Origin of the sequence: Variovorax brevis, from assembly GCF_030317105.1 — a bacterium.
GTDB classification, from domain to species: domain Bacteria; phylum Pseudomonadota; class Gammaproteobacteria; order Burkholderiales; family Burkholderiaceae_C; genus Variovorax; species Variovorax brevis.
In genome coordinates, this window is sequence record NZ_JASZYG010000026.1 from 1 (window position 1) to 56,120 (window position 56,120).

Annotated in this window: 52 protein-coding genes and 3 pseudogenes (1 of these 55 running past the window's edge); 37 read left to right on the forward strand and 18 right to left on the reverse strand. The window is 66.2% G+C overall.

The genetic code is table 11. From position 1 onward, the window contains the following. Positions 1–567: 567 nt before the first annotated feature. From QTI66_RS35210 to QTI66_RS35280, 15 genes and pseudogenes are all read left to right on the forward strand, one after another. Complete coding sequence (locus QTI66_RS35210) at positions 568–1,341, forward strand: GntR family transcriptional regulator (protein WP_286565019.1); 774 nt, start codon at positions 568–570, stop codon at positions 1,339–1,341. A 3-nt stretch (positions 1,342–1,344) separates the two neighbouring features. After that, a complete protein-coding gene (locus tag QTI66_RS35215; RefSeq protein WP_286565020.1) occupies positions 1,345–2,658 on the forward strand; it encodes an aconitase X in 1,314 nt (437 codons plus the stop codon). Further along, positions 2,655–3,149 carry an aconitase X swivel domain-containing protein gene (locus tag QTI66_RS35220; protein WP_286565021.1) on the forward strand — a complete coding sequence of 165 codons (495 nt, stop codon included), beginning with the start codon at positions 2,655–2,657 and terminating at the stop codon, positions 3,147–3,149. Before QTI66_RS35215 ends, QTI66_RS35220 begins: the two co-directional genes overlap by 4 nt. A gap of 26 nt (positions 3,150–3,175) precedes the next feature. Then, positions 3,176–4,348 (forward strand): nitrilase-related carbon-nitrogen hydrolase, encoded by a 1,173-nt coding sequence (locus tag QTI66_RS35225; RefSeq protein WP_286565022.1) that lies wholly within the window; start codon positions 3,176–3,178, stop codon positions 4,346–4,348. 60 nt (positions 4,349–4,408) lie between these two features. Then, the gene (locus QTI66_RS35230) at positions 4,409–5,422 is read left to right on the forward strand and encodes an ABC transporter substrate-binding protein (protein ID WP_286565023.1); all 1,014 of its coding nucleotides are present in this window, start codon (positions 4,409–4,411) and stop codon (positions 5,420–5,422) included. A 26-nt stretch (positions 5,423–5,448) separates the two neighbouring features. Beyond that, positions 5,449–6,267 (forward strand): ABC transporter ATP-binding protein, encoded by an 819-nt coding sequence (locus QTI66_RS35235; protein ID WP_286565024.1) that lies wholly within the window; start codon positions 5,449–5,451, stop codon positions 6,265–6,267. 18 nt (positions 6,268–6,285) lie between these two features. Further along, positions 6,286–7,038 carry an ABC transporter permease gene (locus QTI66_RS35240; RefSeq protein WP_286565025.1) on the forward strand — a complete coding sequence of 251 codons (753 nt, stop codon included), beginning with the start codon at positions 6,286–6,288 and terminating at the stop codon, positions 7,036–7,038. 26 nt (positions 7,039–7,064) lie between these two features. After that, on the forward strand, positions 7,065–7,862 hold the full coding sequence (locus QTI66_RS35245) for an SDR family oxidoreductase (RefSeq protein WP_286565026.1): 798 nt from the start codon (positions 7,065–7,067) through the stop codon (positions 7,860–7,862). Further along, complete coding sequence (locus tag QTI66_RS35250) at positions 7,859–8,635, forward strand: SDR family NAD(P)-dependent oxidoreductase (RefSeq protein ID WP_286565027.1); 777 nt, start codon at positions 7,859–7,861, stop codon at positions 8,633–8,635. The genes QTI66_RS35245 and QTI66_RS35250 overlap by 4 nt, the downstream gene beginning before the upstream one ends. A gap of 53 nt (positions 8,636–8,688) precedes the next feature. Then, positions 8,689–9,483 carry an SDR family oxidoreductase gene (locus QTI66_RS35255; protein ID WP_286565028.1) on the forward strand — a complete coding sequence of 265 codons (795 nt, stop codon included), beginning with the start codon at positions 8,689–8,691 and terminating at the stop codon, positions 9,481–9,483. Between the two features lie 38 nt (positions 9,484–9,521). Beyond that, on the forward strand, positions 9,522–10,760 hold the full coding sequence (locus tag QTI66_RS35260; protein ID WP_286565029.1) for a styrene monooxygenase/indole monooxygenase family protein: 1,239 nt from the start codon (positions 9,522–9,524) through the stop codon (positions 10,758–10,760). A gap of 21 nt (positions 10,761–10,781) precedes the next feature. Next, a pseudogene (locus QTI66_RS39760) lies at positions 10,782–12,014 on the forward strand (styrene monooxygenase/indole monooxygenase family protein); the annotation flags it as partial. Next, positions 11,988–12,512: a flavin reductase family protein gene (locus tag QTI66_RS35270; protein ID WP_286565075.1), complete on the forward strand. Its 525-nt coding sequence runs from the start codon at positions 11,988–11,990 to the stop codon at positions 12,510–12,512. The pseudogene QTI66_RS39760 and the gene QTI66_RS35270, both read left to right, overlap by 27 nt. 35 nt (positions 12,513–12,547) lie before the next feature. Further along, positions 12,548–13,255, forward strand: a pseudogene (locus QTI66_RS35275) (dienelactone hydrolase family protein); the annotation flags it as partial. Between the two features lie 152 nt (positions 13,256–13,407). Beyond that, positions 13,408–16,392: an ATP-binding protein gene (locus QTI66_RS35280; protein ID WP_286565030.1), complete on the forward strand. Its 2,985-nt coding sequence runs from the start codon at positions 13,408–13,410 to the stop codon at positions 16,390–16,392. On the opposite strand, the gene QTI66_RS35285 is transcribed toward QTI66_RS35280, so the two are convergent. The 5 genes from QTI66_RS35285 to QTI66_RS35305 all read right to left on the reverse strand — a co-directional run bounded on the left by QTI66_RS35285 (position 16,373) and on the right by QTI66_RS35305 (position 22,661). Then, entirely contained in the window at positions 16,373–19,933 is a 3,561-nt protein-coding gene (locus QTI66_RS35285) for a Dyp-type peroxidase domain-containing protein (RefSeq protein ID WP_286565031.1), read from the reverse strand. The genes QTI66_RS35280 and QTI66_RS35285 overlap by 20 nt on opposite strands. A 150-nt stretch (positions 19,934–20,083) precedes the next feature. Further along, on the reverse strand, positions 20,084–20,998 hold the full coding sequence (locus QTI66_RS35290) for a LysR substrate-binding domain-containing protein (protein WP_286565032.1): 915 nt from the start codon (positions 20,996–20,998) through the stop codon (positions 20,084–20,086). Positions 20,999–21,008: 10 nt separating this feature from the next. Next, positions 21,009–21,272, reverse strand: coding sequence for a DUF2917 domain-containing protein (locus tag QTI66_RS35295; RefSeq protein ID WP_286565033.1), 264 nt, complete (start codon positions 21,270–21,272; stop codon positions 21,009–21,011). Between the two features lie 13 nt (positions 21,273–21,285). Next, entirely contained in the window at positions 21,286–21,432 is a 147-nt protein-coding gene (locus QTI66_RS35300; RefSeq protein WP_286565034.1) for a hypothetical protein, read from the reverse strand. Then, on the reverse strand, positions 21,429–22,661 hold the full coding sequence (locus QTI66_RS35305; protein WP_286565035.1) for an MFS transporter: 1,233 nt from the start codon (positions 22,659–22,661) through the stop codon (positions 21,429–21,431). The genes QTI66_RS35300 and QTI66_RS35305 overlap by 4 nt, the downstream gene beginning before the upstream one ends. A gap of 257 nt (positions 22,662–22,918) precedes the next feature. Between QTI66_RS35305 and QTI66_RS35310 the strand changes: the two genes are divergently transcribed. Continuing rightward, positions 22,919–23,839, forward strand: coding sequence for a cysteine hydrolase family protein (locus tag QTI66_RS35310; protein WP_286565036.1), 921 nt, complete (start codon positions 22,919–22,921; stop codon positions 23,837–23,839). 23 nt (positions 23,840–23,862) lie between these two features. Then, the gene (locus tag QTI66_RS35315) at positions 23,863–25,353 is read left to right on the forward strand and encodes an amidohydrolase family protein (RefSeq protein ID WP_286565037.1); all 1,491 of its coding nucleotides are present in this window, start codon (positions 23,863–23,865) and stop codon (positions 25,351–25,353) included. Here QTI66_RS35315 and QTI66_RS35320 read toward each other — a convergent pair. Further along, positions 25,350–26,546 (reverse strand): M20 aminoacylase family protein, encoded by a 1,197-nt coding sequence (locus QTI66_RS35320; protein WP_286565038.1) that lies wholly within the window; start codon positions 26,544–26,546, stop codon positions 25,350–25,352. The two genes, QTI66_RS35315 and QTI66_RS35320, sit on opposite strands and share 4 nt — an antisense overlap. Positions 26,547–26,675: 129 nt before the next feature. On the opposite strand from QTI66_RS35320, the gene QTI66_RS35325 reads away from it, so the two are divergent. Both QTI66_RS35325 and QTI66_RS35330 read left to right on the forward strand, forming a co-directional pair. Further along, the gene (locus QTI66_RS35325; protein WP_286565039.1) at positions 26,676–27,593 is read left to right on the forward strand and encodes a LysR family transcriptional regulator; all 918 of its coding nucleotides are present in this window, start codon (positions 26,676–26,678) and stop codon (positions 27,591–27,593) included. Positions 27,594–27,730: 137 nt separating this feature from the next. Next, positions 27,731–28,735 (forward strand): Bug family tripartite tricarboxylate transporter substrate binding protein, encoded by a 1,005-nt coding sequence (locus QTI66_RS35330; RefSeq protein WP_286565040.1) that lies wholly within the window; start codon positions 27,731–27,733, stop codon positions 28,733–28,735. Positions 28,736–28,821: 86 nt separating this feature from the next. Here the strand turns inward: QTI66_RS35330 and QTI66_RS35335 are convergent, their stop codons facing one another. From QTI66_RS35335 to QTI66_RS35345, 3 genes are all read right to left on the reverse strand, one after another. After that, positions 28,822–29,577 (reverse strand): SDR family oxidoreductase, encoded by a 756-nt coding sequence (locus QTI66_RS35335; protein ID WP_286565041.1) that lies wholly within the window; start codon positions 29,575–29,577, stop codon positions 28,822–28,824. 115 nt (positions 29,578–29,692) lie between these two features. Then, positions 29,693–30,589 carry an RNA polymerase sigma-70 factor gene (locus QTI66_RS35340; protein WP_286565042.1) on the reverse strand — a complete coding sequence of 299 codons (897 nt, stop codon included), beginning with the start codon at positions 30,587–30,589 and terminating at the stop codon, positions 29,693–29,695. A 25-nt stretch (positions 30,590–30,614) separates the two neighbouring features. Further along, complete coding sequence (locus tag QTI66_RS35345) at positions 30,615–31,418, reverse strand: exodeoxyribonuclease III (protein ID WP_286565043.1); 804 nt, start codon at positions 31,416–31,418, stop codon at positions 30,615–30,617. A 13-nt stretch (positions 31,419–31,431) separates the two neighbouring features. On the opposite strand from QTI66_RS35345, the gene pyrE reads away from it, so the two are divergent. Next, complete coding sequence (pyrE, locus tag QTI66_RS35350) at positions 31,432–32,130, forward strand: orotate phosphoribosyltransferase (RefSeq protein ID WP_286565044.1); 699 nt, start codon at positions 31,432–31,434, stop codon at positions 32,128–32,130. Between the two features lie 33 nt (positions 32,131–32,163). Beyond that, entirely contained in the window at positions 32,164–32,871 is a 708-nt protein-coding gene (locus QTI66_RS35355) for a DUF4124 domain-containing protein (RefSeq protein WP_444815087.1), read from the forward strand. A gap of 39 nt (positions 32,872–32,910) precedes the next feature. Here QTI66_RS35355 and gatB read toward each other — a convergent pair whose 3' ends face one another. From gatB to gatC, 3 genes are read right to left on the reverse strand one after another with little or no spacing between them, the layout of a single operon-like run. After that, positions 32,911–34,407: an Asp-tRNA(Asn)/Glu-tRNA(Gln) amidotransferase subunit GatB gene (gene gatB / locus QTI66_RS35360; RefSeq protein ID WP_286565045.1), complete on the reverse strand. Its 1,497-nt coding sequence runs from the start codon at positions 34,405–34,407 to the stop codon at positions 32,911–32,913. Between the two features lie 58 nt (positions 34,408–34,465). Next, positions 34,466–35,959, reverse strand: a complete 1,494-nt coding sequence (gene gatA / locus QTI66_RS35365; RefSeq protein ID WP_286565046.1) for an Asp-tRNA(Asn)/Glu-tRNA(Gln) amidotransferase subunit GatA — start codon at positions 35,957–35,959, stop codon at positions 34,466–34,468. Further along, positions 35,956–36,255 carry an Asp-tRNA(Asn)/Glu-tRNA(Gln) amidotransferase subunit GatC gene (gene gatC, locus QTI66_RS35370; RefSeq protein WP_286565077.1) on the reverse strand — a complete coding sequence of 100 codons (300 nt, stop codon included), beginning with the start codon at positions 36,253–36,255 and terminating at the stop codon, positions 35,956–35,958. Before gatC ends, gatA begins: the two co-directional genes overlap by 4 nt. Before the next feature lie 214 nt (positions 36,256–36,469). On the opposite strand from gatC, the gene QTI66_RS35375 reads away from it, so the two are divergent. The 4 genes and pseudogenes from QTI66_RS35375 (at position 36,470) to mrdA (ending at position 41,381) form a co-directional block, all read left to right on the forward strand. Continuing rightward, complete coding sequence (locus QTI66_RS35375) at positions 36,470–37,513, forward strand: rod shape-determining protein (RefSeq protein WP_286565047.1); 1,044 nt, start codon at positions 36,470–36,472, stop codon at positions 37,511–37,513. Positions 37,514–37,676: 163 nt separating this feature from the next. Next, positions 37,677–38,654, forward strand: a pseudogene (mreC, locus tag QTI66_RS35380) (rod shape-determining protein MreC); the annotation flags it as partial. A 203-nt stretch (positions 38,655–38,857) separates the two neighbouring features. Next, entirely contained in the window at positions 38,858–39,379 is a 522-nt protein-coding gene (gene mreD, locus QTI66_RS35385; RefSeq protein WP_286565048.1) for a rod shape-determining protein MreD, read from the forward strand. Between the two features lie 31 nt (positions 39,380–39,410). Beyond that, positions 39,411–41,381, forward strand: coding sequence for a penicillin-binding protein 2 (gene mrdA, locus QTI66_RS35390; RefSeq protein WP_286565049.1), 1,971 nt, complete (start codon positions 39,411–39,413; stop codon positions 41,379–41,381). Positions 41,382–41,397: 16 nt separating this feature from the next. On the opposite strand, the gene QTI66_RS35395 is transcribed toward mrdA, so the two are convergent. The 3 genes from QTI66_RS35395 to QTI66_RS35405 all read right to left on the reverse strand — a co-directional run bounded on the left by QTI66_RS35395 (position 41,398) and on the right by QTI66_RS35405 (position 45,726). After that, positions 41,398–42,156, reverse strand: coding sequence for a sulfite exporter TauE/SafE family protein (locus QTI66_RS35395; RefSeq protein WP_286565050.1), 759 nt, complete (start codon positions 42,154–42,156; stop codon positions 41,398–41,400). 252 nt (positions 42,157–42,408) lie between these two features. After that, positions 42,409–44,055, reverse strand: a complete 1,647-nt coding sequence (locus tag QTI66_RS35400) for a GMC family oxidoreductase (protein ID WP_286565051.1) — start codon at positions 44,053–44,055, stop codon at positions 42,409–42,411. Between the two features lie 159 nt (positions 44,056–44,214). Further along, positions 44,215–45,726, reverse strand: a complete 1,512-nt coding sequence (locus QTI66_RS35405; protein ID WP_286565052.1) for a CoA-acylating methylmalonate-semialdehyde dehydrogenase — start codon at positions 45,724–45,726, stop codon at positions 44,215–44,217. A 93-nt stretch (positions 45,727–45,819) separates the two neighbouring features. Between QTI66_RS35405 and QTI66_RS35410 the strand changes: the two genes are divergently transcribed. Genes QTI66_RS35410 through QTI66_RS35440 form a run of 7 tightly spaced genes read left to right on the forward strand, consistent with a single transcriptional unit; the run spans position 45,820 to position 51,693 of the window. Continuing rightward, the gene (locus tag QTI66_RS35410; RefSeq protein ID WP_286565053.1) at positions 45,820–46,737 is read left to right on the forward strand and encodes a LysR family transcriptional regulator; all 918 of its coding nucleotides are present in this window, start codon (positions 45,820–45,822) and stop codon (positions 46,735–46,737) included. Between the two features lie 59 nt (positions 46,738–46,796). Next, positions 46,797–47,999, forward strand: coding sequence for an MlaE family ABC transporter permease (locus tag QTI66_RS35415; RefSeq protein WP_444815088.1), 1,203 nt, complete (start codon positions 46,797–46,799; stop codon positions 47,997–47,999). Then, positions 47,996–48,880: an ABC transporter ATP-binding protein gene (locus tag QTI66_RS35420; protein ID WP_286565054.1), complete on the forward strand. Its 885-nt coding sequence runs from the start codon at positions 47,996–47,998 to the stop codon at positions 48,878–48,880. Before QTI66_RS35415 ends, QTI66_RS35420 begins: the two co-directional genes overlap by 4 nt. Positions 48,881–48,886: 6 nt before the next feature. Then, positions 48,887–49,873 carry an MlaD family protein gene (locus QTI66_RS35425; RefSeq protein ID WP_286565055.1) on the forward strand — a complete coding sequence of 329 codons (987 nt, stop codon included), beginning with the start codon at positions 48,887–48,889 and terminating at the stop codon, positions 49,871–49,873. Positions 49,874–49,884: 11 nt separating this feature from the next. Further along, a complete protein-coding gene (locus tag QTI66_RS35430) occupies positions 49,885–50,580 on the forward strand; it encodes an ABC-type transport auxiliary lipoprotein family protein (RefSeq protein WP_444815089.1) in 696 nt (231 codons plus the stop codon). Positions 50,581–50,593: 13 nt separating this feature from the next. Then, the gene (locus tag QTI66_RS35435) at positions 50,594–51,064 is read left to right on the forward strand and encodes a metallophosphoesterase family protein (protein ID WP_286565056.1); all 471 of its coding nucleotides are present in this window, start codon (positions 50,594–50,596) and stop codon (positions 51,062–51,064) included. Next, a complete protein-coding gene (locus QTI66_RS35440; RefSeq protein WP_286565057.1) occupies positions 51,061–51,693 on the forward strand; it encodes an HAD family hydrolase in 633 nt (210 codons plus the stop codon). Before QTI66_RS35435 ends, QTI66_RS35440 begins: the two co-directional genes overlap by 4 nt. 3 nt (positions 51,694–51,696) lie before the next feature. Here QTI66_RS35440 and QTI66_RS35445 read toward each other — a convergent pair whose 3' ends face one another. Further along, complete coding sequence (locus QTI66_RS35445; protein WP_286565058.1) at positions 51,697–52,443, reverse strand: SDR family oxidoreductase; 747 nt, start codon at positions 52,441–52,443, stop codon at positions 51,697–51,699. 83 nt (positions 52,444–52,526) lie between these two features. On the opposite strand from QTI66_RS35445, the gene QTI66_RS35450 reads away from it, so the two are divergent. Together QTI66_RS35450 and QTI66_RS35455 are read left to right on the forward strand one after the other, a co-directional pair. After that, positions 52,527–53,159: a 2-hydroxychromene-2-carboxylate isomerase gene (locus tag QTI66_RS35450; RefSeq protein WP_286565059.1), complete on the forward strand. Its 633-nt coding sequence runs from the start codon at positions 52,527–52,529 to the stop codon at positions 53,157–53,159. A 1-nt stretch (position 53,160) separates the two neighbouring features. Continuing rightward, complete coding sequence (locus QTI66_RS35455; RefSeq protein ID WP_286565060.1) at positions 53,161–53,844, forward strand: dienelactone hydrolase family protein; 684 nt, start codon at positions 53,161–53,163, stop codon at positions 53,842–53,844. A 24-nt stretch (positions 53,845–53,868) separates the two neighbouring features. Here the strand turns inward: QTI66_RS35455 and QTI66_RS35460 are convergent, their stop codons facing one another. Next, complete coding sequence (locus QTI66_RS35460) at positions 53,869–54,771, reverse strand: LysR family transcriptional regulator (RefSeq protein WP_286565061.1); 903 nt, start codon at positions 54,769–54,771, stop codon at positions 53,869–53,871. A 258-nt stretch (positions 54,772–55,029) separates the two neighbouring features. Here QTI66_RS35460 and QTI66_RS35465 point away from each other — a divergent pair, with 258 nt between their 5' ends. The 3 genes from QTI66_RS35465 to QTI66_RS35475 are packed head-to-tail and all read left to right on the forward strand — an operon-like array spanning position 55,030 to position 55,981. Beyond that, positions 55,030–55,173, forward strand: a complete 144-nt coding sequence (locus QTI66_RS35465) for a hypothetical protein (RefSeq protein WP_286565062.1) — start codon at positions 55,030–55,032, stop codon at positions 55,171–55,173. 39 nt (positions 55,174–55,212) lie between these two features. Beyond that, positions 55,213–55,575, forward strand: coding sequence for an alpha/beta hydrolase (locus tag QTI66_RS35470; protein WP_286565063.1), 363 nt, complete (start codon positions 55,213–55,215; stop codon positions 55,573–55,575). A 40-nt stretch (positions 55,576–55,615) separates the two neighbouring features. After that, positions 55,616–55,981 (forward strand): DUF4148 domain-containing protein, encoded by a 366-nt coding sequence (locus tag QTI66_RS35475; RefSeq protein ID WP_286565064.1) that lies wholly within the window; start codon positions 55,616–55,618, stop codon positions 55,979–55,981. Positions 55,982–56,071: 90 nt separating this feature from the next. Here the strand turns inward: QTI66_RS35475 and QTI66_RS35480 are convergent, their stop codons facing one another. Next, positions 56,072–56,120, reverse strand: partial view of a magnesium transporter CorA family protein gene (locus QTI66_RS35480; protein WP_286565065.1) — the final stretch only. The gene runs 1,076 nt beyond the window's last position; the window shows 49 of its 1,125 coding nt (coding positions 1,077–1,125); its start codon lies beyond the right edge, outside the window — the gene reads right to left on this strand; the stop codon is at positions 56,072–56,074.

The window sequence follows — 56,120 nt, forward strand, 5'->3', positions numbered from 1 at the left end:
GCCGACAGGCGGTCCACGTCGGCATAGCTCAGGCGCTGCCCGAATGAGCGGAAAGCCGTCTTGCCCGCGTACTGCTTCATCGCCTGCTCGAGCATGTCGACGATGGAGCTGAAGGCGTTGGGGTTGATGTCGTGCGGCACGCTGCCGTAGGAAGCGAGCCAGTGACGTTGCGTCATTCTTTTGTCTCCTCTGAACCAATGATTTAGTAGTTACCGGCAATTTGCCGGAAGCGCATTGTCGCTGCTCGCAAGCACGTTTCCGCGCGTCGGTTTGGCGAGGAAATGTGACTTCCTTCCTTTCGGGATCGTGCGCTTCGTCGAGGAAGAGGCCGCCGTTTTGCAGGCATCAGTGAGCAATAAATGTCATGCGCCGTGACATGAATTACCGCCTTGAACGCGGGTCGCGCGTCGCCCGTGGGATTGGGTAAAACCCCGATGCTCGTGTCCTGAATTGGTGCTTCAATGTATTAAGACGATTTAATACAACTTAGCCGTGCCACTCCACAACTCACACGCTCCAACGCCGGGCCCGAGGCCGCTCGAAGCGTCGAGCCACGAGCCGCTCTACGTGCAGCTCGCGAACCGGCTGGCCGACGAAATCTCCAGTGGCCGGCTGGCCCCCGGCCAGAAGGTGCCCACCGAGGCGGAGCTGATGGCGACCTTCGGCATCAGCCGCGTCACGGTTCGCCAGGCCATCCAGCTGTTGACGGGCAATGGCCAACTGGTGTCCCACCGCGGCAAGGGCACCTTCGTGACCCGCGCCACGCTGCACCAGGACCTGAGCACCTTGCAGGGTTTCCAGGATGCGCTGCGCAGCCAGGGCATCGAGCCGCAGACGGAGTTGCTGGAGTTCTCCGCCTCCAGTGGCCGCGTGGACCGCGACCTGCCGCAGGGCCTTGACTTGCCGGTGCGCCTGCGCCGCCGCTATTGCGTGGACGGCGAGCCCTTTGCCGTCGTCGAGGCCTACCTGCCCGCCGAAGCCGCGCAGCTGGGCGAGGCGAGGGCGCAGCAACTGGCCGTCTACGACATCCTCCAGCAGTTTTTGGGCATGCGCATCGGCGGCGCCGACGTGACGATCCAGTGCGCCCGCGCCAGCAACAAGGTGGCGGGCGAACTGGGGCTGGATGCCCGCAGCCATGTGCTGCTGATGCAGCGCACCTCGTACACGGTGGCCGGCAAGGCCTGCGAACACATGCGCATCCACATCGTGCCGGAGCGCTACACCTTCAAGCTGAGCGTGCCGGGCCCGATGGAGCTGGCCAGCGCACTGCAACCCACCGCACGGGGCGCGTCCATTGCCGCGTCGCACCCCACGCGTGAGCCACGAACCAACAGGAGATAGCCCGTGGAAGCCCAAGTCCTTCAACGCAGCGCCAACGCCTCCGCAGGCCGGGTGCGCCGCGCCTCGCCGCCCGCCGGGCTCAACACCATGGTCCTGAACGACGAGGAAAAGGCCATGCTCGCCGGAGAGCACGGCTTCGTGGCCAAAACGGCCCTCGAACACCAGATCAAGGTCGGCAACTTCTTCGGCGCACGCGACTTCGTCCCGGTGACGCAGGCGCACATCATGGCCGACACCGAAAGCCTGGGGCAGGCCGGCGTCGTCTGGCTCGAAAAGCTCGCCGACGCGCGTGCCGGGACGGTGCGCATCCCGACCATCACCGACCCGCGCGGCACCGACTTCTCCAAGGCCGGGATGCTGGGCCAGGCGGACTGGATGCTCGAGCTGGAACGCCGCGCCATCGAAGCCTTCAAGCGGCTCGGTGTCAGCATGACCGACACCTGCATCAACTACCAGACGGTGCTGGCCGCCACCCGTGGCGAGCATGTGGCCTTTGGCGACACCGGCGTCGTCATCTATTCCAACTCGGTGGGCGGGGCGCGCTCGAACTTCGAAGGCGGACCCTCCGCGCTGTCGGCCGGCCTGACGGGGCGCACACCGCGCTACGGCTATCACCTCGAGGCGCAGCGCCAAGCCAGCTTGCGCATCCAGCTCGACTGGACGCCACGCGAGCTGAACGACTGGGGCGCTTTGGGTGGCGTCATCGGCCGGCTGGCTGGCAACTATTGGGCCGTGCCCGTGATCGAGGGGCTGGACCGTGCGCCCACCTCGGACGAACTGAAGCACTTCGGCGCCGCCATGGCGAGCTTCGGCTCCACGGCGCTGTTTCATCTGGTGGGCATCACGCCGGAGGCGCAGCGCCTGTCCGACGTGGGTGGCGACAAGTTGCCGGTGGCACACCGCATCGGCGAGGCGGACATCGTCGCGCTGCGCCAGAGCTACGCCGTGGACGACGCCATCGACGTGGTCGTGTTCTCCGCCCCGCAGCTGAGCATCTACGAATTGCGCGAGCTGGCCGCGATGTGCGAGGGCCGCCAGTTCAAGCGCCCGCTGCTCGCCGTGACCAGCCCGCAGGTCAAGCCCGACTGCGACCGCTTCGGCTACACCGGGGCCATCGAGGCGGCTGGTGGCAGCGTACTGTCGGGCATGTGCTTCTACCAGTCCTATGCACGCGAAATGAGCGAAGCCAAGGGCTGGAAGCGGCTGGCCACCAACAGCGCGAAGCTGGTCAACATCCTCGGCGGCTATGGCTACGTGCCCATGCTCGCCTCCATGCGCAGCTGCGTCGACGCTGCAGAAACCGGGATCCTTCGATGAGCACAAGCACCACCACTTTCAGGGCGCGCCACGCGATGGGTCAGCGCGTCGTCGGGCAGGCCCTCGTTGCGCATGACGGCTTTTCGGCACGCTACGACCTCAATCGCCTGCAAGGCGTGTTCTCGCGCCCGGCGCACAAGCTGGTGGGGCAGTCGTACGTCGACCGCATCCTCGTGCTCGACACCGCAAAAGGCGGCGTCGCCACGGCATGGATGCTGCACGAAATGCGCTCGCGCAACATGGCGCCGGTCGCCATCGTCTTCAACACGGTCAACACCATCCTGGCGCAAGGCGCGGCCCTTGGCGACGTGACGATGCTGGCCGGCTTCGACACCGACATCACGGCCCAGATCGCGCACGGCGCCATGGTCGAGATCGACCCCGAGGCGATGACCATCCGCGTGCTCGATACGGACGAGGTCGTGCAGGGCGCCGAACTGGCGCAGGACCTGCGGCCCGTCCACGGCCCCGCGCGCGGCGCCGCACTCTGACTGAACATTTCGCGAGGACGCTCCCCATGATTCCCATCTACACCGCCATCGGGCTGCAGACCCGCACCTACGACTGCATGTACACGTTGAGCGACACGCCCAACTTCAAGCGCAACCTCGACCACATCTGCAACATGATCGACGTGGCGGTGCTCTCGTCCATCGAGAACCCCGTCAAGCTGCTGGCGCTGGCCGAAGGCGCGATCCAGGGCTTTCCGGACGAACTGCGCGACTGGGACACCGCCGCCTACGCGGCCCGCGGCGCCATCGACATCCCCGGCCCGGTCACGGACGTGCTGGCCGAGCGCGCGGTGAAGTGGGGCATCTACATCATTGCGCAGGCCAAGGCGCGCATGCCGGAGTTTCCGGACCGGTTCTTCAACACGATGTTCATCATTGACCCGGCCGGCAAGATCATCCACCAGCACCGCAAGAACATCATCTTCACCATCGAGCACAGCACCACGCCGCACGACGTGTACGACCAGTGGGTGGAGATGTTCGGCGAAGGGCTGGACGCCTTCTTCCCGGTGGCGCGCACGGCCATCGGGAACATCGGCGCCTGCATCTGCATGGAAGGCAACCTGCCCGAGACCGCGCGCGGCGTGGCCATGAATGGCGCGGAGATCATCTACCGCCCCAGCTCGATGGAGAACAAGACGACCCAAGGCGCATGGGAGATCCAGAACCGGTCGCGCGCCCTGGACAACGCCTGCTACGTGCTCGCGCCCAACACCGGCCGCCACTACATCGACGACAAGCAGAGCCAGGGCTTTTTCTGCGGCGGCAAGTCGATGATCGTCGACTACCGCGGCTCGCTGATGCACCTGAACGACTCGCATGACGACTGCTTCGTGTCGGCGCCGCTGAACATCGAGGCGCTGCGCTACCACCGCAGCAACGCCAAGAACTTCAACTGGATTCCGCACATCCGATCGGAGCTGTTCCGCCTGATCTACGAGAAGAGCGTGTGGCCGGCCAACCTCACCGCCAAGACTGCGCACATGCGCCGCGAGGCGGCCGAGGAGGTGATGACGCAGACCGTGCGCAAGCTGGAAGAGCGCGGCGTGTTCACCCGCTCGGCGCTGGAGCCGCAGCCGGTGCAAGCCAAGCCTGCCGCCAAGCCCGCCGCAACGACATCTTCCACCGCGAAGGGCAAGCCCCACGCCAAGCGCCCGACGCGCTCCAGCGCCACCTGATTTGAAGCCCCGGCCCGCCCGGCCGGGAGCGATGCACAAACACTGCACGAGGGAACTGTCATGAAGAAACTTACGCGTTCGATCCTGGCCGGACTTGGCCTCCTGGCCGCCGCATCCGCCTGCATGGCGCAAGCCAATCTGGGTGGTGGCGAAGCCGTGCGCATCAACGACTACCCCGGTGTCGGCAACCCGCTGGCACGCGTGGTGGTCGCCAAGCAGTTGTGCGAGAAGTACGGCCTGAAGTGCACGCTGCAAACCATTCCCGGTGCGCCGCTGGTGCTGCAGGCCCTCATCGGCGGCAGCATCGACGTCGGAGGCGCCGCGGCGGAAGTCGGCATGCAGGCAGCGGCCAAGGGCGCCGACCTGAAAGTGCTTGGCAACGCGCTGCGCGACACCAACTTCTTCCTCGTGGCGAGCAACAGCCTCAGCCTGCCCAACGCGGCCAAGGGCTACCCGGCCGTGATGGCCGACTTCAAGGGCAAGAAGATCGGCGTGACGGCGCGCGGCTCGGGTGCAGAGCTCCAGTTCGTCGAACTGCTGGTCGGCGCGGGAATGACGCCCAACGACGTGACTTTCGTCGCCGTGGGCGCGCCCGACACCGCCTACCCCGCGTTGACCAACAACCAGATCGACGCCGCACTGAGCTTCGAACCCCTGGCCGCCTTCTGCGAGGTGCTCCAGAGCTGCAAGATGGTCATCGACATGCGGCGCGGCGAGGGCAGCGCAGAGCTCAAAAAGCTCAACGGTGCCGCTGCGCCCCTGTGGATCCGCAGCCAGTACGCCAGGGAGAAGCCGCAAGTCATCGAAGCGCTGCGCAAGGCCTTCACCGACGCCGAGACCTTCTATCAAAACCCGGCCAACTTCGACGAGATCATCAAGATCCACCAGCAGTACTTCAAGCTGAACCACCCGCAGGGCGACAAGATCCTGGCTGCCGCCATCAAGGCCTCGATTCCGGCGGCGGTGTTCAAGCTGGACAGGGTCGCGCTGCAGGCCAACGCCGACCACCTGCTCAACAAGAAGCAGTTGCCCAAGCGCTTCGACACCACCACCTTGCTGCTCGATCCGCAATGAACTCGGCCGCCTTCAAAGTGATTCCCTTGGACGCTGCCGCCCACGCGCGCCCGGCCCGGGCCGCAGCCACAGGCGCGCCGGTGATCGAGGTCGATCACGTTTCACTCAATTTCGGCGGCGGCGTGCAAGCCCTGGCCGACACCTCGCTGAGCATCGCGCGGCAGGAGTTCGTGTCCGTCATCGGGCCGAGCGGCTGCGGCAAGACCACGCTGCTCAACCTGCTCGCCGGCCTGGTGGAGCAGCCCTACGAAGGCCGCATCAACCTGCTGGGACAAAAGCCCACGTTGGGCAATCCCTCCGTGTCGTACATGCTGGCGCGCGACTGCCTCCTGCCGTGGCGCACGGCGCTGGAGAACACCTGCTACGGCATGGAGGTGCGAGGCGTCAGCCGGCCCGAGGCCGAGCGCCGGGCGCGCGAACTGCTGGCGCAGGTGGGCCTCTCGCAATTTGAAAGCGCGTACCCCAAGGCCCTGTCGCACGGCATGCGCCAGCGCGTCGCGCTGGCCCGCACCTTCTGCCTGGACTCGCCGCTGCTGCTCATGGATGAGCCCTTCGGCGCGCTGGACGCGCAGACCAAGATCATGTTGCACGACACGCTCATGCGCCTTTACGAGAACGAAAAGCGCACAGTGGTGTTCATCACGCACGACCTGGCCGAGGCGATCACGCTGTCGGACCGCGTGATCGTCATGACGCCGCGGCCGGGCCGCATCGTTCGCGAAGTCGACATCGACCTGCCGCGCCCACGCTCCGTGCGCGAGCTCCAGGCCAATCCGCGCTTTCACGAGCTGTACGCCGAGCTGTGGAACACGCTCGACCAGGCCATGCACGGCGCCGGGCACTGAGTCAGGGAGGCACACAACATGAACCGATTTCGAATGATGGCCGCCCACGCGGTGTTTCTGGCGGTGTTTCTCGGTGCCTGGGAATACGCGTCGCGTGCCGGCTGGCTGGCACCCACGTCCTTTGGGCGGCCCAGCTCGATCCTGGAGTTCCTGTGGGACGGGCTGTTCGTTTCGCGCAGCCTGCTGGTCGACCTTGGGTGGACCCTGGGCGCCACCTTCCTGGCCTTCATCCTGGGCAGCGTGCTGGCCATCCTGGCCGGCTTGCTGTTCATCAACTTCCCCGCCTTCGAGAAGTTCTGCGAGCCTTACCTATCGGCCATCAACGCGATGCCGCGCATTGCGCTGGCGCCGTTGTTCATCCTGTGGTTCGGGCTGGGCATCGGCTCGAAGATCGCGGTGGGCGTGAGCCTGACCTTTTTCATTGTGCTGTCGAGCACCGTGGCGGGGATGCGTGCGGTCAGCGCCGACTGGCTCACGCTCTCGCGCACGCTGGGCGCCAGGCCCGGGCAGCTGTTCTTCAAGGTGACCTTGCCGAGCGCCACGCCGGTGATGTTCTCGGGCCTGCGACTGGGCCTGGTGTATTCGTTGCTGGGGGTGGTGGGCGCGGAAATCCTTGCGTCGGAGCATGGCCTGGGCCAGCAGGTGGCGTACCTCACGTCCACCTTCGACATGAGCGGGGTGATGGGCTTGCTCGTCCTGCTCGCCATCGTCGGATCGCTGGTGACGTGGGGCATGAATCGGCTCGAAGCCAAGCTGCTTTCGTGGCAATGACAGCGTCACCTCAAGGAGAGACTTTCATGAATCAAGCCACCCTGAATGGAAAAGTCGCGTGGGTTACCGGAGGCGCGACCGGCATCGGCTTTGCGACCGCGAGGGCGCTGGCCGATGCGGGCGCACGCGTCATCGTCAGCGGTCACCAGCGCGAGGCGCTCGATGCGGCGGCCAGGGAAATGTGCGAGGCCGGCGTGCACTGCGAATTCGAACTCGTCGATGTGGCCGACCCCGCCTCGGTGGCGCAGGCGGGCCAGGCGATCCTGGCGCAGCACGGCACGGTCGACATCCTGGTGAATTGCGCGGGCCTGAACGTGCCGCAGCGCTTCCTGCATGAACTCACCGTCGTGGACTGGCGCCGCATGCTCGACGTCAACCTCAGCGGCGCGCTGTACTGCGCGCAGGCCGTGTTGCCGGGCATGCGCGCCAAAGGCGAAGGCCTGATCGTGAACATCGCCTCCTGGGGCGGCAAGCACGTGGTGCGCGCGGCCGGTGCGGCCTACACCGCGGCCAAGCACGCGGTGGTGGCGCTCACCGAATCGATCAACATCGAGGAGTGCGTCAACGGCATCCGGGCCTGCACGATCTGCCCGGCCGAGGTGTCCACGCCCTTCCTGGACCAGCGGCCCGTGCCGCCGACCGAGGAAGAACGCGCGTCCTTCCTGCTGCCTGAAGACCTCGGGCGCGTGATCCGGATGGTGGCGGAGTTGCCGGCGCGTGCGTGCGTGAACGAGATCGTCATTTCGCCGACGCGCAATCCGCTGTACATGGCGCAGCATCCCCGGCGCGAAGCCCCGCCAACTACTGCTTCTGTGACGGCATGACGAACGCCACGAGAAGCGCACTCGTCACCGGCGGCGGCTCCGGCATCGGCGCCGCTGCGGCACGTCAACTGGCGGCGGCGGGCTACCGCGTGGCCATCAACTACATCGGCGACGAGGGTTGCGCGAAAGACGTCGCCGGGCAGATCCGCAGCGCGGGCGGCGAATGCCTGCTGCTGCCGGCCGACGTGTCCGATCCGGCGCAGGTCGCCAGCATGTTCGATGCGGCCGCCGCGCAGTTCGGACGGCTCGACGTGCTGGTTCACTCCGCGGGCGTGGACACGGCCTGGCCGGTCGGCATTGCGGAAATCGCGGATGCCGATGTCGAGCGCATCGTGCGCGTCAACGTGCTGGGCGCGATCTGGTGCTGCCGGGAAGCCGCGCGGCGCATGGGCACGCAGCAAGGGGGCGAGGGCGGCTGCATCGTGATCGTGTCGTCGATGGCGGCCACCATTGGCGGGCGCGTCGGCAAGACGGTGTACGGCGCCTCGAAGGCGGCAGTCGACGGCCTGACGCAAGGGCTTGCGCGCGAATTGGCGCCGCAAAAGATCCGCATCAACGCCGTGCGGCCGGGCGCCACGCAAACGCCGATGCTCGGCGCCTTTGCGCACGACGAAGCCTACGCCAGGCGCATCGCCGGCTCGATTCCGATGGGGCGCATCGCCCAGCCCGAAGAGGTGGCCGAGGCCATTTTCTGGCTCACGTCCGATGCCGCTTCCTTCGTGTCGGGCGCTCTGCTGGATGTGTCCGGCGGCGGGTTTTCCATCGCCAGCTAGTGGCTCCGCCAGGCGTACAAATCAACACCACATCAACCACCAAGGAGATTCACATGTTCAGCGGTTTGAAGGGCAAGAGTGTCATCGTGACGGGCGGCGCAACGCTGCTGGGCGCCGGCGTCGTGCGCGGCTTCCAGCAGGCCGGCGCCAGGGTCGTGGTGGCCGACATCGACGTCGAAGGCGGCAAGGCGCTGGCGGCAGGCTTTGCCGAGGGCGGCGTGGTGTTTCGCCAGACCGACATCACCGACGACGCGCAGGTGCAGGCCTGCGTGGATGAGGCCGCAAGGTTGCACGGCGGCGTCGATTGCCTGGTGAACCTGGCCTGCTCGTACGTGGACGACGGCATCAACGCCTCGCGCGCCGACTGGCAGACCTCCTTCAACGTGAACGTGGCCAGCGCCGTGATGATGCTCAAGGCGGTGCGGCCGCACATGAACAAGGCAGGCAAGGGCGCGGTGGTCAACTTCACGAGCATCTCGTCCAAGTGCGCGCAGACCGGGCGCTGGCTCTACCCGGTGAGCAAGGCGGCCATGGTGCAACTCACGCGCAACATGGCGCTGGACCTGGCGCCCGAGGGCATCCGCGTCAACAGCGTGTCGCCGGGGTGGACCTGGTCGGCCATCATGAATCAGCTCACCAACGGCGACCGCGCCAAGACGGACCGCGTGGCCGCGCCCTTCCACATGCTGCGCCGCGTGGGCAACCCGGAAGAGGTGGCCAACGTGGTGCTGTTCCTGTGCTCGGACCTCGCCAGCTTCGTCACCGGCGCCGACTACGCGGTCGATGGCGGCTACTCGGCGATGGGGCCCGAGTCTTATGAGCCTGCCATTCCCAAGCTGATGTCCTGAATCCCACGAACCCACTGCTCAATTCCTGGAGAAATCGCATGCGCAAGATCATGATCGTCGGTGCCGGCCAGTCCGGTCTTCAACTCGGCTTTGGCCTGCTGGCCGCGGGCTACGAGGTCTCGCTCGTCACCAACCGCACGGGCGAGGACATCCGCACCGGCAAGGTGATGTCCAGCCAGTGCATGTTCCACACCTCGCTGCAGATCGAGCGGGACATGGACCTGAACCAGTGGGAGCGCGATTGCCCCGCGATCGACGGCATCGGGCTGGCCGTGCCGAACCCGGAGCAGAAGGGCGCCAGGCTCATCGACTGGGGCGCACGCCTGCGCTCGCCCGCGCAGTCGGTGGACCAGCGCGTGAAGATCCCCGGCTGGATGGACGCCTTCAAGAAGGCCGGCGGCGAACTCATCCTCAAGGACGCGGGCGTCGATGATCTCGAGACCTATGCGAAGAGCCACGACCTCGTCATCGTCTCCAGCGGCAAGGGCGAGATCTCGAAACTGTTCGAGCGCGACGCCGCCAAGTCCACCTTCGACAAGCCGCAGCGCGCGCTGGCCCTTACCTATGTGAAGGGCATGCGTCCGCGCAATGAGTTCTCGGCCGTGTGCTTCAACCTGATTCCGACGGTGGGCGAGTACTTCGTGTTCCCCGCGCTGACCACCACCGGCCCGTGCGAGATCATGGTGTTCGAAGGCATCCCCGGCGGCCCGATGGATTGCTGGGCCGACGTGAAGACGCCCGAGGAGCACCTGGCCAAGAGCAAGTGGATCCTCGATACCTTCCTGCCGTGGGAAGCCGAGCGCTGCAAGGACATCCAGCTCACCGACGACAACGGCATCCTGGCCGGCCGCTTTGCGCCCACGGTGCGCAGGCCCGTGGCCACGCTGCCCTCGGGCCGCAAGATCCTGGGCATGGCCGACGTGGTGGTACTCAACGACCCGATCACCGGACAGGGCTCCAACAACGCCGCCAAGTGCGCCGACGTGTACCTGAAGAGCATCGTCGAACACGGCGACAAGCCGGCGGACCCCCACTGGATGCAGCACACCTTCGACCGCTACTGGTACGGCTATTCGCAATGGGTCACGCAGTGGACCAACATGCTGCTCATGCCGCCACCGCCGCACGTGCTCAACCTGCTGGGCGCCGCCGGTGCCATGCCGCCGCTGGCCACCGCCATCGTCAACGGCTTCGACGACCCGCGCACCTTCTTCCCGTGGTTCGCCGACCCGGCCGAGTCCGAGCGCTTCATCGGCCAGTGGGCGGCCGCTGCCTGAGAGCCGGCGGCAGCAGCGGACATGAAGCGCATCGCCATGGTCGGCGCCGGCCAGTCCGGCATGCAACTCGCCCTGGGCCTGCTGGGCGCGGGACATGAAGTCACGGTCGTCTCCAACCGCACGGCGCAGGAGATCCGCCAGGGACCGGTGATGTCGAGCCAGTGCATGTTCGAGACGGCACTGCAAGCCGAGCGCGAACTCGGCCTGCACTGGTGGGACGACGAATGCCCGCCGGTCGAAGGCATTGGCCTGGCCGTGCCGGGCGCGGGCAGCGGCAAGTCCATCGACTGGGCCGCGCGGCTCGACAGTCCGGCGCGCTCGGTGGACCAGCGCGTGAAGGTTCCGGCGTGGATGGCGGAGTTCGGGAAGCGTGGCGGCGAACTGGTCATCCGCGAAGCCGGTATCGACGACATCGAGGGCTATGGCCGCACGCATGATCTCGTCATCGTCGCCAGCGGCAAGGGCGAGATCAGCAGCCTCTTCGAGCGCGACGAAGCCCGCTCGCCTTTTGCCAGGCCACAGCGCTCGCTCGCGCTCACCTACGTCAAGGGCATGGTGCCGATGCAGCCGTTTTCGCGGGTGTGCTTCAACCTGATTCCGGGCGTGGGCGAGTACTTCGTCTTTCCGGCGCTGACCACCAGCGGGCCGTGCGAGATCATGGTGTTCGAGGGCATCCCCGGCGGACCGATGGATTGCTGGGACGACGTGAACACGCCGCAGGAACATCTGGCAAAGAGCCAGTGGATCCTGCAGACCTTCCTGCCGTGGGAAGCCGGGCGCTGCAAGAACATCGAGTTGACCGACGACAACGGCATCCTCGCCGGCCGCGTCACGCCGACGGTGCGCAACCCGGTCGCGCGGCTGCCCTCCGGGCGCTACGTGCTGGGCATGGCCGACACCGTGGTGCTGAACGATCCCATCACCGGCCAGGGTTCGAACAACGCCGCCAAGTGCGCGGACATCTATCTCAAGTGCATCCTGGAGCACGAGGGCGAATCCTTCAACGCGGAGTGGATGCGCCAGACCTTCGATCGCTACTGGAAAGGCTATGCCCAGTGGGCGACCAGCTGGACCAACAGCCTGCTGGCGCCGCCGCAACCGCACCAGCTCAAGCTGCTGCAAAGCGCCGCCAGCGCGCCGGCCGTGGCGAGCACCATCGCGAATGCCTTTGACGACCCGCGCGACTTTCATCCCTGGTGGTTCGACGCGCGAGAGGCTGACCGCTTCCTGGACGCCAAGGCCCGCGAAGCCGCGGTGGACCGCTTCGACCGGCGCGACTTCCGCAGGGCGCTGGGGCAGTTCGCGACTGGCGTGACGGTCATCACCAGCCGCGCGATCGACGGCCGGCGCGTGGGGATGACTGCGAACTCTTTTTCATCCGTGTCGATGGATCCGCCGCTGGTGCTGTGGAGCCTGGCCAAGGACGCGCCCAGCGTGGCCGACTTCACCGGTGGCAGCCACTTTGCGATCAATGTGCTGGCGGCGAACCAGCACCACCTGTCGCGCCAGTTCTCGACGCCGAAGATCGACAAGTTCGCCGGCGTGGACTGCTGCGAAGGCACGGGCGGCGTGCCGCTGATCAATGGCGTGATTGCCCGCTTTGTGTGCCGCAATGTGAAGCAGTACGAAGGCGGCGACCACTTGATCTTCATCGGTGAAGTCGAGAAGTACGAGCGTTTCGACGGCGAGCCGCTGGTCTTTCACTCGGGGTTCTACCGGGTTGCGACACGGCACCCTGAACTCCCACAGTGACACCCCTCATTCCTGCAATCAAGAAAGGCTCCCCCATGGCTGGACAATGGATCAACCTCGAAGCCGACGACGGCACCGGCAGCTTTCGCGCCTACCTCGCCGTGCCCGCGGGCGGCAAGGGGCCGGGCCTCGTGCTCGCGCAGGAAATCTTCGGCGTCAATTCGACGATGCAGGAGGCTGCGGACCACTACGCCGCGCAGGGCTACACGGTGCTGGTGCCCGACCTGTTCTGGCGCCAGGAGCCGGGGGTGGAGCTGGGCTACACCGAAGCCGACTGGCAACGCGCATTCGGCTACTACCAGGGCTTTGACGAAGCCAAGGGTGTGCTGGACATCCAGACGGCGCTGGATGCGTTGCGCAAGCGACCGGAGACGCAGCAGGGCAAGACGGCCGTGCTGGGTTACTGCCTGGGCGGGAAGCTGGCCTATCTGGCGGCGTGCCGCACCGACGTCGACCTGGCGGTGGGCTACTACGGTGTCGGAATCGAAAGCGCGCTGGAAGAGGCCGACAAGATCAGCGGCAAGCTGGTGCTGCACATCGCGGAGGAGGACAAGTTTTGCCCGCCCGAGGCGCGCGCCGCGATCGTGAAGGCGCTGTCAGGGCGCGAGCAGGTGGCGTTGTACGTGTACCCGGGCGTCGATCACGCATTTGCGCGGGTGGGTGGGGACCACTATGACGAAGCGGCGGCGTCGCTGGCGAATGAGCGCACGGCGGCGGCGCTGCGGAGCGAGATGGGGACGCACTAGCGGCCTGCGACGAGGCGCGAACAGCGCCCGGCGAGCACGCCGGACGACCGCCTGTTGACTTGCGGCGCGTTCCGGCAGACGCTTGCGCCCAACAACAATGCGCCGGTCGTCGATCCGATTCGACCGCCGCGCTGTGCCGAGGGGCTTTCATGAAGGACGAGTCGCGTGGTGAATCGGTTGGCATCCAACTGGGCAGGCGCTACCTGACCCTGCTCTTTGCCGACCTCTCCCAGTCGACCGAGCTCGCCGAAATCATGGAAACCGAGCATTACGCGGCCGTGCTCGGCGCACTGCGAAGCATCTACCGCGAAACCATCCCCCTGCACGGCGGGATGGTCGTGCGCGTGCAAGGCGACGGGATGCTCGCGATGTTCGGCTACCCGGTGACACGCGAAGACGATGGACGCGGAGCGGTCGCGGCAGCCCTGGACATGCACCAGCGCATCCGCGAGCTGAGGCCCGTGCTTCCGCCAGGGCGCACGCTTTGCCTGCACACGGGCATTCATTCAGGGTTGACGCTGCTCAGCACCGGCGACATGGAGCTCGGACGCTTCGAGCTGCTCGGGCCCGTCCCCAATATCGCGGCCTGGCTGTCGGACGCCGCGGGCCCGCACGAGATCCTGGTCAGCGAAGAGACGCTTGGTCCAGCCAGCCGTTTTTTCGTGACCGGTCCGCCGCAATTGCTGAAGGTCAAGGGCCGCGCCGCGCCCCTGCTGGTCTACCGCGTCGATGCGCGTGCCAGCGTGGCCGAGAGCTTTGCCGCCACGGCGCGCCATGGCGCCACCGCGTTCATCGGCCGCCGCGCCGAGATCGGCCTGCTGGAGCAGGCCATGGACGACGCCGTGGCCGGGCATATCCGCTCGGTGGCGGTCGCGGGCCCGCCAGGCATGGGCAAGACACGGCTGGTCGAGCACTTCCTGGGTCGTGCCATGCAGCGCGGCTGCACGGTGCTGCGCGGCTATTGCGAAAGCGAACTGGGCGCCGTGCCGCTGCAGCCTTTTCATCACATGCTGCAGTCCGTGGCGGACGAGGCTCAACACCACACGCCGGACAGTTTTGCCGCACTCTTCGTGCGGTTGGCGGAACAGCAGCCGCTGCTGCTCTTCGTCGACGACTGGCAATGGGCCGACGACGCATCGCACCAGGTGCTGGCGGCGCTGCGCAAGCGCACGGACTGCAGGCTGCTGATCGTGCTGTCCACGCGCGTCGTCGCCGTCAGCGATGCGCCGACTGCGGCGGACCAAACGCTGACGCTGATGCCGCTGAGCGATGCCGAGGCCTTGCAGCTCATCGCAGCCCGGCTGCCCCGGGCCGACCCTTTCGTTGCGGATGAGATCTGCCGCCATGCGAACGGCAATCCGCTGTTTCTCGAAGAGCTGTGCCACTCGGCCGCACGCGGGGACGATGGTCAGCGCCTGGGCCGGGTCCAGGGCGGCGCCGGTTGGCTGAACCGCTTGGTCGAATCGCGCGTTCAGCACCTGCCGCCGCCGCAAATCGAACTGGTGCGCGTGGCCGCGGTGATCGGCAACGTGATTCCGGCCTGGCTGCTCGAACGCATTTCGGGGCAGCGCGCGGACGGTCCGATGCAACTGGGCCTCGCGGAGCACGACTTCATCTTTCCGGGCGAGCGCGCCGGCACCTTGCGCTTCAAGCACGGCCTGACGCGCGCCATCGTCTATGAGTCGGTGGGACTTGCCGTGCGGCAGGATCTGCACCTGCGCATCGCCGAGGCGATCCAGCAACACAGCTCGGACGACGCCGAAGACGAGGCGATCGAGGCCTTGGCGTTGCACTTCGACGCCGGCGGCGATGCCGGGCAGGCGGCGCACTATGCGATGCTGGCCGGCGACAAGGCGCTGGCGGCCTCGGCACTGGACCGCGCCCGCTCCCTCTATCGCATTGCGCTCGCGGCGCTCGACCGGCTGCCGCAAAGCCCCTCGCTGGCCTTGCGCTGGGTGTCCATTGCGCAAAGCCTGGGTCGGGTGACGGTGTTCGATCCGGTGCGCAGCGAAGTGGCCTTGCACGAGCGTGCGGTCGAACTGGCCGAGCGCCACGGCGACACCGCCACGATCGCGCGCGCGCGCCATTGGCTCGCCTACAGCACCTACAGCCTCGGCGACGTGCGCACCTCCATCCGCCAGGGCGAGCGGGCGCTGGCTGAGGCGCGCGCGGCCGGGAACGAGAAGCTGGCCATCCAGGTCGTTGCGGCGCTCGGCGAAGCCCATTGCGCGGTTGCGCAGTACGGGCGCGCCGCGGAACTGCTCGACGAAGCGATCGCGGTCAAGGGGCGGTACCGCAGCGGCCAGCACATCAATGTCGGCCTGGCGTTCTCGCTGGTTTGTCGAGGCGCCATGTTGGGCGACCGTGGCTTGTTCACGCAGGCCGGGCAGAGCTTCGATGATGCGAAGTCGTGCATCGCCGGCACCACGCACGTGATCGGTGCGTCGGTGCATGGCTGGCTCAGCGCGGTACTGCTCTGGCAAGGTCGTTGGGAAGACGCCCGCGAGGCCTCCGATGAATCCGGCCGCATCGCCGAAGCCACGCGCAGTCTCACGCAATTGTCGGTGGCGCGCGCGATGAGCGCCTACGCCGATTGGATGCTCACGCGCCGGCCCGAGTTGCTGCAGATCATCGTCGATGTCACGGCCTGGCTGGAGCCGCGCGGCAGTGGCTTGTTCCGCTCCCTCAACCATGGGTGGCTGGCCAGCGGGATGATGCAACTGGGGCGCCGCGAGGAGGCGCGTCACCACGCGGCACGCGCACTGCGGCGTGGCCGGCTTGGAGACTTCCTCGGTGCGGCCATGAGCTATCGCGCACTGGCACTCGAAGCGGCCTCACGGCGGCCCGGGCGCGTGGCGCACTACCTGGAGAAAGCGATGAAGATCGCGCGGCTGCGCGACTCCGCGCACGAAATCGCGCTGACGCAGTTGTGCGAAGCCGAGATCGCCTGGCGGCACCGCGGCCAACGCCCCGACGCCTTGCTGGACGAGGCCATGACCGCGTTCGCCCGCATGGGCATGGCGTGGCATCTCGCGGAGGCGACGCGGCTCCAAAGCTCGATCGCGGCAGCCGGACGGGATGAGTCCGCGGCCATCGGGACGTCGTCGACCCGCGCTAGTTTGGCGTCAGGATGAGCAGCACTGGCGAGCCCGTCGGCCGCAGCGTGCCGGCGTTCAGCAGACCTGCGAACATTGCGAGCATCACGCCCATGGCCATCGGGTAGCCGGGGCAGCCATGGATGGTTGGCGTGGCGGCGTTGGGGGCGTCACGGCCGAACATCAACTCGTCGGGTGCCCCGTCGGCCAGCGCGGAGGCGATGCCCAGGACAACTCGTTTGCCTGGATTCGTGTTGACCACGCCGTTTTCGACCGGGCTGCGCCAAAGCATCTCCGGCACCGGGCGCTTGCGCATGGTGTCGAGCAATGTGCGTCGCAAGGCGGCGTTGGCTTGGGCGTACGTGGGCGTACCGCTGGGCGCGGCTTCGAACAGGGCCTCCTGGCATTGCCACAGCGTCTCTTCCTCGATCCATTTGTCCATGGTCTTGAGGAAGTTGCCCTGGACTGTGGGAGGAAATCCCAGCAGAACACCGGCGAGGTTGAGCGCAAAGATCGGGTCGGTCTCGTCGACTTTGAGGCCCGCCAGGATGTCCTTGGCCAGCGATCCCAGCCCGCTTTGACCGTTGTTCTCCAGCCAGTCCTGCACGGCGGCCAGCACGGCTTCGCCTTGCTTCTTGCCTTCAGCCTGCACCGTGTCGCGGGGATGCGGCGAGAAGATGTAGCGGGAGACCGTGGAAAAGTTGCCCGGACAACGCGGCTTGCCGGGGTTGGTTTCCAGCCGGCCTCCGGTCTGCATGAAGGGCTCACTTGAGGCCGGAGGAACGTCGGGCAGGCCGATCCACTTGGTGCACAACTTGGCCATCACCAGGTCGCTGAAGGTCATGAGGTCGATCGGGCGGCGCACCGGGTCGTTGGAAACCGGGGTCGGCAAGTCGGGGAAGTGGCCGAGCAGGCCGTTCACGACGGCGATGGTGATGTCGTAGGCGTCCTTCTCACTGATGCCGAGGACGGCCGTGTTGAGGGCCACTTGCGCCGTGTGGTCGGCGCCATCCAAGCCCAGGAGATTCAGGCCGATCGATGCCTTCATGCGGTCGCCGTAGCCCTGGACCGAGTAGCGGACGCCATTGTCTTTCATGACATCCAGCACGCCAGGCTTCTCCAAGGTGCCCGTGCAGCGTCCGATGAGGTGGCCATAGGGCGTGTCCTGCGGGGCGTTGGAGTCGCCGGTGCGCACCTCTTCCCACGCTTTCGGCGAGCGGTCCGGGTCCTCAAGCCGCTGGCGCACCTTGTCGCGCTCGGCCTCTTCGATTTCTGCCGGCGTGGGAGGGGGCGGGGGTGGGGAGGGCGAGTCGGTTGGCAGCTCGGCCAGGAAGTTGGCCAAATTCTTCAGCGCCGGCAGCGAGGGCACGAACACATACAGGCCCCATTCCAGGTGTGAGAGCGGCTTGTCGTTGAACGCGAAGCGGGTCACATTGCCGCTGGCGTCGAGATAGCGGAAGGTGTAGTTCTCTCCGACCTGCGGAACCCGCAGCAACGGGTCGGCCTGCGCCGAGCCCACGCCGCTGCTGTTGGCGCCGGCAATCCAGCGCTGGATGGTCTCGAACTGCTCGGAGAGGCTGGCGCAGTAGGCCATGAAGACGACGCCGCGTTCTGCCGCGGGCTGGTCTGGCAGCTTCGGCCCGTACGACATCCCGCGGCGAATGATTCGCGGCATGTATTCGCGCCGGTCGCGCGGGTTGGCGCGCCGGGCGTGCGAGTGATAGGGGCACTTGTCGCTCTGGGTGTCGTAGTTGAAGTTGTTGAGGTCGGCGCCCGCGGGCTGCGACACCAGGGGCCGGCCATCCCGCTCGCGGCCCATCATCCGGGTCTGCAGTTCGTCGCTCTGGGCCTGCGTGAGCCCCGACACCGCAGCGTTCAGGGTATCCATGTTCAGGCGTATCTTGCGAACCGCGAGGAAGCTGCCGTGCAGCTTCAGGGGGTCGAGCGCTGCGTTCGCTGCATCTTTCCGGTTGTTGGCGTGGCCCAGGAGCAGTTCGCCCGGCGCCACCAGATCGTCGAACAGCTTGGGCGGATTGGCGGGCGCCTGGCCGGTGTTGATCTGAGGCTGGCTGACGCCGTCGACGAAATCCAGATGACCCGCGGGTTTGTCGTTGGCATTGCGGTAGCTTCGGGTCGGCTGCACGGCCAGCACGCGCATGCCGTTGTCGGCCACATCCAATCCATCGACCTGGGTCTTCAGCGTCGGGTGCAGGTCGGGCGACGTGTTGGCCTTGTCGACCAGGCGTATCTGAATGAGTACATGCACGGCCTTGAGGTCGACGCGGCGCCCGTTCGCCATGCCCCAGCGCAGCGGTCGGCGCCAGCGGTCCGGATGGTTGGCGCGCACATCGCCGAGTACGGAACAGCGTGCCTCCATGCCTTCGACGAACTCCTGCGGAAAGCCGCTCAGGCGCGAGGCAGCGACTTCCAGCGCCGCCAGTCCCGCATGCGTCAAGCCGACAACGAAGGCAATGTCGTCCTGCGATTTCACCGATCCGCAGTGGGCGGCGAGCGCATTGAGCGCTTTGCGCGCCTCGACGGCGTCCGTGACGCGCAACAGCACCACGCATCCATGCGTGACGGGCTCGTTGGCGGCCAGGATGTGGCCCTGCAGCAGGGTAGGGTCATAGGGAACTGGCTGTGCGACACCCAGGGAGGGCGGTGTTCCCTTGATGAGCCAATCCAGTTGATCTTGATATGGCGCCAGTTTCTTTTTCGCATCGGCCCATTCTTCGTGCCCCGGCTGCCCCGCCGGAATGGCATCCAGCAGGTTCATCATCTTGATCGGGCCTTGCAGGATCGACTGCGTAAAGCGGCGCAGCGTCCCGTTGTCGCCGTCATTTTCGGGCGGGGTTTCGGACGGGAAGTAAGTCGACAGGCGATACAGGCCGGTGAGCGTGCGCAGTGGCAGCACCAGCGTGCCTTCGACATTGGCCAGCGCCTTCGCCATGGCCGATTGCTGTGCGGCCGCGGCCGAGGGGAGGGCCAGCCTTGCAATTTGCGCATCGACACCGGCCGTGTTGCCCTTTTCGCGCTGAACCTTCTCCACTTCCGCCAGGTAGTCTGTGTCGCCCAGCGGCATCACCGAGTCTGCGTAGAAGGTGCCGCCTGCAACCTCGTTGCTGCGCACCCAGTCGCAGTACTTCTCATAAGTGGCGGTCTTCGAGCCCGGGTAGCCGTCACAGTGACAGAACAGCAGGTCGAGCAGCGTGCCCAGGTCGCGGTAGATCACCCGCATGTAGGGTTCCCAGCCGCCGTCGAAGGTGACGTTGAGCGACAGGTGCCAGGTGCCATCTTCCGGTTGCTGGTCGTCCGGCAGTTCCGGCACGGGCGGCACGAGCGCATAGCGGAAGTGATCGATGATGCCGAACTGGCCCACCGAATCCGGGAACACCGGCTGCAGCAACTCCGACTCGCGCACGTTTTGTCGCGCCGAGAAGAGCGCGTCGAGCACCTTTCGCAATCGCTTGAGATAGCTGATGGGCTCGAAGCCGATCACCATGCCGTGTTTGACCGGGGCCAACACCGACAGGTTGGTGATGCCGCCCAGAACAGTGCTTCGCTTTTTCAGCTGTGCCATGTCACGCTCCTCTATGCGTTTCCTCGTTGCCGCCAGTTCCACGACGCTGCGTATTGAATACGCGGCGGAAGTGGAGGCGTGATGTTGAGCATGGCGCGCGCTGATTGCACCCCCAATGCGATGGATGCTGCAATGAGGGGCGCAACCCCGCTAGTAGCCCCGCACCGCCGCAGCCTCCGCCTCGATCCACGCCGCCACACGCCGCACTTGCTCCCGCGGCTGCGCCTCGGCGCGGATCAGCCAGTAGGCGATGGGGGTCTCCACCTTGTCGGGCGGCGCGGTGACCGCGATGAGTTGCCCGTTGTCGATCAGCGGCCGCACCAGTTCCAGCCTCGCCAGCGCGATCCCCTGACCCGCCAGCGCGGCGTGGATGACCTGGTCGTACTGGTTGAAGCGCACCACGCCGCGCGGCTTGGCCTGCTGCCATCCCCGCTCGCGCAGCCAGGGCCGCCATTGCAGCCACGGCCGCGAGTCGTCGAATTCGAGCAGATGCACCTTGCCCAGCGCTTCGGCGCTTTTCAACTCGCGGATGCCGAGCGTCGGATGCGCCACCGGCACCACGCGTTCGCCGAAGAGCCAGACCGCGCCGGCCGGCGCCACGCTGCGCGAGCAGTAGCGCAGCGCGAGGTCGACCTGTCCGTCGCTCATGTCGACCATCTCGTTGGTCGCGGACAGGCGCACCTCGATGTCGGGATGCGCCTGCTGCAGGCGGCCCAGCCTCGGCAGCAGCCAGAGGCCAGAGATGCCGATGCTGGCGGAGATGGTCACGGCCTGCTGCTGCGCGGAGTCGCGGCGGATCTCGCCGACCACGTCTTGCAACTGTTGCACCGCGCCGTCGGCGCTGCGAAACAGCCGCTCGCCCGCGGGCGTGAACTGAACGCCACGGCTCTTGCGCTCCAGCAGCGTGACGCCCAACTGCTCTTCAAGCGCGCGAATCTGGCGGCTCACCGCCGATTGCGTCAGGCACAGATCGTCGGCCGCCTGGGTGATGCTCATGCGCCGCCCGACGGCGACGAAGCCCCGGATGAGATCGAGCGAGGAAAGCCGGACGAGCGGAACGGACATGCGCGGCAGTTTAGCCACGCACTCCCGTTTCGGCGCTGCCGCCAGCATCGACCAAGACGCGGCACTGCGGCATGCCGGCCAGCAGCGCCTTCTGATTCGGTTGCACGCAGTGGAAGTCGCCTGCAACGAGGATGACGTCATCGAGCTGCCCCTCGATCGTGATCCACGCCGTGCCGTTCAGGCAGAACACGCAGACGGTCTCGCGGGTGGGTTCGATCCTGCGCGGCTGCCTCAAGACTGTGACAACGTCGTGCGGAAGGTCGTTCGGTTTCATGGTGCTTGCCTCCTCATCGGCAAAACGAAAACAGTTCCACAAGCGCGGCGGCGCTCGCTGGTTCGAGCCAACTGCGCAGCGCGACAGAGGCGATGGCTGCCGCAACCAGAACGGCGGTGCCGGCAAGGGCCAGCCCCCGCAGCGTTGTCGAGGCCTTCATGCCATCGCTCCTGCGGGAACGACGCCACGCTGCACCTGCCGATCGTTGATGGGCCAATGCAGGGCTGCCGCCATCAAGCCGAGCGCGATCGAGCCGATCCAGATCAGGTCATAGGATTTCGTTGCATCGAAGACATGCGCCGCCAGCCACACGCCCAGGAAGGAGCCGACCTGATGGCCGAAGAAGACGAAGCCGAACAACGTCGCGATGTACTGCACGCCGAAGACCTGCGCAATAAGCCCGCTCGTGAGCGGCACGGTGCCCAGCCAGAGCAGGCCCATCACCGCGCAAAAGACATGAAGGCTCGGCACGCTCAAGGGCAGCAGGAAGAACGCCGCCATTGCCACCGAGCGCGCCAGGTAGATGGCCGACAAGAGGTACTTGCGGCGGAAGAAGTCGCCGAGGTAGCCGCAGACGAAGGTGCCCACGGTGTTGGCGAGCGCGATGATCGCCAGCCCCGCCACGGCGTCGTTGGCGCTCAATCCCTTGCCCAGCAGGTAGGCCGGCAAGTGCGTGCCGATGAAGGCCAACTGGAATCCGCATGCGACGAAGCCCGCGTTCAGCAACCAGAAGCCGCGGTGCCTGAAGGCTTCTCGCACCGCTTGCCGGATCGACTGGGAGCGGGCTGTCGGCGCCGCCGTTGTTGAAGTCGAAGCCCTGTCGTTCAAGGTCAAGGCCAGCGGTCCGAGCACGCCGATCGTCATGCCCAGCACCACCAACGCAGCGGCCCACCCCAGCCAGTGCTGAAGCCCCTGCGTCACCGGCACCATGACGAACTGCCCCAGCCCACCGACCGCGCCGGTAATGCCCAGCGCCCAACTGCGACGTGACGGCTCGGCGATGCGGCTGATGGCGCCATACACCGTGCCAAAGGCCGTGCACGAGAGCGCAACGCCGATGAGCAAGCCCGCGCTGAGCGTCAGTTGCGTCGGCGTGACGGACAGCGACATCAGGACGAGGCCGACGAGATATAGCAGCGTTCCCAGGGCGATGACGCGCACCGAGCCGAAGCGGTCGGCGAGCATGCCGGTGAAAGGCTGCGCGAAGCCCCACACGAGGTTCTGCATGGCGATCGCGAGGCCGAATGCCTCGCGCGACCAGCCGCGATCGATGGTCATGGGGACGAGGAACAGGCCCTGCACGTGGCGGGCGCCGAGGGCGACGCCCATGATCAGGCCGCCGCAAATGACTGCCCGGAGGATGTTGCTGTCTTTGCTGGCGTTGGGCATTTGGAGTTCCTTTCAACAGGTCGGCGGGTGCGCGCGACCTGTCGACGATTGAACTCAATGCAGGAGTGGCGTGGGCCGAGTTCCATGCAGGGCAGACATGAGGTTTAGGAATGTCGGGACTCCCCGCGCACGTAGCGTTCGCGTACGTCGTTTATGCGCATGGCGCGTAGGGATTTGCCACGTTCGTTGCTGTAGAGGCAGCGGGCGAACGCAGTCGCCTGGATCACGCTGGCACGCCGGCTGCGATGAGTCGCAACATGACAAGAAAATCCGCCGCACTGCGCACCACATCGGACACCACGATAGGCACTGCCCCGATCGCCAAGGCCAGCACTCAAATCCGCACAAATACCCCTGCCAAACCGGCTGCTCCAGAGGCAAAAGCCCCGGCACGCTTCGGCCCCGCTGCGCACAACGCATGGAGCCTCGAAGGCGACACCGTCAGCCTCATGCGCACACCGAAGCGACCCAAACCGGTGCACATCCCCGCGCTCCCACAGTCCATCGAATTCGACCTCGCCCGAACGGCGCTCGTCGTCATCGACATGCAGAACGACTTCTGTCACCCCGAAGGCTGGTTCGCGCAGAAGGGTATCGACATCAAGCCCTGCCGCAAGCCCATCCCGACCATCGCGGGCTTGCTGCCGACGTGGCGAAAGGCGGGCGGCACGGTGGTGTGGTGCAACTGGGGCATCCGCGCGGACCGGCGCAACCTGAGCCCGACGGTGCAGTTCAAGGGCAAGCGCAGCGCCGATGGCGTGGGCTATGCCGAGCACTCGGCGATCGACCACGGCCCTTCGCTGGTTCAGGGTTCGTGGGGCGCGCAGGTGATCGACGAGTTGGCCGTCGCGCCCACCGACATCACGGTGCACAAGCACCGCCTGAGCGGCTTCTGGGACAACGAACTCGACACGCTGCTGCGACAGCAAGGCATCACCACGCTGCTGTTCGCGGGCATCAACACCGACCGCTGCGTGTTCTCGACGCTGCAGGACGCCAACTTTCTCGGCTACGACTGCGTGCTGCTCGAAGACGCCTGCAGCACGCCGTCGCCGGCCTTCGTCACCAAGGGCGTGCTCTTCATCGTGCAACAGTTGCACGGTTTCGTCGCCAAGGCGGCGGATGTGCGGTCGAGCCTTGCCAAACCGGTCCGCGCGAACACAATCGACGCACCCTGAACTCCACGCCACGGATAGCCTGAATGACTGCTTCGACCCTCGATTGCGCCTGGTTGCTGCCGGAGCCCGGTGCAAGTGCCGCGAAAGCCAACATGCGCGTGACGCACGTTGACGGGCGCATCGCATCGATCACGCCCATCGGTCGTGAAACGACGGGGCGGCGCCTGCTGGCGATGCCTGCGCTGTCTAATGCGCACGACCACGGCCGCACCTTCCGCAGTGCCACGCTCGGCGCGTTCGACAAGCCGCTCGAAAGCTGGATTCCCTTCCTCGGCGTGGTGCCGGGCCTGGACCCCTACACCTGCGCGGCCACGTCGTTCTCGCGCTCGGTCCGCCATGGTGTCGCGAACCTGATGGTCCACTACACGCGCGTGCAGGGCGGCATGTCCTATGTCGAGGAGGCGCAGCAGGTGGCCCGCGCCGCAAAGGACGTCGGCGTGCGCATCGGCTTTGCTGTCGCCATGCGGGACCGCAACGGCATCGCCTACGACGACGATGCGCCAGTGCTCAAGGCCCTGCGCCCGGGCATCCGCGATGCGGTCGCTGGCCGGTTGTCGGTGAAACCTGTCTCGCCGGCGCAGCAAATTGCCGTGGTCAATGATGTCGCGCAGATGCTGGAGGAGGGCGGCTTCACCGACCACGTCAACGTGCAATACGGCCCCGCGGCCGTGCAGTGGTGCAGCACACCGTTGCTTGAAGCCATTGCCCGCGCGTCCGCGGACACCGGTTGTCGCGTGCACATGCACTGCCTCGAAACACCTTATCAACGCGCGTGGGCCGACAGGAACCATCCGCAAGGCATGCTCAAGTTCCTCGACGCGATCGGCTTGCTCAGCCCGCGACTCACCTTGGCGCATTGCGCGTTGGCGCGTCCGGATGAGTTGGCGCTGCTCGCGGAACGCGGCGTGACGATCGCCGTCAACACCAGCTCCAACCTGTACTTGAAATCAGGCATCGCACCAGTGCCGGAGATGCTCAAGCAAGGCTGCCGCATCGCCATGGGCCTGGACAGCACGGGTTTCGACGAAGACGACGATGCGCTGCGCGAGATGCGCATCGCCTACCAGCTGCACCGCGGCTGGGGCTTCGACACGACGATGTCGCGCGAGCAACTGTGGACCTTCGCCGCCGGCAATGGCCCGCTGAGCGTGAACGGCGCCGGCAACATCGCCACGGGCAGGCTGACCGAAGGCGCGCCCGCCGACATCGTGGTGCTCGACTGGGACCAGCTGGACGACGACGAGCTCTTCCCCGAGATCGACCCGCTCGATCTGTTGCTGGCTCGCGCCAACGGCACGCACATCGCCAAGGTGATCGTTGGTGGCAAGACGGTCGTCGAAGGCGGTCGCGTGCTGGGCATCGACGAGCCCGCATTGCGTGCCGAACTCACCGCCAGGGCCCGCGCTGCACTCGCTGCCGACAGCAGCCACGGCGCATGGCTCAACACCTTGCGCGCATTGGCCGAAGACCTCGCGCCCTTCTACAAGGAAGGCCCGCTGGGCTGCTGCACCTAGCCCGCGAGTTCAGGCCCGCGCAGCGCCTCATGCGCGAGCGTGACCCAATACGCCGCACCCAGCGACAGGATGTCGTCATTGAAGTCATAAAGCGGGTTGTGCACAGGCGGATCGTTGCGCGTGCGCGCCGTCCCGATGATGGCGTACGCCCCCGGACAGGCCTGCAGCATGAACGCGAAATCTTCCGACCCCATGCGCAGCGCGCACTGCGCATCGACCTGCTCGGCGCCCACCAGTTTCGACGCCGCGCGCGCCACGACGTCCACGTGTTCCGGCGTATTCACCACGGCCGGGTAATGCCGCCGGTAGTTCAGGCAGATCCCGGTTTCGCTCGATTCCGCGACGCCCGCGCAAATCGCGCGGATTCGCGCCTCGGCGCGGTCCTGCACCGCCGGCAGGAAAGCCCGGCAGGTGCCACGCAGCGTGACGGATTCCGGAATCACGTTCCAGGTGTCGCCGCCCTGGATCTGCGTCACGCTCACGACCAGTGCGTCGGCGGCGCTGACGTTGCGGCTCACGATGCCCTGCAGCGCCGCGATCAACTGCGCGCTGGCCAGCACGGGGTCCACGCTGTCTTGCGGATGCGCCGCATGGGCGCCCTTGCCGGTGATCACGATTTCGAACAGGTCCGAGCACGCCAGCATCGGGCCCGGCCGCGTCGCGAAGTGGCCGAACGCGAGACCCGGCGCGTTGTGCAGGCCGTACACGGCGTCGCAGGGAAACAGCTTGAAGAGGCCCTGTTCGACCATCGCGCGGCCACCGCCTTCGTTCTCTTCGGCCGGCTGGAAGATGAAGTGCACGGTGCCTTCGAAGCTGCGGTGTTCACTCAGGTGCTGCGCCGCGCCCAGCAGCATGGCCATGTGCCCGTCGTGCCCGCAGCCGTGCATTTTCCCGGGAACGGTGGAGGCGTGCGGCGCCGTGCCTCGCTCGCAGATGTGCAGCGCGTCCATGTCCGCGCGCAGTCCAATCGTCGGGCCTTCGCCATTGCGCAAGGTGGCGACCACGCCGGTGCCGGCCAGTCCGCGGTGCACCTCCAGCCCCATCGTCTCCAGCGCGCGAACCAGCACCTGGGCGGTGCGATGCTCCTCGAAGGCGGTCTCCGGATGCGCATGGAAGTCACGGCGCCACGCGACCATCCTGTTGCAGGTTTGCGCGGAAATGGAGGCGGTCGGCGAAAGCGTCGTTGAAGTCATGGCCAACGATTCTGGAAGCGTCAATCGGTGCAAACAATGGCAAAAGGCAAGCCCGATCGTTGACGAAACGACAACAGTGCAACCTGATTCATACCCCCGGTGGGTCCGCCCGATGCGATGATTTCCGCCATGCAGGAACTGCTTGATTCACGCCGCGTGCACTACTTTCTCCAGGTGGTGGCGAGCGGCTCGGTGCGCGCCGCCGCGGAACAGTTGGGCGTCGAGGCCTCGGCGGTGAGCCGGGCCGTCTCGCTGCTCGAAAAGGAATGCGGCATGGCCTTGCTGGAACGCCGCGGCCGCGGGGTCGTGCCGACGGACGCCGGACGATTGCTGGCCACCTACGCACGACGCCAGCTCGACGTACAGGCCACTTTCTACGCCGAAGTCGAAAGCCTTCGAAGCGCCAGCCGCGGCCACATCGACCTGGTGCTCGGCGAGGGCATGCTCGACCTGTTCTTCCAGCCGCTCGTGTCCGACTTCATGCGCGCGCACGCGCACGTCACGGTGAACCTCAACGTGCAAAGCACCGCTGACAGCATCGACCTGATCCTGCAGGACAAAGCCCACGTCGGCGTCGTGTTCCAGCCGCCTTCGGACGTGCGCCTGCGCTCGCACCACGCCACGCCGTCGGCGCCGATCCAGGCCATCGTCCATCGCTCGCATCCGCTGACGCAGATCGGCCGGCCGCTGCAACTGAGCGACCTGCTGGGCTATCCCGGCGCCGCCATGCAGGATTCATTCGGCGTACGCCAGCACGTGAATGCGGCCGAGATCAGCGAGCAGTTGCAGTTGAACAATGTGCTCGTCACGTCCTCTTTCAAGGTGCTGTGGCACTTCGCCGATGCGGGCCTGGGCTACGCCCTGACCACCGCCAGCGCGGCCTTCGCGTCGCGCATCCAGATGCCGGACGTTGTGGCGCTTCCGATGGCCAATCCCATCCTCAACCGGGGTGCCATGCACGTGCTCACGCGCACGGGCCGGCACCTTCCTCCGGCAGTGCTGTCGTTGCTCGAGCACTTCATCAAGGGTATACCCGCGCAACGCTGAGTCCTTCAAGCTTGCCGTTGCCTTTGGCGCAACGATTCGTCGGCCTCTTCGTCATTGTTCGGCCTCTCGTCGCTCCCCAAAATCGACACGAGGGCGGCCCGTCGTGCTGCTCAAAAACGTGTGATGGAGGACAAGCGATGAGTGTGAACATTTCGATGCGATCGTTTCTACGGACTGCCGCATTCGGCATGCTGGCCTGCGTGGCGGGCGTCAGCGGTGCGCAGCAGGCCTTTCCAGCGGCCAAGCCGGTCAGCCTGATCGTCCCGTACCCCGCCGGTGGCCCCAGCGATGCGGGCGCGCGCGCATTCGCGACACCGTTCGGCGAAGCCATCGGGCAATCCACGATCGTCGAGAACCAGGGCGGCGCGACCGGAACCATCGCTGCCAACAAGACGCTGGCTGCAGCGGCCGACGGCTACAACGTCTTCTACGGTTCGCCCAACGAGGTGATCCTGGCGCCGATGGTCAACTCGGCCGTCAAGTTCAAGCCGGAAGATTTCACGCTGGTTCATCCGATTTCGACCCTTCCGCTCGTTCTGCTGACGCGCAACGACCTGAAGGTCAACAGCCTCGACGAATTCATCGACCTGTCGCGCAAGTCCACCAAGACGCCGCTGAGCTTCGGATCGGTGGGCATCGGTTCGCTCTACCACGTGGTCACCGAATACCTGGGCCGCAAGGTTGGCGCGCAGTACCACCACATTCCGTACAAGGGTTCGGCGCAGGTGTTGACCGACCTGGCCGGCGGCCAGATCGACTTTGCCATCCTGCCTTACCAGGCCTCGATCGACGGCATGGTCAAGGACAAGCGCATGCAGCTCATCTCCAGCTTCTCGCGCACCCTGCCGCCCGGCCTGAAGCACGTCAAGTCCGTGAGCGAGAGCAAGCTGCTGACGGACTTCGAGTTCACCGTGTGGGGCGGCATCTTCGTCAAGACGGGAACGCCGGATGCGATCCTCGCCACGCTGCGAAACGGCACGGTCAAGGCACTCGCCAATCCGGAGCTTCGCAAGCGCATGGAAGCCGAAGGCCGCGTGCCCTTCGACGCGAACAGCAAGGAGCAGGTCGCCGAGCTGCAGAAGGCCCAGATCGCCGCCTACCGGACGATGATCAAAACGGTCGACTTCAAGCTGAGCAACTGATATTTCCCGCGCGCCGCTGGCCGGCGCGACGGGCTGAAAGGCGCGGGCCTTGGAGAAGACGGCGACGCACCACGCGCAACGCTGCCTTACCGGGGCGCCGCGCTTTTTTCCAGCCAGCGGTCCAATGTCGTCGCGCCCAGATGGGCTCCGGCATCGGGCGTCAGGGATCTGTCATCGATGCGCGTGCCGAAGTAAAGCGCATCGTCGTCCCGGAGCACCTCGCGCGGGTCTTGCCTGGCCCGCAGTGCGCGACGCAGCAGAACATCCAGGCTGATGGCCTCCGGGCCCGCGATCTCGCACATCCCGTTCAGCGGCGATGCGACCGCGATTTTCGACAGCGCCAACGCTACGTCGTTCGCCGCGATCGGCTGCAAGCGTGCCGAGGAAGCGCGAACGGTCTGGCCCTCGGTGTTCGTATAGGCAATCGCGTCCAGGAACTCGAAGAACTGCGTCGCGCGCACGATCGTGTACGGCACGGCAGATTCCTTGATGAGCGCTTCCTGCGCCACCTTGGCGCGCAAGTAGCCGCTGTCGGGCGAGCGTTCCGACCCCACCACCGAGAGCGCCACGTGATGGCGCACGCCGGCGGCGGCTTCGGCGGCCAGCAGGTTGCGCGTCGAGGCCTGGAAGAAGCTCATCACCGCCTCGTCTTCAAAAGATGGCGAGTTGGTGACGTCCACCACCACGTCCGCGCCGGCCAGCGCAGTCGACAGGCCTTCACCCGTTACAGCGTTCACGCCCGAGGAGGGCGATGCCGACGACACGCTGTGGCCGGCCTCCTGCAGCAGCGCTGCGAGCTTCTTGCCGATGAGACCGCTGCCGCCAATGATCACGATGTTCATGCCAAATCCTTCAAGTGTTGGGAAACCCACGGACGGCGACACCGTGTTGCCATCCATGCACACAAGACGTTTGGCGTGATCGCGCTGTGACAGCGCGGCGAGATTTTTTTGAGTTTCAGTCCGAAGAAGGCGACACCCGCGCCACCGCCGCGGCGATGCGGGCGAGCTTGTCGGGATTGCGCTGCGCGTGGATCCGCACGATGCGCTCGCCGTCGGTTTCAACGGATTGCGCCGACTCCAGCACCCCGTCGATGAAGCGCAGCAAGCCCCACTGGCCGTTGAGCAGCACCACTTCGAAGCGCACATCGTCCGGATGGCGCAGGCCGGTGGCCAGGTACAGCTGCGCGATGCGTTGCCCGCCCACCAGCGGCACGCCGAAGCTCGGCACCTTGCCGCCGCCATCGCCGATGAGGTGGGCGTCGTCGGCGAGCATGGCTTTCAGGGCAGCAAATTCCCCGCGCACCGCCGCGTCCGCGAAGCCTTGCAGCAGGCGTTGCTGGGTTTCGTGGGCGACCGTGTAGCGCGGCTTGTCGTCTTGCAGTTGCGCCTTGGCGCGGTGCACGAGTTGCCGGCAAGCGGCCTCGCTCTTGCCCAGCACCTCGGCCAACTCGGCGTATTCCGCTTCGAAGACTTCGCGCAACAGGTAGGCCGCCCGCGCCTCGGGGGCCAAGCGCTCCAGCAGCGCCAGAAAAGCGACCGACACATCGCCGGCCCGCTCCAGTTCCTGTTCCGGCGAAAAGGGCGAATCCGACATCAGCGGCTCCGGCAGCCAGGTGCCGACGTAGTGCTCGCGCTGCACCTTGGCGGAGCGCAACCGGTCGATGGAGATCCGCGTGGTCACTGACACCAACCATGCCTCGCTGCTCTCCAGCTGCGTGGTGTCGGCTTCATGCCACCGCAACCACGCGTCCTGTACGACATCCTCGGCCTCCGCCGGCGAGCCGAGCATGCGATAGGCGATGCCCTGCAGGCGAGGGCGCAGGCGGTTGAAGGTCGCGGTCGCGGGGTCCATGGGATCGGCGGCTGGCCGGGCGGGGTCAGATCGTGAAGTCGTAGTCCACCGTGATCGGCGCATGGTCGCTGAACTTCACGGTCTTGTATATCTCTTCGCGCAGTGCCAGCCGGGCGATTTCTGGGGTGGCCAAGTGGTAGTCCAGCCGCCAGCCCACGTTCTTCGCGTAGGCCTGGCCGCGGTTGCTCCACCAAGTGTAGGCCTCGTCGGTTGTGTCCGGCTTGAGCATGCGGTACACGTCGACCAGCCCGGCGCCTTCAGCCCCGGCGTCCAGCAGCCGCGTCATCCAGGCGCGCTCCTCGGGCAGGAAGCCGCTGTTCTTCTGGTTGCTGCGCCAGTTCTTCAGGTCGATCTGCTGGTGGGCGATGTTGATGTCGCCGCACAGCACGAACTCTCGCTCGGACTTGCGGGCAAGCAGGTGCGGGAAAAAGCCCTTCAGGAAGCGGAACTTGGCGGCCTGGCGTTCTTCGCCGGATGAGCCGCTGGGGAAATAGCAGCTGATCACCGAGAACTTGCGTTTCGGCGTGTCGAAGCGCAGCTCGAGGTAGCGCCCTTCGGCGTCGAATTCCTTGTCGCCCCAGCCCACGACCACGTCGCTCGGCGCGTGCTTCGAGTACACGGCGGTGCCGGCGTAGCCCTTTTTTTCCGCAAAGTGGAAGTGGCCCTTGAGTCCGGCCATCTCCTCGAAGCGCCCCTCGATATCGCTGGCCTGGACGCGGATTTCCTGCATGCAAATACAATCCGGCGCCAGTTCCGCGACCCAGTCGGCCACGCCTTTGGTGGCTGCGGATCGCAAGCCGTTGAGGTTGAGGCTGGTCAGTTTGAACACGAGGAAAACTCCAATGGCAGTAGATACAGGGAAGAACGGCGCAGCCGAAGGCGGGCAAATTGCCCAGGATTTCGTGCAGTTCGCGCTGGATTCAGGGGTGCTTCGCTTTGGCCAGTTCAAGACCAAGGCCGGGCGCATGAGCCCGTATTTTTTCAACGCAGGCCTGTTCGACGATGGCGCCAAGCTTTTGCGGTTGGCGGAATTCTATGCAGACAGGCTGATCGACAGCGGGCTCGAGTTCGACATGATCTTCGGCCCCGCCTACAAGGGCATTCCGCTGGGCGCCACGGTCGCAGCGGAACTCGCGCGGCGCGGGCGCAACGTGCCCTTTGCCTACAACCGCAAGGAAGCCAAGGACCACGGCGAAGGCGGCACGCTGGTCGGCGCCAAGCTGGCCGGCCGGGTGCTCATCGTCGATGACGTCATGTCCGCGGGAACGGCCGTGCGCGAGTCCATCGCCATCATCCGCGCGGCCGGCGCCACGCCGCAGGCCGTGGCCATCGCCCTCGACCGTCAGGAAAAAGCCACGGAAAACGGTGTCGACGTAGACCACAGCGCTGTGCAATACGTGCGAAATCAGCTCGGGATGCAGGTAGTTGCGATTGCAACACTTGATGACTTGCTACAGTATCTGACCAGCCGGGCGGACGACGCCCTGCAGGAACACAAAGACGGGGTCTTGGCGTATCGGGCGCGCTATGGCGCGGCATGACGCCGATCGAACACTTGAGTAAGGTCGTTGCAGGTGCGCCACTTCGTTCTCCTTGCCAGCTTGCCGTTGTTGCTGAACTGCCTGTCGGGGCACGCTCAGCAGCCTGCCAACCCGCCCAGCGGCATTGGCATCTATAGCTGCGTGGATTCCAGGGGCCGCACCATCACGGCCGACCGGCCCATTGCCGACTGCGTGGACCGCGAGCAGCGCGAACTCAATCCCAGTGGCACCACCCGTCGCAAGGTCGATCCCACCTTGACGGCCCGCGAGCAGGCCGAGCGTGACGAGCGCGACCGACAGGCCGCCCAGGCCGCCCTGCGCGCACAGGAAGAGCGCCGCCGCGAACGCGCGCTGCTCATTCGCTACCCGACCCCGGCCGCGCACGACCGCGACCGCGCGGACGCGTTGACGCAGATCAACGTGGTGATCCAGGCCGCGAAAAAACGCCTGTCCGAACTCGCCGAAGACCGCAAGAAGCTCGACGAGGAGATGGAGTTTTATTCGAAGGACCTCTCCAAGGCGCCCGGATCGGTGCGCCGCCAGATGGACGACATTGCGCAGAGCGTGGCGGTGCAAAACCGCTTCATTGCCGATCAGGAAGACGAAAAGAAGCGGGTCAACGCGCGCTTTGACGAGGAGCGCGCGCGGCTGTCGAAGCTGTGGCCGACGCCGGTGTCGACGCCTGCGGCAAAGGCCCCTTCGACGCCCGCCGCTTCGACCGGCGCGACGGCGAACAAATAGGCCTCGGGGCCCCCGCGCGGGAGCCCTGTCAGCGGCGGCTCAGCCCAGGCGCGCCTTCAGCAAGGCGTTCACCTGCCCCGGGTTGGCCTTGCCGGCGCTGGCCTTCATCACCTGGCCGACCAGGGCGTTGAAGGCCTTGTCCTTGCCGGCGCGGTATTCGTCGATGTTCTTCTGGTTCTTGGCCAGCACCTCATCGACGATTTTTTCCAGCGCACCGCTGTCGCTCATCTGCTTGAGGCCCTTGGCCTCGATCACGGCGTCGACCTCGCTGCCGTCGCCGCTCCACAGGGCGTCGAACACCTGGCGGGCGGCGTTGTTCGAGACGGTGCCGTCGCTGATGCGCGCGATCAGCTTGCCCAGTTGCGCAGCCGTGACGGGCGCTGCGTCGATGGACAGGTCTTGCGCATTCAGCCGGCGCGCGATCTCGCCGGTGATCCAGTTGCTGGCCAGCTTGGGCTGCGCGCCCGCGGCGACCACGTTGTCGAAATACCTGGCCAGCGCGACGCTTTGCGTGAGCTGTGTTGCGTCGTAGGCCGACAGGCCGTGCTCGCGCCCATAGCGATCGGCCATGGCGCGCGGCAACTCGGGCATTTCGCTTTTCACGCGATCGATCCACTCCTGCGCAATGGCGAGCGGCGGCAGGTCCGGGTCGGGAAAGTAGCGATAGTCGGCCGCGTCTTCCTTGGTGCGCATGGCGCGCGTCTCGCCCGTGTCGGGGTCGAAAAGCACGGTGGCCTGCTGGATGGCGTGGCCGTCTTCCAGTTGCTCGATCTGCCAGCGGATTTCGTAGTCGATCGCCTGCTGCATGAATCGGAAGCTGTTGAGGTTCTTGATCTCGCGGCGCGTGCCCAGCGGCGCGCCGGGCTTGCGCACCGAGACGTTGGCGTCGCAGCGAAAGCTCCCTTCCTGCATGTTGCCGTCGCAGATGCCGATCCACGTCACGATCTTGTGCAGCTCCTTGGCGTAGGCCACGGCTTCGGCGGTCGAGCGCATGTCGGGCTCGGTCACGATTTCCAGCAGGGGCGTGCCGGCGCGGTTCAGGTCGATGCCCGACTGGCCGATGAAATTCTCGTGCAGCGACTTGCCGGCGTCTTCTTCGAGGTGGGCACGCACGAGGCGCACGCTTTTGAGCTCTTCGCCGAGGTAGAAGGACACCGTTCCGCCCTGCACGACGGGAATCTCGTACTGGCTGATCTGGTAGCCCTTGGGCAGGTCGGGGTAGAAGTAGTTCTTGCGCGCAAAAACGCTGCGCGGCGCGATGTGCGAGCCGAGCGCCAGGCCCAGCTTGATGGCGCGTTCGACAGCGCCCTTGTTCATCACCGGCAGCGTGCCGGGCAGCGCCAGGTCCACGGCGCTGGCCTGCGTGTTGGGCTCCGCGCCAAAGGCCGTCGAGGCGCGGCTGAAGATCTTGCTCGCGGTGGAAAGCTGGGCGTGCGTCTCGAAGCCGATGATGACTTCGTAGCCCTGCACCAGCGGACCCGTGGGGCGGCCGGCTTGCGCTTCGGCAAAGGGGTTTACGACAGCGGTTTCACTCATCTCTGTTGCTCCAACTCAATACTCTCTGCATGCGCTCTGCTGCGTAAGGGGTGTGTGCCTAGAACCCCACAGGGCTACGCGTATGCCAGTCCGTCGCCTGCTGGAAGCGATGCGCCGCGTTCAGCAACTTCGCTTCGCTGAAATAGTTGCCGATGAGCTGCAGGCCCACCGGCATGCTGTCTTCCCCAAATCCCACAGGCAAGCTCATGCCCGGCAGACCCGCCAGCGAGCCGGGCAGGGTGAAGATGTCGGCGAGGTAGTCGGCGACCGGGTCGTCGCTGTGCTCGCCGATCTTCCACGCCACGGTGGGCGCCGCGGGGCCGGCGATCACGTCGCAGTCCTTGAAGGCGTTCTGGAAGTCGTCCGCGATCATGCGGCGCACCTTTTGCGCCTGCAGGTAGTAGGCGTCGTAGTAGCCGTGCGAGAGCACGTAGGTGCCGATCATGATGCGGCGCTTGACCTCGTCGCCGAAGCCTTCTTCGCGCGTCCTGGCGTACATGTCGGCCAGATCGCGGTAGTTGCTGGCGCGATGACCGAACTTCACGCCGTCGAAGCGGCTCAGGTTGCTCGACGCCTCGGCCGCCGCGAGGATGTAGTAGACCGGGATCGACAGTTCGGTGCGCGGCAAGGTCACGGCCACGCGTCGGGCGCCCAGCTTCTCGTATTCGCCCAGCGCAGCGTCGATGGCGGCGCGAACGCCCGGCGCCACGCCGTCACCCAGGAACTCCTTGGGCACGCCGATGCGCAAGCCTTCGAGCGAGCCGTTGAGCGAACGCGAGAAATCCTCAGCCGGCTTGTCGAGCGAGGTCGAGTCGCGATCGAGGTCGGGGCCGCAGATGCTGGAAAGCAGCAAAGCGCAGTCTTCCGCCGAGCGCGCCATCGGGCCGGCCTGGTCCAGACTCGACGCAAAAGCCACCATGCCGTAGCGCGACGCGCGCCCGTAGGTCGGCTTGATGCCCGTGACACCGCAAAACGAAGCCGGCTGGCGAATCGATCCACCCGTGTCGGTGCCCGTGGCGGCAGGTGCCAGGCGCGCCGCGACCACGGCCGCGCTACCGCCCGAGGAGCCGCCGGGAATGCGCGTCGTGTCCCATGGATTGCGCACGGGAACCACCTTGTCGCTGCCCACTGCGGGCACGGCCACATTTTCGTTGGACGATCCCATCGCGAATTCGTCGCAGCTCAGCTTGCCGAGCGTGACGGCGCCGGCCTCGGCGAGCTTGCGCACGACGGTGGCGTCGAAAGGCGAGCGGTAGCCCGCCAGCATCTTCGAACCGGCGGTGGTCGGGAAGTCGGTCGTGACGAAGATGTCCTTGTGCGCGATGGGCACGCCCGCCAGGGCCGGCGCGTTGCCCGCGGCGATGAGGCCGTCCGCGGCGCGCGCCTGCGCGAGGGTGGCGTCTTCGTCGATGGCGACAAAGGCGCCCAGCGATTCGTGCGCCTTCGCGCGAGCCAGGAAGTGCTGCGCCGTTTCAGTCGCGGAAACCTCGCGCGCCGCCAAGGCGCGCGCCAGTTGCGCCACGCCCAGCTGATGGAGTTCGGTGCCGCTCATTCGATCACCTTCGGCACGAGGAACAGGCCGGCTTCGACAGCCGGGGCGCTCTTCTGATTGGCCTCGCGGTTGTTCGGCTCCGTCACCTGGTCATCGCGCAGGCGCAGCGTCACGTCCTCGATGGCCGCCACGGGATGGGCGAGCGGCTCGATGCCGCGCGTGTCGACAGCGCGCATGCGCTCGACCAGGTCAAAAAAGCCGTTGATTTGGGTGAGCATGCGCTCGCTTTCATCGGCGCCGAGATCGAGTCGGGCGAGCGATGCAATGCGGGCGATATCGGTGGAGGTCAGGGACATCGATGGAAACCCGTAAAACCGGGCGAATTCACGGCCCGCGCGGGGCCGCTGAAACAGGATCGAGAGGGGTATTCGGTTATTATCCCGCCTTTGCCGCATCCCCCGCGAACGCGCCGGCATTTGCCGCAAAAACGATCAATTCACCCCGTCTAGACGACCAAACACAAGTGGGCGACGACTGCCAAGCGCTTTCGTGCCCTAGAGGATCCTGCACATGTTCGGAGCTTTCCGTCGGTACTTTTCGACCGACCTTGCCATTGACCTTGGCACAGCCAACACCCTGATTTTTGCGCGCAATAAAGGCATTGTCCTGGATGAGCCTTCGGTGGTGGCGATCCGGCATGAAGGCGGCCCGCACGGCAAGAAGGTGATCCAGGCTGTTGGCCGCGAAGCCAAGGCCATGCTCGGCAAGGTGCCCGGCAACATCGAGGCCATCCGCCCGATGAAGGACGGCGTGATCGCCGACTTCGTCATCACCGAGCAGATGATCAAGCAGTTCATCAAGATGGTGCACCCGCGCACGTTGCTCACGCCGAGCCCGCGCATCATCATCTGCGTGCCCTGCGGCTCGACCCAGGTCGAACGCCGCGCCATCAAGGACGCGGCCGAAGCGGCGGGCGCCACGTCGGTCTACCTCATCGAAGAGCCGATGGCCGCAGCGCTCGGCGCCGGCCTGCCGGTGAGCGAAGCCAGCGGTTCGATGGTCGTGGACATCGGCGGCGGCACCACCGAAGTGGGCGTGATCTCGCTGGGCGGCATGGTCTACAAGGGCTCGGTGCGCGTCGGCGGCGACCGCTTCGACGAAGCCATCATCAACTACATCCGCCGCAACTACGGCATGCTGATCGGCGAGCCGACGGCCGAAGTCATCAAGAAGAACATCGGTTCCGCGTTCCCTGGTTCCGAAGTCAAGGAAATGGAAGTCAAGGGCCGCAACCTCTCCGAAGGCGTGCCGCGCAGCTTCACCATCAGCAGCAACGAAGTGCTGGAAGCGCTGACCGAGCCGCTGAACAACATCGTCTCGGCCGTGAAGAACGCGCTGGAGCAAACTCCACCCGAACTGGGCGCCGACATCGCCGAGCGCGGCATGATGCTCACCGGCGGCGGCGCGCTGCTGCGCGACCTCGATCGCCTGCTGGCCGAAGAGACGGGCCTGCCGGTGCTGGTCGCCGAAGACCCGCTGACCTGCGTGGTGCGCGGCTGCGGCATCGCCCTCGAGCGCATGGATCGTCTGGGAAGTATTTTCACGAGCGAGTAACTGTTGCTCGGCCCCAGGCTTGCCCGCGTCGGGAGGCCGCCAACCCCCTGCCGGGGGAACTCCAGCGGCCCGGCACAGCCAGTTGCGCGGTGTTTCTGAAATGGGGCTGCGGCTGCTTGGGAGCCTAGGACAATTCCCGGTGTTTCTGGCGTAAAACTCCACCATGCCGCTTGGCACTCTCGATCGAACCGCGCCGCCCCTCTTCAACCAGGGGCCCTCTGCGCTGAGCAAGCTGGTCTTCTTCAGCGCGCTTGCGCTTTTCCTGATGGTGGCGGACGCGCGCTTCCACATCGTCCAGCCGGTCCGCACTGTCGTCGGTGCCATTCTTTATCCAGCCCAGTGGCTCGCGCTCAAGCCGGTGCAAATGGCGCTGGGTGGCGGCCGCTATTTCGACGACCTGCAAACGGCGCAACGCAACGAGGCCGAGGCGCGCAAGGAACTCGCCCGCCAGTCCGAGCGCGCAAGCCAGTCCGACAGCCTGGCGCAGGACAACGCACGGCTGCGATCCCTGCTCGAACTTCGGCAAACGACGCCCACGCCGGGCCGCGCAGCCGAGGTGCTGTACGACGCGGCCGATCCGTACACGCGCAAGATCGTCATCGACCAGGGCATCACGCACGGCATCGCGGCCGGATCGCCTGTCATCGACGAGCGGGGTGTGCTGGGGCAGGTCACGCTGGTGCAGCCTTTCACCAGCGAGGTAACGCTGGTGATCGACCGCGACCTGGCCATTCCCGTGCAGAACACGCGTACCGGCGCGCGCAGCGTGGCCTTTGGTGACCCCAACGTGCACGGCGGCGGGCTCGAGTTGCGCTTCATGGCCGCCAATGCGGATCTGCGCGAGGGCGACTTGCTCGCCACCAGCGGGGTCGACGGCGTGTATCCAGCGGGTCTTCCCGTGGCACGGATCGACAACGTCGAGCGTCGCGCGGACTCGGCCTTTGCGCGCATCCATTGCCTGCCGCTCGCCGCGGTGACTGCCGCGCGTTACGTGCTCGTGCTGTCGCCGGTGGGTGGGGCCATCACGCGCCCCGCGCATGCGGCGGCGCCCGAGCCCGTGGCCGGCAAGAAGAAGGCGGGCGACAAGGACAAGACGGACAAGACCGCGGACAAGTCCCCCGGAAAAGCCGCGGACAAGGCAGCCGGCAAGGCAACAGACAAGCCAGGCGACAAGGCGGGCGACAAGGTGGCTGCTGACAAGGCGGCAAGCGACAAGACAGCAGCCGACAAAGCAACGGCCGACAAAGCAACGGCCGACAAAGCAACCGCCGCCAAGCCGCCCGCAAAGCCCGCCGCACATGCGCCGGCCAAGCCAGCCACCACCGAAAAGGAAAGGCAGGCCCCATGATCATGCGTCCAGGCCAGCAGCAATTGCTGCTCCCCGTCAATCCGATCTTCATGTGGGGCAGCCTGCTCGTGGCGATGCTGCTCAACATGCTGCCGCTTGGCCGCGTCGCGTGGACGCCTGACTTGCTGGCGCTCGCCATCGTGTTCTGGGGCGTGCACCAGCCGGCGCGCATCAGCATCGGCACCGCCTTCGTGTTCGGCCTGTGCATGGACGTGCAGCAGTCGGCGATGCTTGGCCAGCACGCGCTGTCGTACACGGCGCTGGGCTACTTTGCGATCACCATCCATCGCCGTCTCCTTTGGTATCCGGTGATTTCGCAAGCGTTGCAGGTGTTGCCGCTCTTTGCATTCCTGCACGTCGTCGAACTGGGCATTCGTCTCGTGGGCGGCGGCGTGTATCCGGGCTGGCAGATGTTCCTGTCGCCGCTGCTCGAGGCCGCGCTCTGGCCCGTGGCGACGGCGCTTCTGCTGGCGCCGCAACGCCGGGCCCCGGAGCCCGATGCCAACCGGCCCTTGTGAAACTCCGCAGGCGACCTAAGCTCCAAGCCCCATGACCGAAATCCGCAATGTCGCTGCCGACCTGGCGCGCTTTCGCCGGCGTGTGCTGGTCATTGCGCTCGTGGTGCTCGTGTGCTTCGGCTTGCTGGGTGCGCGGCTGTTCTTCCTGCAGGTGGTGCGCCATGAAGACCTCGCGGACCAGGCGGAGAACAACCGCACGGCCATCGTGCCGGTGGTGCCCAATCGCGGATTGATCCTCGACCGCAACGGCATCGTGCTGGCGTCCAACTATTCGGCGTTCACGCTGGAGATCACGCCATCGAAGGCGGGCAACCTTGAAACCACGATCGATCAGCTCGCCGAGGTGGTCGACATCACGCCGCGCGACCGCCGCCGCTTCAAGCGCTTGCGCGAGGATTCCCGCAGCTTTGATTCCGTACCCATCCGCACGCGGCTCACGGACGAAGAGGTGGCGCGCTTTGCCGCGCAGCGCTATCGCTTTCCGGGCGTCGAGATCAAGGCGCGCCTGTTCCGCAACTACCCCAACGGCGAAATCGCCAGCCACGTGCTGGGCTACATCGGCCGCATCAACCAGGCCGAAAAGGCGGCCATGGACGATTGGGAAGACGAGGACCTGGCCAACTACAAGGGCACCGAATACATCGGCAAGCTGGGCATCGAGCAAAGCTACGAGAAGCAGCTGCACGGCCTGACTGGCGTCGAGCAGATGGAAACTTCCGCCGGCGGCCGCGCCGTGCGCCGCCTTGCCAGCAAACCCGCCACGCCGGGCAACACGGTGATGCTGGCGCTCGACATCAAGCTGCAAAAGCTCATCGAGGACATGTATGGCGATCGCCGCGGCGCGCTGGTCGCCATCGACCCCAAGACCGGCGAGGTGCTGGCCTTCGTCAGCAAGCCGACTTTCGACCCCAACCTGTTCGTCGAAGGCATCGACACCGAAAGCTGGCAGGCGCTGAGCGAGTCGATCGACAAGCCGCTGCTCAATCGCGCACTGCGCGGCACCTATCCGCCGGGCTCGACCTACAAACCCTTCATGGCGCTGGCGGCGCTGCAGACCGGCAAGCGCGCGGCCAGCACCGTGGTCCTCGACCCGGGATACTTCAACTTTGGCGGCCATCGCTTCGGCAGTCCGGAAGGCTACATCGGCGGCGTCGACATGCGGCGCGCCATCCAGTTGTCGAGCAACATCTATTTCTATTCGCTGGCCAACGAGATGGGCGTGGACATGATTCACGACTTCATGAAGCCGCTGGGCTTCGGCCAGATCACCGGCATCGACATGGGCGGTGAAGTGCGCGGCGTGCTGCCCAGCACCGAGTGGAAGCGCAACGCCTACAAGCGGCCCGAGATGAAGAAGTGGTACGCCGGCGAGACCATTTCGCTGGGCATCGGGCAGGGATACAACGCCTTCACGATGCTGCAGTTGGCGCAGGCGACGGCCGTCGTGGCCGACGGCGGCATCAAGCACCGTCCGCACCTGGTGCTGGCGACCAAGGACACGGTCACGGGGCAGGTGACCCCGGTGCCGCAACCTCCGGTCGACAACCTGGGCTTCACGCCGCAAAACGTCTCGGTGATCCGCGACGGCCTGATGGCCGTGGTCAGCGGTGGCACGGCGCGCGCGGTCTTCGCCGGCGCAGGCTACGCGGCCGCCGGCAAGACCGGGACCGCGCAGGCCGTCGGCATGGCTGCCAACACCAAGTACAACGCCAAGGCGCTGGAAGAGCACCAGCGCGACCACGCGTTGTTCGTGGCGTTCGCGCCGGCCAACGATCCCAAGATCGCGGTGGCCGTCATCGTGGAAAACGCCGGCTGGGGTGCCGGAGCGGCAGCGCCCATCGCGCGCCGCGTCTTCGACTATTGGCTCTTGAACCAGTACCCGAACGAAGCGGACATGGCCGCCGTTCGCATCGGCAAGGCGGCGGCGCCGATGGGCAAGCCGCGCGTGGCCAGCGAAATCGCGTGGCCGACGCCCTCGAGCAATCCGGCGTCGGCGCCCTGATATTTGTTGCGCGCGATCAGCGCAAGAAGGCGTCGTACGCGGTCTTCATGATCAGCGCGCTCACGACCACGATGAACACCTTGCGCACGAAGCCGGCGCCGTGCTTGAGCGCCACGCGCGCGCCGATCAGGCTGCCCGCGACATTCGCCACCGCCATCACCAGTCCGAAGTGCCACCAGACGTGGCCCTTCAGGGCCAGCAGCAGCAGGCCGCCCAGGTTGGTCGTGGTGTTGAGCAGCTTGGCCGATGCCGACGCATTGAGAAAGTCGTAGCCCAGCACCCGCACCATCATGAAGATGAAGAAGCTGCCGGTGCCCGGCCCGAAGAAGCCGTCGTAGGTGCCCAGCACGAAGCCGACGGCGCACATCACGATCATCTCGGCGCGGCCGGAAAAATTCGGCAGGTGATGGCGGCCCAGGTCCTTGCGCGCCACGGTGTACAGCAGCAAGCCCAGCAGGATGAAAGGCAGGAGCTTGCGCAGGAAGTCGCCCGACACCAGAGTGAGCGCCCACGCGCCGCAAAGCGATCCGGTAAACGCGAGTGCCGCGGCGGGCAGCAGGGCGTGCCATCGCATGTGCACCCGGCGGCTGAATTGCGCCGTGGCAGCGGCCGTGCCCCAAACAGAGGCGCTCTTGTTCGTGCCGAACAGCGTCGCTGCGGGCGCGCCGGGAAAGACGGAGAACAGGACCGGAATCAGGATCAACCCGCCGCCGCCAACAATTGAATCTACAAAGCCCGCGAACAACGACGCGAAAGTGACCACCAACCATTCCATTGGTGGAATTGTCTCATCGTGGGTTTGCTATCAAATCAGGAGCACGAGCCGCACGCAGGAAGATGTTGCGCCGCGAGCCGGAAAAAAGAAAAGGCGCCGACCAGCGGCGCCTTGATCAAAAAAACGGCATCTCGTGCGGATGCCTTGTTCCTATTCATTCTGTATTCCGAAAAATGTCTCCTCGGCCCCCGCGCCTCGGGATGAGCCCGTTTGCGAGTGGCATGACTGTATGCGACGCACCTCGCAAGTGCATCAGGATTTACCCGCTTGGCGAATCCATGCAGCAGCCTTCTCCGCCATCATCAATGTGGGACTGTTGGTGTTGCCGCTGGTGATGGTGGGCATCGCGCCTGCATCGACCACGCGCAAGCCTGCAATGAATCCGCCCTGGCCATCACGCACGCGAAGGCGCGAATCGAGCACGGCTGCGGGGTCGTTGTCGGCGCCCATTTTCGTGGTGCCCACGGGATGGAAGATGGTGGTGGCGATGTCGCCAGCCAGGCGCGCCAATTCGTCGTCGCTCTGGTATTGGACGCCCGGCTTCCATTCCTGCGGACGGTACTTCGCGAGCGCCGGCTGGGCCACGATATTCCGGGTGACGCGCAGCGAATCAGCGGCCACTTTCCGGTCCGCTTCGGTGCTCAGATAGTTGGGCGCGATGGCCGGCGCGTCCTCATGGCGCGCGCTGCGGATGCGCACCGTGCCGCGGCTCGTCGGGTTGAGGTTGCACACGCTGGCAGTGAACGCCGGAAAGCTGTGCAGCGGCTCACCGAACGCATCGAGCGACAGCGGCTGCACGTGGTATTCGATGTTGGGCCAGGCGTGTTCGCGGGAACTGCGCGTGAAGGCGCCGAGCTGCGAGGGCGCCATGCTCATCGGGCCGGTGCGCTTGAACGCGTATTCCAGGCCGATCTTCGCCTTGCCGAACAATGAAGACGCCAGCACGTTGAGCGTGGGCGCCCCGTCGATCTTGTAGACCGCGCGGATCTGCAGGTGGTCTTGCAGGTTGCCGCCCACGCCCGGCAGATCGGCGACCACGTCGATGCCGTGCTGGCGAAGCAGCTCGGCCGGGCCGATGCCCGACAGTTGCAGGATCTGCGGCGAGCCGATGCTGCCGGCCGAGAGCACCACTTCGCACGTGGCATGGGCCACGACCATTTCGCTGCCGTTCCACACCTGCGCACCGGTGCAGCGGCGCGTGCCGTCGCCTTGCGTCTCGACGATGAGCTTCGTGACGTGCGCACCGGTCCACAACTCGAAGTTGGGTCGGCCGTAACAGGTTGGGCGCAGGAAGGCCTTGGCCGTGTTCCAGCGCCAGCCGTTCTTCTGGTTGACTTCGAAGTAGCCGACGCCTTCGTTGCTGCCGCGATTGAAGTCGATGGTGTGCGGCACGCCGGCTTGCGTGGCGGCTTCGGCAAAGGCGTCAAGGATGTCCCAGCGCAGGCGCTGCTTTTCGACGCGCCATTCGCCGCCTGCACCGTGCATGTCATCGGCGCCGCGGTAGTGGTCCTCGTGCTGCCTGAAGGCCGGCAGCACGTTGTCCCAGCGCCATTCGTCGTCACCGGTGAGCTGCGCCCATTGCTCGTAGTCGCGCGCCTGGCCGCGCATGTAGATCATGCCGTTGATGCTGGAGCAGCCGCCCAGCGTCTTGCCGCGCGGGTAGCGCAAGGTGCGGCCGTTGAGCCCCGCGTCGGGCTCGGTCTTGTAGAGCCAGTCGGTGCGCGGGTTGCCGATGCAATAGAGATAGCCGACCGGAATGTGGATCCAGTGGTAGTCGTCCTTGCGGCCCGCTTCGATGAGCAGCACGCGGCGGTTGGCGTCCGCGCTGAGCCGGTTGGCCATCAACGCGCCGGCCGTGCCACCGCCGATGACGATGTAGTCGAATGTCGTGTCGCTCAACTGGAAGTCTCCTTGTTCTTCTGGGCAAGCCGCTTGTTCGCGCACCCGCGATCCCAGCAACGCAGCGCGGATCTGGCTCCGCCAGTCCGCAGCTGTGGTCTCCCCCTCGGGGGGTGGCGAATTACACGCCGCGTGAGCGGCGTGAAAAGCCGGGGGGCCTCATTTCGCCGTTGGCATCACGAATTCGGCGCCCTTGGGAGTGTTCTCGGGCCAGCGTTGCATCACCGACTTCTGCTTGGTATAGAAGCGCACGCCTTCCTCGCCGTACGCGTGCATGTCGCCGAAGAGCGAGCGCTTCCATCCGCCGAAGCCATGCCAGGCCATCGGCACCGGAATCGGCACGTTGATGCCCACCATGCCCACCTGGATCCGCCGTGAAAACTCGCGCGCCACATTGCCGTCGCGTGTGAAGCAGCTCACGCCATTGCCGAACTCGTGCGCGTTGATCAGCTCCACCGCTTCCTTCAAATCGTGCACGCGCACGCAGGACAGCACCGGGCCAAAGATTTCTTCCTTGTAGATGCGCATCTCCGGCGTGACGTGGTCGAACAGCGTGCCGCCCATCCAGAAGCCATCGCCGCAGCCCTGGCCAGCGGTGTTCGCGTCAAAGGTCCGGCCATCGACCACGAGCTTCGCGCCTTCCTTCAAGCCCTGCTCGATGTAGCCCGTGATGCGCTCGTGCGCCGCGCGCGTGACGATCGGGCCCATCTCGGCCGCCAGGTTCTCGCCGTCGAGCACCTTCAGCGTCTTCGCGCGCTCGACCAGCTTGGGCATGACCTTTTCCGCCGCGTCGCCCACCAGCACCGCCACGCTGATCGCCATGCAGCGCTCGCCGGCCGAGCCGTAGCCCGAGCCGATGAGCGCATCGACGGTCTGGTCGATGTCCGCATCAGGCATCACGACCATGTGGTTCTTGGCGCCGCCCAGCGCCTGCACGCGCTTGCCGTGGCGCGCACCGGTCTCGTAGATGTAGTTGGCGATGGGCGTGGAGCCGACGAAGCTGATGGCTTTCACGTCCGGGTGTTCCAGCAGCGCATCGACCGCCACCTTGTCGCCCTGCACCACGTTGAACACGCCGTCGGGCAAGCCCGCCTGCTTGAGCAGTTCGGCGATGAGCAGGGAAGGGCTCGGGTCGGTTGGGCTCGGCTTCAGGATGAAGGTGTTGCCCGCCGCGATCGCGACCGGGAACATCCACATCGGCACCATCACCGGGAAGTTGAAGGGCGTGATGCCGGCCACAACGCCCAGCGGCTGGCGCAGTGTCCAGTTGTCGATGCCGGTGGACACCTGCTCGGTGTAGTCGCCCTTGAGCAACTGCGGAATGCCGCAGGCGAACTCCACGATGTCGATGCCGCGCGTGACCTCGCCCTGCGCGTCGGTGAAGACCTTGCCGTGCTCGGCCGTGATGAGGTGCGCCAACTCGTCTCGGTGCTGGTTGAGCAGTTCGAGAAACTTGAACATCACCCGCGCGCGCCGGATGGGCGGCGTGTCCGCCCAGGCGGGGAACGCGGCCTGCGCGGCGGCCACGGCGGCGGCTACGTCAGCTTGCGCCGCAAGCGCGACCTTGCCGGTGACGCGCCCGCTGGCCGGGTTCGTCACGTCCTGCGTGCGGCCCGAGGTGTTGGCCGCCACGCGGCCGTCGATGAAGTGCTCGATATTTGTGATGCTCATGATCTGCTTTCGTCCGGATGGGTGGCAGTTTCCCCCAAGTCACAAGCGAAATGCCAATGATTTTGGCAAAGGTGCTTTATAAACAAGGCAAATATGACTCAGGCGACGGATGCCCAGATTCTGCGCGCCTTCGTGGCGGTTGCGCGCGAAGGCAACGTGTCGCGCGCGGCGACGCGCCTGCACCTGTCGCAGCCGGCCGTGAGCCTGCAACTCAAGCGGCTGGCCGACGAAACCGGACTGCTGCTGTTCACTCGCACTTCGCAAGGACTTGCGCTCACCGGCGACGGCGCCGCGCTGTTGCCGCAAGCCGAGCGCGTGCTGGCGGCGCTGGAAGATTTCCGGCACGCCGCGCAGCGATTGCACAGCACCGTGCGCGGCACCTTGCGCATCGGCACCATCCTCGATCCAGAGTTCACGCGGCTGGGCGCCTTCCTGCGGGAACTGGTCGAAACCGCGCCGCAGATCGCCACCGAACTGCGCCAGGGCATGAGCGGCAGCGTGCTGGAGCAGGTCGCCCAAGGGACGCTCGACGTCGGCTTCTACCTCGGCGATCCGGACGGCGCGATGCCGCGCGAGGGCGGCGGCAAGGCCTTCGAAACACGCACGCTGACCCGCTTCACCTATCGCGTCGTGGCGCCCGCCGGCTGGGGGCCCCAAGTGCTCGGGCGCGACTGGAAAGGGCTCGCCGCATTGCCCTGGCTGGCGACGCCGCCCGCGTCAGCGCATCACCGCATGCTGGCCGAGGTCTTTGGTCCGCGCGGCCTGTCACCGCGCCGCGTCGCGCTGGTCGATCAGGAGGCGTCGATGCTCGACCTCATCAAGTCCGGCGTTGGGCTCAGCCTGCTGCGCGACTCCATCGCCATTCGCGAAAGCCAGGCGCACGGCCTGGTGATCGCCGACCGCGTCAAGCTCGACTGCGCCCTGCAATTCGTCTCGCTGGCCTCGCGCGCGAAAGAGCCCGTGGTGGCCAGCGCGTGGACCGCGCTAGGACGCGTGTGGTCATCACGTTAGGATGACGTGCTCGAATAAGTGTTGCCAAGTGCATCCATACCGCGACCACCTCAAAACCCATGCCTCCCACAGCGCTGGATCCGGCGCCCCCTGAATCTCCCTTGAACGACGAAGCGACGCCAGCCCATGCCGCGCCGCGCGTCGAGCAGCGGGCCGGCCAGGGCGAGGACGGCCGGGCGGACCTGCAGGTCATTGCACGTGGACGCTGGACCGCGCTGGCCTGCTCGTCGCCGCGCGACTGGAAGGCGCTGGTCGGCATGCTGGCGTCAATGCCGGCGTCAGGTGACGTTGCATGGGAGTTGCGCACCATTGATCAGATCGACCACATCGGCGCGCAAATGCTGTGGAACCACTGGAACCACGAATGGCCCGCGCAGGTCGAGATGACGCAGCAGCAGAAAGCCATCCTCGAGCAGGTCGCGCTATTCACCGTGCGCGAACCCGAAGAGCCCGCGCCGACCCTGGTGGACCACTTCAAGAAGTTCGCAAACCGCGGCCCCCACATGCTGGAGACGACGCGGCGCTTCATCACGCTGATCGGCCAGTTCGTGTTCGACGTGGGGCGGCTCATCCGCGCGCCGCACCTCGCCCCCTGGCGCGACATCTCGGGGCACCTCTACAGCACCGGCGCGACCGCGCTGCCGATCACCGCGCTCGTCGGGCTGCTGATTGGCGTGGTGCTCGCCTACCTCACGTCGCAGCAATTGCGCCAGTACGGCGCCGAGACCTTCATCGTCAACATCCTGGGCCTGTCGCTGATTCGCGAGCTGGGCCCGGTGCTGGCGGCCGTGCTGATCGCGGGGCGTTCCGGCTCGGCCATGACCGCGCAGATCGGCGTGATGCGCGTCACCGAGGAAATGGATGCCATGCGCGTGATGGGCATTCCGCATGGCTTCCGGCTGGTGATGCCGCGCGTGCTGGCGCTGGCGATCGCCATGCCCCTCATCAGCATCTGGACGTCGGGCGCGGCAATGCTCGGCGGCATGATCGCGGCCGATGTGTCGCTGGGCATTTCGCCATCGTTCTTCATGCAGGCCTTGCCGCGCGCCGTGCCGTTGACCAACATCTGGCTGGCCATTTCCAAGTCGGCGGTGTTCGGCATCCTCATTGCGCTGATTGCCTGCTACCACGGCATGCGCGTGCTGCCCAACACCGAGAGCCTCGGGCGGCGCACGACGTCATCGGTGGTGATTTCCATCACCGTCGTGATCCTGGTCGATGCGCTCTTCGCCGTGCTGTTCAAGGGGGTTGGATTCCGATGAGCGAGCCGATTGTTCCTCCCGGGCCGGGCGCGTTCTGCGACGTCGATCCTGGCGACAACGCGGTGGAAATCCGCAACCTGTGGACGGTGTTCAAGTCGCCGGGCCGCGAGCAGGTCGTGCACCGCGACCTCAACCTCTCGATCCGGCGCGGCGAGGTGCTGTCGCTGGTGGGCGGCTCGGGCACGGGCAAGACGGTGTTGCTGCGCCAGATCCTCGGGCTCGAAAAGCCCACGCGCGGCGAAGTCTCCGTGTTCGGCGCGCAACCCGGCGAACTGAGTGCGGCGGGCGCGGCGCGCGTGGGCATGCTGTTCCAGCGCGGCGCCTTGTTCTCGGCCTTCAACGTGCTCGACAACATCGCCTTCGCGCTGCGTGAACTCAAGGTGCTGCCCGACGAGTTGATCCGCGACGCGGCGATGGTGCGCCTGCAGATGGTGGGCCTGGGCCCCGAGCATGCGCACAAGATGCCGTCGGCGCTGTCGGGCGGCATGATCAAGCGCGTGGCGCTCGCGCGTGCGCTCATCATGGATGCGCCGCTGTTGCTGCTGGACGAGCCCACCGCAGGGCTCGACCCCGAAAGCGCCGACGAGTTCTGCGACCTGCTGCGTGGCCTGCATCGCGAATTGGGCTTGACGGTGGTCATGGTCACGCACGACCTCGACACCTTGTTCGACCTGAGCACGCGCATCGCGGTGCTGGCCGACCAGCAAGTCATCGTGGCCGGCGAGACCCGCGACGTGATCGCCTATCCGCATCCCTTCATCCACAAGTATTTTCTGGGCGGGCGCGGACAGCGCGCCCTGCAGGCGCTGCACGAGCCGCACGCCGGCCCGGATGCATCATCGGCCGGCCGCATGCCGGTCCCTCCCTCAGCAGCAAGGTAGAACGCCATGGAAAACAAAGCCCACGCTTTTGTCGCAGGCGCCTTCGTGATCGGCGTCATCGGACTCATCGTGGCGCTGGTCGTCTGGTTCACACGCGACGACACGGTGCGCAACATCTACGAGCTTTCCACCCGCGACGCGGTGAGCGGCCTGCAGCCGCAGGCCATGGTGCGTTATCGCGGTATCTCGGTCGGCAAAGTGGCGTCCATCGACTTCGATCCCAAGGTGCGGGGCAATGTGCGTGTGCGCATCTCGGTCGACGAGCGCGTGCCCCTCACCACCTCGAGCTTTGCGTCGCTGAGCTACCAGGGCGTGACGGGCCTGGCCTTCATCGCGCTCGACGACAAGGGCGAATCGCAGATCGCGCTCAAGCCGAACAACGACGATCCGCCGCGCATTCCGCTCAGGCCCTCGCTGCTGGCCTCGCTGCAGGAGCGCGGCGAAGTCATCATCGGGCAAGTCGAGGAAGTGACGCGGAAAGTCAACCTGCTGATTGGCGAGCCCAACCAGAAGCGCGTTGCCGATGCGCTGGAGAACATCTCGCAGGCGGCCATCGCCGCCAATCAACTCACCAAGCGCCTGGACGAAACGGTCAAGACCGGGCTCACTCCGGCGCTCAAGGCGATTCCGCCGCTGGCGGCGAACACGACGACCGCGCTGGCCACCGTCAAGAAGGCGGCCGGCGACGTCTCGCGCGTGGCCAACAACCTGAACGCCACGGTCGGCCGCCTGAACGAAAAGGACGGCGCGCTCGATCGGCTCGCGACCGGCACCCAAGGTCTGGGGCAAGCGATCGACTCTTTCAACAGTGCGACCTTGCCGCGCGTGAACCGTGTGGCCGACGATGCCTCGCGCGCCGTGCGCCGGCTCGGGCGTGCCGCCGAGGGCATCAACGACAACCCGCAATCGCTGCTCTTCGGCACGGGCGTCACGCTTCCCGGTCCGGGCGAGCCCGGCTTTGTCGCCCCGGCGGCCGCGCCCGCGAATCCCTGAAAGGCCTCCAGATGACCTTGATGAAAACGATGGCCCGTTCGAAGGGACCCGATCTCGCGCACCGAGCCGCCCTCGCGCTGGCGGTCCTTGCGGCGGCATGTGTGCTGGCGGGCTGCGGTGCATTGCCCGACAAGCCGCAGCGCGCTGCGCTGTACGACTTCGGCCCGGGCCTGCCCGGTGCAGCGGCGCCCGCCGCGCCTGCGTCGGCGGCACCGTTGCCGCCGATCCTTCTGGCGGATATCGACAGCAGTTCGCGGTTGGACGGCACGCAAGTCCTTTACCGACTGGCTTACGCGGATGCCAACGAACTGCGGCCCTATGCGCAAGCGCGCTGGAGCGTGGCACCCGCGCAGTTGTTGCGCCAGCGCCTGCGCGACGCCTTGGCCGCGCGCCGCGTCGTGCTGGGCCCTGAAGAGAGCGCGAACATCGCGCGCACCGAAGGCAAGGCGCCCAATGCGCTGCGCGTCACGCTGGAGGAGTTCAGCCACTATTTCGCATCGCCCGGCGCCAGCGTTGGCCTGGTGCGTGTGCGTGCGACGCTGGTCAGCACGTCGGCGGGCGGCGATCGCGTGCTGGGGCAGCGCACCTTCACGGCGCAGCAACCCGCGGCCTCGGCCGACGCGCCCGGTGGCGTCAAGGCCCTGGCCGCCGCCAGCGACGCCGTGGTGGCGCAGGTGGTGCAGTGGGCCGATCAACTGCAGCCGTAGCGCTGGCGTCCCCGTGATTCGCGTTGGCCTCATTTCCGACACGCACGGGCTGATGCGTCCCGAGGCGCTGGAGTTCCTGCGCGGCAGCGACTTCATCGTGCACGGGGGCGACATCGGGTCGCAGGACATCCTCGATCAATTGGGCGCCATCGCGCCGGTGACGGCGGTGCGCGGCAACAACGACCGCGACGCGTGGGCGGCGCATGTGCCCGAAACGGACTTTCTGCAGGTGGGCGAGTTGTTCATCTACGCGCTGCACGATCTGGGCGATCTCGACATCGACCCGGCGGCGGCGGGCGTGAAGGTCGTGGTGTCGGGGCATTCGCACCAGCCGCGCGTCAGCGACCGCGACGGCGTGCTGTTCGTCAACCCAGGCAGCGCGGGCCCGCGGCGCTTTCGCTTGCCCATCTCCGTGGGCGAACTCATCGTAAAGGGGCGCGACGTCACGGCGCGCATCGCAGAACTGGATATTGCAAAGAAATGACTGGCGCTTTCGATCCTTCGGCCGTCAAGGCCTTGCTCTTCGACCTTGGCGGCGTGGTCTTTCACTTCGACTTTGCGCACGCGGTGGCGCATTGGGCGCCGATGTCCGCGCTTTCAGTCGAAGAGGTGCGCCGCGCGTTCACGCATGACGAAGCCTACGAGCGCCACGAGCGCGGCGAACTGAGTGCAGCGCAATACTTCGACACGCTGCGCCGCGGCCTGGTGCTCGACGCCTCCGACGAAGACATCGCGGCCGGCTGGAACGCCATCTTTCGCGAGGAGATTTCGCAGACGCTCGACGCCATCGACGCGGCCCGCAAGCGTTTTCCCTGCTACGCGTTCAGCAACACCAACAAGACGCACCATGCGGCGTGGCGCGAGGCCTATCCGCGCATCGAGCCCTCGTTCGACCGGGTGTTTGCGTCGTCCGACATCGGCATGCGCAAGCCCGAGCGCGCGGCCTTCGAGTTCGTGTGCAAGCAAATCAACTTGCCGCCCGGTGCCGTGCTCTTCTTCGACGACCTGGAGCAGAACGTCGAAGGTGCCATCGCGGCCGGCCTGCAAGCGGTGTGCGTGCGCTCACCCGCCGACGTGCACGAGGCGCTGGCGCGGCTCGGTTGCCTGACTTGAAGCTCAGCGACCGCCCGTCACGTCGAGCGTCGTCGCCGTCGTGTAGCTCGCCTCCGGCGACAGGAGCCAGACGATGGCCGCTGCCACTTCGTCTGCCGAGCCCGTGCGCTTCATTGGCACGGTGCTGGCCAACTGGAAGGCGCGATCGGGCATGCCGCCCGAGGCATGGATTTCGGTGTCGATGAGCCCCGGTCGCACGGCATTGACGCGAATGCCTTCCTCGGCGACTTCCTTGGCGAGCCCGATGGTGAAGGCATCGATGGCGCCCTTGCTCGCGGCATAGTCGACATACTGGCCGGGCGATCCCAGCCGAGCAGCGGCGCTGGAGAGATTGACGATGGCGCCACCCTGGCCACCGTGACGCGTGCTCATGCGGCGCACGGCCTCACGCGCGCAGACGAAGCTGCCGATGATGTTGATGCGCATCATGCGCGTGAGCCGTTCGACGCTCATCTCGTCCACGCGCGCCTGCACGTCGACCACGCCCGCGTTGTTGACGAGCGCGGTGAGCCGGCCCAGCTTGGCATCGACCTTTTCGAACATGGCGACGACCTGCGATTCCTCGCCGACGTCGGCCTGCACTGTGATCGCAGTGCTGCCCTCCGCGCGGATCTGGCGCACGATTTCATCGGCCGCCAGCGAGTTGCTTGCGTAGTTCACCGCCACCGCGAAGCCGCGCCGTGCGGCCTGCAGCGCCGTTGCGGCACCGATGCCGCGACTGCCGCCCGTGACCAACAGAACCTGTTCCATTCCCCATCTCCTGCACGAATGTGATGCCTCGGTTAAAACCACAGGCGAATGCACACCATCGTAGCCGCTGGAGGAGACACGCCGTGAGCCGCACTGTCGACTACTACTTCGCGCCGCAAAGTCCCTGGACCTACCTCGGCCATGCGCGCTTTGCCGCGCTTGCCGCGCGCACAGGGGCCACCGTTCGCATTCGTCCGGTGGACCTGGGGACGGTGTTTCCGATTTCCGGCGGTCTGCCGCTGGCCAAGCGCGCGCCGCAACGCCAGGCCTACCGGCTGGTGGAACTGGCGCGTTATTCGCGCTATCTGGACGTGCCGCTGCATCCGAAGCCGAAGTTCTTTCCGGTGCCGGCGGACGATGCCGCGCAACTCATCATCGCGGCGGACTTGCACGATGGCACGCCGGCGGCCATGCGGCTGGCGGGTGCCGTGTTCGCGGCTGTGTGGGCGCAAGAGCGCAACATTGCCGACGCGGCGGTGCTGGCGACGTTGCTGGCCGAATGCGGTTTGCCGGCCGCGCGGCTGGACCACTCGCAAAGCCAGAAAGTGTGCGAGCGCTACGAGGAATACACGCAAGAGGCCATCGACATCGGCGTGTTCGGCGCGCCGAGCTACGTCATCGATGGCGAGATTTTCTGGGGCCAGGACCGCCTGGATTTTGTGGATCGCGCGCTGCAGTCTCCGGCCCGGCCGGCGCCAGCGCAACAAGGAGCTTGATATGGGCCAATTCATCGACCTGACCGCCAGGGACGGATTCGTTTTTCCCGCCTGGGTGGCCGAGCCTTCGGGCACGCCCAAGGGCGCCGTCGTGGTGGTGCAGGAGATCTTCGGCGTGAACTCGCACATCCGCTCGGTGGCCGATGGCTATGCGGCGGCCGGCTACCTTGCGGTGGCGCCATCGACCTTTCATCGCGTCCAATCCGGTGTCGATCTGGGCTACTCGGAAGACGATTTGAAGGCGGGCTTTGCGTTGAAGATGGCGGTGGAGGCCCTGCCGGCGCCGGGCGTCATGCAAGACCTGCAGGCGGCGGTCGACTACGCAGGCAAGGCGGGCAAGGTCGGCATCGTTGGCTATTGCTACGGCGGGCTGCTGACGTGGCGTGCTGCGAGCATGCTCACGGGCCTGTCCGCCGCGGCACCGTACTACGGCGGCGGCATGACCACGGCGGAGGAAGCGGCGCGCCAGCCGAAGGTGCCGGTGCTGGCGCATTTCGGCGATCAGGACCACTGGATTCCGATCGATACGGTCGAGGCCTTCCGCAAGGCGCATCCTGGCGTGGAGGTGCAGGTCTACGCCGCCAACCACGGCTTCAACTGCGACCAGCGCGCTTCATTCAACGCGGACGCCGCCAAGCTTGCGCGCGAACGCACGCTGGCTTTCTTCAAGCAGCATCTGGGCTGATCGCCCGCCCCCGAGGGCGTGCGTTCACGCCCTGCCGTTGGACTGCTTGCCGATGCGCGTCTCCAGGAAGTCGAGCAGCGCACGCAGGGCCGCGCTGTTGTGCCTGCGCTGGACGTAGGCGGCGGACAGCCACATGTCCTTGCGCACGAACTCCTCCAGGGCGGGCGCCAGTTCGCCGTGGTCGATGTGGGGACGCACCAGCAGCGCGGGCAGGTAGACGACGCCAAGGCCGTGCATTGCCACCTGCACCAGCGGGCCGCTTTCCGTGGCGTCCATGCGGCTCTTCACGGGCACGTCGATCGGCTTGCCGTTTTCTTCGAAGCGCCAGCGTGGATGCAGGCCGCTGCTGGATCCGGTCAGCGCCACATGGTTGGCGAGGTCCGTCGGGTGCTTCGGCATCCCGTGCTTGCGCCAGTAATGCGGTGAAGCGCACACGACATAGTTGACCTGCACCAACCGGCGCACGATGAGGTTGTCGTTCTCGATGGGCCCCAGCCGCAGCGCCACATCGATGCCTTCATCCACCAGGTCGACGGCGGGGCCGTTCAGGCGCAGGCTGATGCTCACCTCCGGGTAGTGGCGCATGAACTGCGACAGCAGGTTGGGCAGGTCGCCTTGCCCCATGCCGTGCGGCGCTGAAATCCGCAGGCGGCCGGCGGGCTGGCTTGCGCGCTCCTGCAACTCGGCCTGCGTGAGTTCCACCATTTCGAGCACGGGCGTGCTGCGCTCCAGCAGCAGCGCTCCGGCGTCCGTGAGGCTGACCGAGCGGGTCGAGCGATTCAGCAGGCGCACGCCAAAGCGCGTTTCCAGCTCGGCCACGTATTTGCTGACCGTCGCCTTCGACATGTCCAGCTTGGTGGCGGCGCGGGAGAAATTGCCCTGCAGGGCGACTTCCCGGAAGGTCTTGATGAGATCGAGGCTGTCCATGGGGGATTGTTGTTTGCGCTGATTTCTCATTGTGAAACCCGCGCGGTTGGCATTTGGGGCCCATTGTTTCGAATCCATGAACACGGTGATTCGATTTGCGAGGGTTTTTACCTAGAAAACTACTCCAAAATTCGCTGCACAGGCAAGCAATTCAGCAAGCCTGAGTGAACCAGGCCCGAGCGCGGTAGTTGTCCCGAATTGAAGGCGACGCCCACCAGACCCCGTTCGAAAGTTTGTTCAACGAATAAGGAACTGAATATGAAGACTTCCCAGAAGCTCGCTGCCGTCGCTGTGGCGCTGCGCAAAGTCGCTGTCGCCCAGGCGCAAACCTACGCTGCCGCCCGTGCACTCACCATGATGCCGGTCGGTGCGCGCGCCACGTCCCTGCTCAAGCAGATCTGAACCTCCCCCGAATTCAACCCCGACTCCAAAGGAATCGTCATGAAGACCTCGAACCTCATCGCCGCCGCTGCCGTTGCCCTCTTCGCCGTTGCTGGCGCCCAGGCTGAAACCTATGACGGCGTGCTGACCATCAATTCCACGCGCAGCCGCGCCGAAGTGAACGCCGAAGCCGTTGCCGCGGCCCATGCCCCCGACGCCTACGCTGAAGGCGCTACCGCAGGCGTGGCCCAGGTTGCGAGCACCGCCGACCGCAGCGCCGTCCGCGCCCAGGCCGTCGCCGCTGCGCACGACCCGCTGCAAAACCTCGACCGCAAGGCCTACGTGAACAGCGTCATTCCGTCGCAGTACACGAACGGTTCGATGGCGGTTCGCCAGTCGCCGAACCGTCAGGCTGGCCTGTAAGGCAAGCCATTTCCGATCACTCGAACAAAAAGGATTTGTCATGAAGACCTCGAACCTCATCGCCGCAGCCGCAGTCGCCCTTTTCGCCGTTGCAGGCGCACAAGCTGAAACCTACGAAGGCGTTCAGACCGTGAATTCCGTGCGCAGCCGTTCGGAAGTCAACGCTGAAGCCGTGGCCACGGCGTCCGCACCGGACCAGAACGTCGTGCGTGGTTCGCGCGGCGCCGAGAAGGTCGCCGTGTCGGGTGATCGCGCAACGGTGGCCGCCGAGGCGGTTCGCGCCGCATCGGCCCCGGACCAGAACGTGACCTCGGGTTCGCGCGTCAACAGCAAGGTGATCTCGACCATGGTCAACCCGGTCGATGCACGCGCCGAAGCTGCCAAGCGGAACTCGACCAAGATGTAATTCATCCGGTCTGAAAGCTGATCGAGCCGGTCGGTGCGCAAGCGCCGGCCGGCTTTTTTCTTTGGGCGCCGCGGGTGGCGCCATGTATAGCTAACGCGTGGTCCGGGCGAGATAGCGCTTGCGCCAGAACACGACGACA

What these genes read in the sequence shown, in the direction of transcription:
- QTI66_RS35475 (WP_286565064.1), top strand. Translation starts at nt 55,616, where the DNA reads ATGAAGACCTCGAACCTCATCGCCGCAGCCGCAGTCGCCCTTTTCGCC.
- QTI66_RS35375 (WP_286565047.1), top strand. Translation starts at nt 36,470, where the DNA reads ATGTTCGGAGCTTTCCGTCGGTACTTTTCGACCGACCTTGCCATTGAC.
- QTI66_RS35455 (WP_286565060.1), top strand. Translation starts at nt 53,161, where the DNA reads ATGGGCCAATTCATCGACCTGACCGCCAGGGACGGATTCGTTTTTCCC.
- QTI66_RS35325 (WP_286565039.1), top strand. Translation starts at nt 26,676, where the DNA reads ATGCAGGAACTGCTTGATTCACGCCGCGTGCACTACTTTCTCCAGGTG.
- mrdA (WP_286565049.1), top strand. Translation starts at nt 39,411, where the DNA reads ATGACCGAAATCCGCAATGTCGCTGCCGACCTGGCGCGCTTTCGCCGG.
- QTI66_RS35245 (WP_286565026.1), top strand. Translation starts at nt 7,065, where the DNA reads ATGAATCAAGCCACCCTGAATGGAAAAGTCGCGTGGGTTACCGGAGGC.
- QTI66_RS35230 (WP_286565023.1), top strand. Translation starts at nt 4,409, where the DNA reads ATGAAGAAACTTACGCGTTCGATCCTGGCCGGACTTGGCCTCCTGGCC.
- QTI66_RS35330 (WP_286565040.1), top strand. Translation starts at nt 27,731, where the DNA reads ATGAGTGTGAACATTTCGATGCGATCGTTTCTACGGACTGCCGCATTC.
- QTI66_RS35255 (WP_286565028.1), top strand. Translation starts at nt 8,689, where the DNA reads ATGTTCAGCGGTTTGAAGGGCAAGAGTGTCATCGTGACGGGCGGCGCA.
- QTI66_RS35240 (WP_286565025.1), top strand. Translation starts at nt 6,286, where the DNA reads ATGAACCGATTTCGAATGATGGCCGCCCACGCGGTGTTTCTGGCGGTG.
- QTI66_RS35460 (WP_286565061.1), bottom strand. Translation starts at nt 54,771, where the DNA reads ATGGACAGCCTCGATCTCATCAAGACCTTCCGGGAAGTCGCCCTGCAG.
- QTI66_RS35290 (WP_286565032.1), bottom strand. Translation starts at nt 20,998, where the DNA reads ATGTCCGTTCCGCTCGTCCGGCTTTCCTCGCTCGATCTCATCCGGGGC.
- QTI66_RS35310 (WP_286565036.1), top strand. Translation starts at nt 22,919, where the DNA reads ATGACAAGAAAATCCGCCGCACTGCGCACCACATCGGACACCACGATA.
- QTI66_RS35295 (WP_286565033.1), bottom strand. Translation starts at nt 21,272, where the DNA reads ATGAAACCGAACGACCTTCCGCACGACGTTGTCACAGTCTTGAGGCAG.
- QTI66_RS35250 (WP_286565027.1), top strand. Translation starts at nt 7,859, where the DNA reads ATGACGAACGCCACGAGAAGCGCACTCGTCACCGGCGGCGGCTCCGGC.
- QTI66_RS35305 (WP_286565035.1), bottom strand. Translation starts at nt 22,661, where the DNA reads ATGCCCAACGCCAGCAAAGACAGCAACATCCTCCGGGCAGTCATTTGC.
- QTI66_RS35445 (WP_286565058.1), bottom strand. Translation starts at nt 52,443, where the DNA reads ATGGAACAGGTTCTGTTGGTCACGGGCGGCAGTCGCGGCATCGGTGCC.
- QTI66_RS35285 (WP_286565031.1), bottom strand. Translation starts at nt 19,933, where the DNA reads ATGGCACAGCTGAAAAAGCGAAGCACTGTTCTGGGCGGCATCACCAAC.
- QTI66_RS35260 (WP_286565029.1), top strand. Translation starts at nt 9,522, where the DNA reads ATGCGCAAGATCATGATCGTCGGTGCCGGCCAGTCCGGTCTTCAACTC.
- QTI66_RS35420 (WP_286565054.1), top strand. Translation starts at nt 47,996, where the DNA reads ATGAGCGAGCCGATTGTTCCTCCCGGGCCGGGCGCGTTCTGCGACGTC.
- mreD (WP_286565048.1), top strand. Translation starts at nt 38,858, where the DNA reads ATGATCATGCGTCCAGGCCAGCAGCAATTGCTGCTCCCCGTCAATCCG.
- QTI66_RS35410 (WP_286565053.1), top strand. Translation starts at nt 45,820, where the DNA reads ATGACTCAGGCGACGGATGCCCAGATTCTGCGCGCCTTCGTGGCGGTT.
- QTI66_RS35335 (WP_286565041.1), bottom strand. Translation starts at nt 29,577, where the DNA reads ATGAACATCGTGATCATTGGCGGCAGCGGTCTCATCGGCAAGAAGCTC.
- gatA (WP_286565046.1), bottom strand. Translation starts at nt 35,959, where the DNA reads ATGAGCGGCACCGAACTCCATCAGCTGGGCGTGGCGCAACTGGCGCGC.
- gatB (WP_286565045.1), bottom strand. Translation starts at nt 34,407, where the DNA reads ATGAGTGAAACCGCTGTCGTAAACCCCTTTGCCGAAGCGCAAGCCGGC.
- QTI66_RS35340 (WP_286565042.1), bottom strand. Translation starts at nt 30,589, where the DNA reads ATGGACCCCGCGACCGCGACCTTCAACCGCCTGCGCCCTCGCCTGCAG.
- QTI66_RS35300 (WP_286565034.1), bottom strand. Translation starts at nt 21,432, where the DNA reads ATGAAGGCCTCGACAACGCTGCGGGGGCTGGCCCTTGCCGGCACCGCC.
- QTI66_RS35470 (WP_286565063.1), top strand. Translation starts at nt 55,213, where the DNA reads ATGAAGACCTCGAACCTCATCGCCGCCGCTGCCGTTGCCCTCTTCGCC.
- QTI66_RS35425 (WP_286565055.1), top strand. Translation starts at nt 48,887, where the DNA reads ATGGAAAACAAAGCCCACGCTTTTGTCGCAGGCGCCTTCGTGATCGGC.
- QTI66_RS35415 (WP_444815088.1), top strand. Translation starts at nt 46,797, where the DNA reads ATGCCTCCCACAGCGCTGGATCCGGCGCCCCCTGAATCTCCCTTGAAC.
- QTI66_RS35280 (WP_286565030.1), top strand. Translation starts at nt 13,408, where the DNA reads ATGAAGGACGAGTCGCGTGGTGAATCGGTTGGCATCCAACTGGGCAGG.
- QTI66_RS35315 (WP_286565037.1), top strand. Translation starts at nt 23,863, where the DNA reads ATGACTGCTTCGACCCTCGATTGCGCCTGGTTGCTGCCGGAGCCCGGT.
- QTI66_RS35320 (WP_286565038.1), bottom strand. Translation starts at nt 26,546, where the DNA reads ATGACTTCAACGACGCTTTCGCCGACCGCCTCCATTTCCGCGCAAACC.
- gatC (WP_286565077.1), bottom strand. Translation starts at nt 36,255, where the DNA reads ATGTCCCTGACCTCCACCGATATCGCCCGCATTGCATCGCTCGCCCGA.
- QTI66_RS35225 (WP_286565022.1), top strand. Translation starts at nt 3,176, where the DNA reads ATGATTCCCATCTACACCGCCATCGGGCTGCAGACCCGCACCTACGAC.
- pyrE (WP_286565044.1), top strand. Translation starts at nt 31,432, where the DNA reads ATGGCAGTAGATACAGGGAAGAACGGCGCAGCCGAAGGCGGGCAAATT.
- QTI66_RS35430 (WP_444815089.1), top strand. Translation starts at nt 49,885, where the DNA reads ATGACCTTGATGAAAACGATGGCCCGTTCGAAGGGACCCGATCTCGCG.
- QTI66_RS35220 (WP_286565021.1), top strand. Translation starts at nt 2,655, where the DNA reads ATGAGCACAAGCACCACCACTTTCAGGGCGCGCCACGCGATGGGTCAG.
- QTI66_RS35465 (WP_286565062.1), top strand. Translation starts at nt 55,030, where the DNA reads ATGAAGACTTCCCAGAAGCTCGCTGCCGTCGCTGTGGCGCTGCGCAAA.
- QTI66_RS35440 (WP_286565057.1), top strand. Translation starts at nt 51,061, where the DNA reads ATGACTGGCGCTTTCGATCCTTCGGCCGTCAAGGCCTTGCTCTTCGAC.
- QTI66_RS35405 (WP_286565052.1), bottom strand. Translation starts at nt 45,726, where the DNA reads ATGAGCATCACAAATATCGAGCACTTCATCGACGGCCGCGTGGCGGCC.
- QTI66_RS35395 (WP_286565050.1), bottom strand. Translation starts at nt 42,156, where the DNA reads ATGGAATGGTTGGTGGTCACTTTCGCGTCGTTGTTCGCGGGCTTTGTA.